The sequence below is a fragment of the Pseudomonas sp. ABFPK genome, from assembly GCF_001586765.1.
In the GTDB taxonomy this organism is placed as follows: Bacteria; Pseudomonadota; Gammaproteobacteria; order Pseudomonadales; family Pseudomonadaceae; genus Aquipseudomonas; species Aquipseudomonas asiatica.
Map to the genome: position 1 here is coordinate 1 of NZ_LQXW01000022.1, position 57,671 is coordinate 57,671.

Here is a 57,671-nt window from a genome sequence, read left to right on the forward strand (position 1 = left end):
GCCCGTGAGGGCAGAAAACCAAGGCTATGCCTTGGTTTTCCAATAATCAGCGGCTGAAAATCGGGGTTTTCGGCATCTCCAAGCCGTCCATTTGCGGCTGGTGGGTAACTTGTTCGGAGAATCCTTAGAGGATTAGGACGACCTTACTTTCCAGAATTCTGATATGGAGAGTAAGGTTGTTCATGCCAATTTCATTTCGTCACTATACACTTAGCGATTGCGTAAACACTCATACGGAACCGCTTAGCACTCACTATTGCAATAATTCGGTGAGAACTCTTGGGCATGACGAGCCATCAGTTACACCTGAAGAACATCAAAAAACGATAATTACCAGCTCTCTCTCTACTGATCCTCCATCACTCTTTAGACATGCCCATATATTCATGACTAAGGAGCACGCAGCATGTCAAAACTAAAATACAAAAAAAACATAGACCAAAACCGCTATGAGTCTAAAGCCCATCGCGTGCTTATAAAAAATTTCCGATTCCACAGTGTAAAATCAACTTCGATAGAGGGCCATACCGACCTCAATAAAAACCTCAGCGAACACTTCAGCACCGATAATTACAGCTACCTCCCTAATTTTCCCATCTTAATAACAAGCGACAAAGTCCCCTGGGAAATTTGCACCCTCTACCTTCTAGCAAAAATAGAGAGTGACGGAAAGTATGAACCCAGAACCATCCGAGGAATAGCCGATCATCTATTAGATTATCTGCGCTTCCTCGAAGAGGAAAAATTGTCATACCTCCACTTTCCAGAGAACAACCTCTTGAAGGTTACGTATCGATATAGAAGCCGTCTCATAGAACAAATGTCATATGGCGAAATCTCGCCCAGCGCTGCTAAATTTAGAATCAATGCGGTAGTTAAATTTTACAAAGAAATTGTCGATTGGAAGCTCATAGACCCAGAACAAATCAAGAATACCCCATTCGAGAACACGACCAAGCTAATCAGCATTAGCTCAAGCCACGGAGCAAGAATCCCGCTGAAAATAATGTCCCACAACCTGGTAATCAAGGTACCCAAAAAACAAAGAGACCCAGAATACATAAATGATGGCGGAGACCTTAGGCCTCTGACAACTAGAGAACAAGAGCTAATGCTAACAGCCTTAAAATTCTCTTCCCGCGAATATCAGCTAATGTTCTATTTAGCGCTTTTCACAGGCGCTAGAATTCAAACAATTGGCACCCTACGAGTCAAGCATATACAACGAGCCCTAGATCAATACGAAAATTTAAGACTCCCTATTGGTCACGGCACGGAAATAGATACTAAATATGGCAAAAACATGACACTACAGATACCTGGCTGGTTAGTCAAAGATATGTTGATATATTCAAGAAGTCCGGAGGCCCAAAAGCGACGCCAGAGATCTTTCTACGGCGACACTGATGAAAACTATTTGTTTCTAAGCAAAAATGGCATTCCCTACTATACCAGCAGGAAAGAAATCATTGACAAGGGCCGCAGAGAGGATCCCAAAGACAACAAGGGCTTCGGGAGCCTGAGAATCACGGCACTGCAGGATGGCGCAGCGCTTAGGCAACACATACACGCAATACTGATGCCTCGCATAAAGCTCGAAAACCCTGAATTTCAAAAGTTTAAATTCCATGATCTTCGGGCCTCCTTTGGCATGAATCTACTTGAGAGTCAATTACAGATACGGGGTAACGATAACATCACAGCAGCCCTAGACTACACACAACAACGAATGGGGCACTCCAGCAAGCAGACGACTCTCCAGTACTTAAATTATAAATCCAGGCTGGAATGGAGGAAGACAATTCAACACGAATTTGAATCCAATCTATTCATGTACATAAACACCTCGAACCCAGTTTCAGCCACTTATGTCTAGCGATTTTATTAATCGAACCATTACTTACATCGAACTGAAAGACCAAGACATCGAGGTAGTTAATCCGCAGTTTGCAGTATTGATCGCTAAAACGCTGTCTGGCAAAAACTATTTAGATGTCGGTGCATTCTGCTACAGAAAGAGGAGCAACATAGTACCCAACAGGACTGGATGCCCGGTAGTTGCTGACTCAATAGATCCTTCCAGAATCACATTCGTGAGGAACCTAATTGAACATTTAAAATCCTTCAATAACGGCATTACTGTAGTTAGTAAATTCGGACACATCAAGAGCTTTATATCCTGGATCGATTCGCAATATGAGTATTTCTCTTTCAATAATCCCGCCTCATTAAAAGAAGCCTATAGAAACTATACAAACTTTTTACTACACCGAATGAGAATATCAGGCTTAAGCGGTCAACAAATTAAGGCTGTTACCGCAGCCAAATACCAAGCCCAAGCGAGAATGGTAGTAATGCTTGCTTCAGATGTGAGTGAGCCTGAAATCTTGGCATCCACGACTGTTATCAAGAAGAGCCGCAAGGAAGGACTTGGGATAGACATTGAACTGCCAAGCAGTGATACACAATCACGAACATTTGCAGCACTTATAAATTATCTAGACGAAGCCCACCGAGTGCTCGTAGAAGGTGGGAAATTTCCAATGATACTAATTTCACCTGACGACGAGACCTATTACCTCTATTCATTATTAGGAGCCACAACAAAAGCTAACCAAGCCCAATTTAGTCCGGCCTCCCTTCTTGTCCGATCACCTACTTTCCCTAGCTGGCACGATACGATTAATCACTTTAACTTGTCTGGTCGCAACAATTTATCACTGCTAGAAAAAGGCATTTATGACAAGTCACACCAGCGCTTTAAAAATAACAACGAAAATTTACGATCTGAGTTGAGGCGCCGTATTGGAAACCATGCAATTGTCGCAGGAATGACGGCTTTCATGGCCGCGACCGGCTGCAATCTTAGTGTAGCTCAGAACCTGAAAGTGGATACTCTCAATATCGTCCCCAGCACTCAAGGTAAGCGTTTTTCCGGAACGAAAGGTCGAGCAAATGGTAAGGAGGTTTACCCAGAGTTTGGAGCTCAGTTTGCGCCTATCTTTAAAACATATCTCAAGCTGAGACTATGGGTACTCAACGGCGAAAAAAGTGACCTGATATTCCCTATAGCATCTTTGAAACATGAGTTTAAATCTCCAAATCGGGCAAATATCACTTGCTTCAGGTCGCACCTATTAAAAGCACTTCCCAAGACGACCTGGGTCATATCCGAACACTGGAGAAAAAATGTTAGTTTCCAATATGTAAAATTGAGCGGCGGTGATTTAACGTTGACCGCTGAGAAGCTTGGAAATAACGAGTCAACCGTCAAAGACAATTATTGCAGACCAAGCTTGGAGGACTACGCTAGAGAGATGTCAACATTTTTCGCATCCGCCCACCAAGCAGCAATAGACCGAACGCGATCTACACCACAGATTCCTGTAAACTTTATTGACCATAGAAAACCTGAAACCACCACAGGTGTAGGCTCATGCGAAAAAAGAACCAACAGTAAACCTGAACGCGCCCAGGGATTCACCTCATTTGCGCCCGAGCCATCTTGCCGAGCACCAGAAAACTGTTTGTTTTGCACATTTTATGCCGTACATGCGGATGAAATGGATATCCGCCGTCTGCTTTCGTTACGTTTTTTGATTGACTCGGCAAATGTAAACCGATCATCTGAACGCTGGACATCCAAGTTTGGCCCTATCATACACCGAATCGACGAAATTCTCTCAGCGATTAGAGAGTCTGGAAGCGCCAGCGACCATCTTGTAGACACTATTCATAACCAAGTTACACTCGGTGCACTGGACCCTTTCTGGTCTATACACTTCGATGCCATGGTGATTACAGGAGTGGTTTCTTGAGTATTATATCAAGCTTAAAACTAGATCAATGGGAAGAATTTCAACTCCCGGACTCTTGGTCTAGCAACCTACAAGCGACGGAGCCCGACGCCAACTTTGTAATTTCAAGAGCTACCGACGGATCAGTAACCTCGCGATACAAAGACAATGTTTGGATTATGAAGATGTACGACGCAAGCGGAGTTTGCGTTTACAACTTTAATAACTGGCACTCCGGACGCACCACCCAACTGGCTGAACTGATATCAACGGAAATCAAACAAATACAATTTGCGCGACTCTATTTATACCCCGATCCGCGCAAGCCCGTCTCAAAGGTGATGACACCCCTACTAAAATTAGCGAGACTAGCCTTCAAAAACAACATATCAATTAGAGAATTATTCTTAGCGCCTAATACAGAGCTCATATTGGCGCCAAGCTATACAAGTTTAAAACGAAACCCTATGCACGAAGTACTCAGCTTACTCAAGGAGCTTTACGAGCTAACACTAATGCATCCAAGTTACACGTTAAGCATTCGTGACCATAAGGTCATCGAACAAATGCAAATCCTCTTCGATAGGTTTCCTAAGCCTCAGTGCGACAGCCCACAACAGACTAAGCTTATACCATCGCGCATCTACTCCGCTCTCATCGTGGCACTTAACAAAGAGCTAGAGGCGTTCAATAATCACAGCGATGCGATTTATGAACTATTCAAACAGAAGAAAACTAACCACCTATTCGGCTTAGGAACTAAAGCATCTCAATACAAAGCAAGTATTTCTTGGGAAGTCGCAGTGCAGGAGGCAGACCTTGAGTTCTTTTTCAATGAAAAATCAATCACAGATTGGCACAGACTTTTCCATTACATCAACGAAATACAAAGTGCTGCTCAATATTGGGTACATCTATTTTCAGGAATGCGGGCAAATGAAGTACGGCACCTCCCTGCAGATACCTATACCACAATCAACGCCAACGGCTCAAACATAAGCATACTGCGTGGATACACATCGAAGTTTTCCGGACAAAATTATACGAAAACATTTTGGGTAACTGCTAGCATTGTTGAAATAGGTATCGCTGCGGCCAGAAAAATTGGTGAAATATGTGCAATACGGCATGACTACCAGTACTCAAACTTGAGCCAATATCCACTTTTTCCAGCCTTAATCCAAACCCAATCGAAAACGGGACACCAAGTGTTTGAAGGTGCCCCAGTGGTGTGCCGATCTATCAAGAGCCGAATAGATCGACTTTTAAATCGCTGGCCTGACCTATTAGTTCAGGAATGTGACATTCAAGAACTCGAAAGATTCGATGGCTTTAAAGACTGGCGCAATGATTCGGACATCAAAGCAGGCCAGATCTGGCCATTGACAACCCATCAATGTAGACGTTCCCTCGCTGTATACAGCGCACGCTCAGGCTTGGTATCACTTGGAAGCTTGGCACTACAATTTAAACAGCTAACAGAGGCAATGGCATCTTACTATCGCAGAGGTAGCATTTTTGCAGAAAACTTCTTGATTTCTGATGAATCTGCTAGATGGCTAGATGAGCTAGAGCAGGAACGGCGCATAGCTCAGTATCTAGACTATGAATCAAACGTATTAAATTCAACCAGTAGACTATGGGGCGGAGAGGGCAAAAGAATTCAAGTAGCTCGAGATAAAGGGCAACCATTAATTATCACTACCGATCGCGAGATGACCCTACGGAAATTCAAGAAAGGTGAAATGGCCTACAAAGATGGGCCAATTGGTGGATGCACAAACTTAAATAGCTGTGACAAGATATCTTTCACCAATATCTTCGCATGCATCTACTGCGAAAAATCTATACTTGACGACTCTCGGAGCTTAAAAAGAATTAGTCGAACCCTTCACAAAATCAAACAGGAGCAGAAACTCTATGACGCACAGTCTCCACTTCGCAGACAGCTAGAATTAGAGATCAAAGAAATTTACAGAGAACTTGAAAAACACAACTTGCTTGAGACGATGGAGAATTTGCAATGAGCGCCATTGAAAACTACCGCGCAGCGCTACAAAGACTAATTTCCGGCACTCCCCTTGTAATTAAAAAGCCTTATCACATCAACAATGACACAGTTGCACTTGAAGCAGGACGAAAGCGTGGATCAATTAAAAAGGGCCGCCAACAGAATGAAGCATTGATAGCAGAAATACAGGCTGCAACAGTGGCACTGGAGTCTTCTACAAAGCTTTCATCCTCGCTAGATACTACTCACAACAATCGCTCAGCTCAATCAACTCAGACACAGCTCGATGAACTGCGAGCAGACTATGAAGTTTCCCTTCAAAGAATTGTTTCTCTTTTACGCGAAAACCATTCACTCAAGCAGTCATTGAGAAAATTCAATTCTGAAACACCCACCTTCAAAGTACTTTCACTTGGACGTCGACCTTAAATCACTCCGATAGCTTGATGCAGCGCTCAGAGGTCCATATAGCTCTTTGTCCATATGGACAGCCTGCTCATAGTTCCACCTCACAGAATACACGCTCCGAGCAATGTCTATATCCGCTCTGCTGTAGACTATTGTGACCACGAAATCACCGACGACTGGAACCTATCGGCGCTATGGGAAGAAACCGCCTACGGCCACCCCTTCTCGCGGCGGATCATCGGCAATGCCCTGCTCGGCTACCTGCTGTGCCAGGCCTGGGGTAACGACCCGCAGGGTTGCAAGCCACTGGTCGGGCAATGCCAGGCGTTGAACAGCCAGACCCACGATGAGCTGATCGGTGCACTGCTGCGCTTCCAGGGCTGGCAGTTCAGCCTGCCCACCAACCCACCCTTGCTGGTGCTGGACACCCGCACTCGCCGCTGGCGCAGCGAAAGCAGCCTGGCCAAGCCGTCCGGCCTGCTCGACTGGGAGGCGCTGAGCGAGTTGCAGCAAGCACTGCTGGACCACCCATCGGCGATCATCGTGTCGCCTGCGCCGATTTTTGGCGTGAAGCTGATCGAGACAGTGCAGAAGCTGTTCAGCTGGCTGGGCTACCCGCTGCTGGTGGATGCCGAGAACTGGATGGCCCACCGCGGTGCAGCGCAGGTCATCCTCAACATCTTCCGCCACTCGCGCACGCCGGGGCACTACGTGGTGCTGTCCGGCGATGTGCATTACTCGTTCGTCTATGAAGTGCTGATCCGCCACCGCCAGCGCAGCCCGCACTTGTGGCAGGTGACCAGCAGCGGGATCAAGAACGAATTCCCGCGGCGCCTGCTGGATGTGCTCGACCGGCTCAACCGCTGGCTGTATGCGCCACGCTCGCCGCTCAACTGGTTTACCAAGCGGCGGGAAATGGAGGTGGTGCCGCGTACGCCCAGCCATAGCAAGGCTGGCGAGCGGTTGTGGAACGGTGCGGGGTTGGGGCAGGTGTTCTTCGATGAACAGGGGCGGCCGGCGCGGGTGTATCAGCTGGATGCGGGTGGGGGTGAGGCTACCGAGTTTACGCGGCGCGGGTGATCAGGCAGGTAATGCTTGTGTTGGCCTTGCCGGCCTCTTCGCGGGTAAACCCGCTCCCACAGGGGCAACACAGGTTTCGAATGCAACGCAGTACCTGTAGGAGCAGCCTTGTGCTGCGAAGAGGCAGGTATGACAAAAGATATTCTGTGGCAGTGCTGGCCTCTTCGCAGCACAAGGCTGCTCCTACAGGTGAGTGCCTGACTCAAGACTGGTGCATAACCTGTGGGAGCGGGTTTACCCGCGAAGAGGCCGGTACAGGCTGAAGATCAGGTCCGCTCCAGCGCATTGACCAGGTCATGGAAGGCTTCGCGGTTGGAGTCGTTCAGGCCCATGAGGATCTTGTGCGCCTCCAGCACCTTGGAGCGCACCACATCTTCGTTCTGGTCTTGGGATGGCAGGTCGGTCAGGCATTCCGGACACGGGATCGGCCGATCGACGATGTTGAACACCTGATCGAAGCCCATCGACTGCAACAACCGGGAAATGTCCGGGTTGGTGGTGACCACGGTCGGCAACAGGCCCACCTTCTGGCGCGACAGGATCGACAGCTTGGCCAGCAGGCCCAGGGTAGTGCTGTCGATGCTCTCGGTTTCGGTCAGGTCGATGACAATCGCCGAGAAGTTCAACGCGGTGAAAATCTTCTCGATCGTCGCATCCAGCGCCGAACACAGGGTCAGGCGCACTTCACCGACGAATTTCAGGACGAAGGTACCGCTCTGCTCGGCGAACTGGATTCTACCGGTACTCATTGAAGGTTCCTGCTCAACACCAATAGGGCGATATCATCCGGCATCTCCCCAAGCGTAGCCAATCCGAATCGTTGACGCAGCCCATCCAGGCTGCCACCTGCTGCCCTGACGATTTCCGGCAGGGCGGTTTCTTTATCTTTGAGCGTATCACCCGGCAAAAGGTCCAGAATGCCATCGGACATCAGGCTGAGGCTGAACTGCGGCGGCAGCTCCACTACCAGGTCCTGGTAGGTAGCCTCGTCGAACAGCCCCACCGGCAGGCCGCGGCCTTCCAGGTAGCGGGTGTGCTCGGGGGTGTGCAGCACCGGCAGCGGCAGATGGCCGCCAACGGCGTAGGTCAGCAGGCCGGTGTCTTCATCGATCACCCCGCCAACCATGGTCACGTGCTTGCCCAGCTTGCAGTTGATCAGCCCGCGGTTGATGTGGCTGAGCACCTGCGAGGGTTTGAACTCGCGCATTTTGCTGCCGCGCTTGAATTCGAACAACAGCCGTGTGGTCATGAACTTCAGCAGCACGGTGACGAACGCTGAGGACGCGCCATGCCCGGAGACGTCGGCGAGATAGAAAGCGATGCGCCGTTCGTCCACCCGGAAGTAATCGGCAAAATCACCCGACAGGTACAGCGACGGGATGATCTGATGCTCGAAGGCGAACTCGCCGGCCACCCAAGGGCTTTCCGGCAGCATGTTCATCTGCACCTGGCGACCGGCGGTCTGGTCCTCCTGCAGCAGGTGCAGGCTGGCCTCCAGTTCGCGGTTGGCGGCTTCGAGCTTGTCGCGGTAGCGCTGGTTTTCCAGCACCAGACGCGAGCGGTCGAGGGCGCGGCGCACCGAATGCTCGAGCACGGCCAGGTCTTCCAGCGGCTTGATCAGATAGTCGGCAGCGCCCAGGCGCAACGCTTCCACCGCATCACTCATGACGCCGGCACCGGACACCACGATCACCGGCAACTGCGGGGCGCGCTCGCTGACCTGGCGGATCAGTTCGAGGCCGCCCATCTGGGGCATGCGCAGATCGCAGATCACGAGGTCGGGCTGGTGTTCTTCGAAGACCTGAAGCCCCTGCTGGCCATTGCCGGCCTGGAGGACGCTGAAGCCACTGTCTTCAAGATAGGCGGCGAGGCTTGCACGGACCACGTCGTCGTCATCGATGATCAGCAGCGTTGCACTGGTTTTCTGCATGTGGGCGAACGGCGCCGATTTAGGTTGGTGCAGCGGTGTCGGCAAGGCAGACGGCCAGCTACGGGAATTCTTTATGGTCACACTCTACTTGAGTTGTAGGACAAGAACACCTGCCCGGCAACTGTCTGGCAACTGCGAGAGCTACCTTGTAAGGCGCAGACGGTACTCCCATCCGGCAGGCGTTTCAAGCATGCAAGGGTCGACCCCGGCGCACTTTACAGGGCAAATCACCGAGAGTTATAAGAAAGTCGACCAGCGCAACCCGACGGGAAGGATGCAGCATGCCCCACACGCCCTCCAGCCATGGCGAGAAACGCGATTTCATCCGCATGCGCATCGACACCGAGGTCAGCCTGCTGCACGAAGGCCAGGTGATCGCGGCAGTGTGCCTTGACCTGTCCAGCGGCGGCATGCAGGTGCAGGCACCGCAGCGCTTTCAGGTGGGGGACCATATCGAGGTACGGATCGAGTCCGAGCATCCGGCGCTGAAAGGGCTGCACGCCAGCACGGAAGTGGTGTGGATTGCCGACCAGCCGGGCGGGCAACAGAAGTTCGGGTTGCGAATTGTGGCGATGCATTGATGGCCCTGCTGGCCCCCCCTGTAGGAGCGGCCTTGTGTCGCGATGGGCTGCACGGCAGCCCCCGGATTCAGCTTCGCCGCATGAGTTGCCGGGGCCGCTTTGCGGCCCTATCGCGACACAAGGCCGCTCCTACACGGGGACTGCACAGGACCAAGCACGTGCAGGATCAGAAGTCGTCTTCGACCTCGCCATCCTTGACCTTGAACTCGCGGTTCTGCAGGTAGGCGTTGCGAATGAAGATGTACTTGTCACCCTGGATCAGCTTCTCTGCCGACAGCAGGTCGGCGCGGGTGTCGATGATGTCCAGGGCAAAGATCGAATTGCGCGTCGGCACATGGTCGATGTAGCGGTAGGGTTTGGTGTAGGTATCCGGGTACTTGGCCACGCCGTCACGCACGGTGCTCGGGCCCAGCAGCGGGATGACCACGTACGGGCCGCTCGGCACGCCCCAATAGCCGAGGGTCTGGCCGAAGTCCTCGTCGTTGCGCTGCAGGCCCATCTTGGTACCCACGTCGAAGAAGCCGCCCAGGCCGAAGGTGGTGTTGACGATCAGCCGCGCAGTGTCCACGCCCGCCGCATGGGGCTTGAACTGCAGCAGGTCGTTGGCCAGGTTGGTCACGTCGCCCAGGTTGCGGAAGATGTTGTGGATGCCATCTTCGAGGAACTGCGGGGTGACCGCCTGGTAGCCCTTGGCCAATGGCTTGAGGGCATAGGTGTCGAGGGTATCGTTGAAACGGAAGATCGGGCGGTTGACCGCTTCCCAGGGATCTTCCTCGGTGGCTGCCTGGGTGGCTGCCACGGGCGCCAGCAGCATGCTGGCGCAGACACAGGCCTGGGTGACTCGTTCGATCACACTGGCACCGATCCTACGCATAGGTGTTTCTCCATCGAATTTCTCGGCCGCAAGCGCAAACGGGTGCGCTGCTGTACGGCGGCAGTATAGAGGCTTGCGGGCTGATAAACAGCTTTACACATCTCTGCTCAATATTTTGTGAACAACTGTTGCGCGGTGCCGGTTGTCACAGGGCGGTAACAATCGCCGAATAGCCTGCGGACTATTTGAGGGAAGTTGCCATGGACAATGCACCCGCCTTCACCGCTGTGCTGTTCGGCTTGCGCGGCTGCCTGGTGCAAGCCGCCAACGGCCCCCCCTCGCCCGCCCCCGGCGCGCTGGCCACCCTCGCCAGCCTGCGCCAGCGCCAGGTGCCGTGCATCTGGCTGGACGACCTCGATGCCCCCCAAAGCAAGCGCCTGGCGCACGTACTGCCCGCCTGGCTGCCGGGGCATTCGGTGAACGGCGTGCGCTGGCCGGCGCCGAACGCCTGCTGGCAGGCCCTGATGACGCTGGACAGCGAACGCCTGGACGGCTGCGTGCTGGTCAGCGGCGACCCACGCCTGCTGCAATCTGGCCTGAACGCGGGGCTGTGGACGGTGGGGCTGGCTGCCTGCAGCCCGTTCTGCGACCGCAGCTCGCGGCAATGGCAAGCCTTGACCTCGCAGGAGCAGGACCTGGCCCGTGGCAAGGCGACGCTGGAACTGTTCAGCCTGGGCGTGCACTCGGTGATCGACCACCTGGAAGCGCTGGAGACCTGTCTGCAGGACATTGCCCAGCGCCGGCGCAAAGGCGAAAAACCCTGATACAGCACCGTTGACGCGGATCATGCAAAGCATCGGCAGGTGGATTACGCTGAAGACAGGCCAGAACCTTTGCCGCTTCGCTGAGGTCCATGGCTTGCCAAGCCATTGATGGAGAACTGCCAATGCCTGCCCGCGAATTGCAAGAGCGCCTGAACAGCTTGCGCGAGCAACTGGATCGCAACGTGCCGCTTTCGGACGAGGAGCTGGCCGCGCTGCACGAAGAAGCGCGCCAGATCGAGGCGCAACTGAAGCTTGAGGAAGCCACGCCAGACAACAACCTGGTGGACGGCGTGAACCTGGCGATCGAACGCTTCGAGGCCGACCACCCCGACCTCACCGCCACCCTGCGCAGCATTGCCAACTCGCTGCACAGCATGGGGATCTGAAAAAGCCGGGGCTGCTTCGCAGCCCATTCGCAGCACAAGGCTGCTCCTACTGGGGTTATGCGTCTCCCTGTAGGAGCAGCCTTGTGCTGCGAATGGGCCGCAAAGCGGCCCCGGCGTACTTGAACTTACTGCCGAACCAGGCGCTTGTTGTCCGGGCTGATCACCCCCGTGCTGCGGTAAGGGTTGATATCCAGCCCACCCCGGCGCACATAGCGCGCATACACCGTCAAATGCTCCGGCTGCAGCAGGTTCTTCAAGTCCAGGTAGATCCGTTCCACACACTGCTCGTGGAAGTCGGCATGCTGGCGGAAGCTGATCAGGTAGGTCAGCAGGCTGGCATGGTCCAGCGCCCTGCCCTTGTATTCGACCACCACGCTGCCCCAATCCGGCTGACCGGTGACCGGGCAGTTGGACTTCAGCAGGTGGCTGTGCAGGGTTTCTTCCACCTGTTGCTCCGGGTTGCAGCGCAACAGCTCTGGCTGCGGCTGTTCGTAGTTGCTGATGGCAACGTCCAGCTCATCGATGCACTGCCCCGGCAAGGCCACCACGCCTTGGGCCTCGACCTCGGCCAGGGTGCGCACTTTCACGCCCACCGGCTTGCCGGCGGCGGCGGACAGGTCTTTCTCCAGGCACGCCTGCAGCTCGCCAAGCGAGGCGAACACCGTCTGGTTCAACGAGTTCAGATACAGCTTGAACGACTTGGACTCGATGATGTTCGGCGAATCGGCGGGGATGGCGAACTCGCCGATCGCCACCACCGGCTTGCCCGACGGCAGCAGCCAGCTCAGCTCGAAGCAGTTCCAGTAATCCACACCCTGCCACGGCAAGGTCTGGGCAGTAACGCCCAGCTCGGCCCACTTGGCGGTACGCGGGATCGGGAACAGCAGCTCCGGGGAATAGGTGGCAATGTATTCGCTGGACTTGCCCAGCGGGGAATGTTCGGCAGCGGGATGCATGGAAACTGACCTGAAGGTTCGAAATTGCCCCTAGTCTACCGGTTTTGCACCCCGCCTTGGAGCGCAAGTCAGCGGGATTACATCTTCGTCAGTTTGGGGCAAGCCGGTGCATCGTCACGTATCATCTCAGCATCACCCAATCCCTGTGGGAGCGGGTTCACCCGCGAACACCGGCAAAGCCGGTGCCATGCACCGTGTTGAATTCTTCGCGGGTAAACCCGCTCCCACAGGGTTTTGTGCCGTTTGCTGGAGTCAATTCACCCAATGAAACTGCTGATCGTCGAAGACCAGGCCCGTACCGGCCAGTACCTGAGCCAGGGCCTGAACGAGGCCGGCTTCGCCACCGAACTGGCCACCGACGGCGAGACCGGCCAGTTCCTCGCCCTGACCGGTGACCACGACCTGCTGATTCTCGACGTGATGCTGCCCGGCCGTGACGGCTGGCAGATCCTCCAGGCCGTGCGCCAGGCCGGCCTGGACACCCCGGTGCTGTTTCTCACCGCCCGCGATGCCGTGGAGGACCGGGTGCACGGCCTGGAGCTGGGCGCCGATGATTACCTGGTCAAGCCGTTTGCCTTCTCCGAACTGCTGGCGCGGGTGCGCAGCCTGCTGCGCCGGGGCACCAGCCCCAGCCAGGACACCACCCTGGGGCTGGCCGACCTGCGTCTGGACCTGATCCGCCGCCGCGCCGAGCGCGCCGGCCAGCGCATCGACCTGACTGCCAAGGAGTTCGCCCTGCTTGAACTGCTGCTGCGCCGCCAGGGCGAGGTGCTGCCCAAATCGCTGATCGCCTCGCAGGTGTGGGACATGAATTTCGACAGCGACACCAATGTGATCGAAGTGGCGATCCGCCGCCTGCGCCTGAAGATCGACGACCCACACCCCAACAAGCTGATCCATACCGTACGCGGCATGGGCTATGTACTCGAAGAGCGCGCGGAGTGATGCGTCGGGTCTCCCTCGGCAGCCGCCTGGCCCTGCTGTTCGCCGCCTGCACCGCCGCTGTCTCGCTCGGTGCCGGCCTGATATTCAGCCGGGCCAGCGAGCAGCACTTCGTCGAACTGGACCAGCAGCTGCTGGACTCGCGCCTGTCGCTGTTCCGCACCCAGCTGGCCGGCATCACCACCCCGGCCGAGCTGCAGGCGCGCCTGCCCGCCTTGCGCGATGAACTGGGCCACCAGGCCGACCTGGCCCTGCGCATCAACGGCAGCGACGGCGCCACCTGGTTCGAAAGCCGCACAGGCCTGCCCCGGACACCGCTGCCCGACGGGCTGGCAACCTTGCATGCGCAAGGCATCGACTACCGCAGCCTGGCCGTGCACCTGGCGCAAGGCGCCCCGCAGTCGCCACAACTGACCGTGTATCTCGACATCACCCATCACCAGCACTTCCTGGAGGGCATGCAACGGCTGATCTGGCTGACGGTGGGCCTTTCGGCGCTGGCCACTGCGCTGCTCGGTGCCTGGGCTGCACGCCGCGGGTTACGCCCGTTGCGACAGATGGGCCAGGTGGCTGCCAGCGTGTCGGCGCGCTCGCTCACCACCCGCCTGCCGGTGGCACAGATGCCCGAAGAGCTGGCCGAACTGGCGACGGCCATGAACGCCATGCTGCAGCGCCTGGACGATGCCTTCCAGCACCTGTCGGCATTCTCTGCCGACATCGCCCACGAGCTGCGCACCCCGCTGTCCAACCTGCTGACCCACACCCAGGTCACCCTCACCCGCCCGCGCAGCCTCGAAGAGTACCGCGAAGCCCTGCACGGCAACCTCGAGGAACTGCAATGGATGGCGCAGATGATCAACGACATGCTGTTCCTGGCCAAGGCCGACCATGGCCTGCTGGTGCCGGGGCAAGCACCGCTGGTGCTGCATGAGGAGGTGGATGCGCTGCTGGAGTACTACGCGCCGCTGGCAGAGGACAGCGGCGTGCAGATGCTGCGCGAGGGTGAGGCGCTGCTGCAGGGCGACCGGCATATGCTGCGCCGGGCGCTGTCCAACTTGCTGGACAATGCCTTGCGCTTTACCCCGTCGGGTGGGCAGATAAAGGTGACATTGGGGCCAGGGCCGAGGATTGGCGTGGCCAATACCGGGGCGGCTATCGAGCCGGCGGCGCTACCGCGATTGTTCGACCGCTTCTACCGGGTGGACCCGGCGCGGCGGGAAGGCAGTAGCGAGCATGCCGGGTTGGGGTTGGCGATTACCCGGTCGATCGTGCAGGCCCATGGTGGGCGCATCAGGGCGGAGTGTGCGGATGGGTGGACGCGATTCGTGATCGATTTCACTGAAGACCAGTGACATCGGGGCTGGCACGCCACCCTGTGGGAGCGGGTTTACCCGCGAACACCGGCGAAGCCGGTGCCATGCACCGTGCTGGATTCTTCGCGGGTAAACCCGCTCCCACAGAGCCGCTCAAATAACCTGAAGTAGACATTAAACCGCCAGGCCAATCGCCGGCTGCACCTGCGATGCCCGATAAGCCGGGTAAATGGTCGCCAGGAAGCTCATCACCAACCCGGCAGTGCAGATGATCGCCACATCGCCCCACTGTAACTGCGACGGCAAGCTGCTGACGAAGTACACATCCGAAGTAAAGATGTGCTGCCCGCTCACCCGCTCCAGCCAACCGACGATCTGGCTGACGTTGAACGCCGCAACCACCCCGAGCACGCCACCGATCAGCGTCCCGACAATACCGATCAGGCTGCCCTGGACCATGAACGTGCCCATAATCTGCGCCGGCGTGGCGCCCAGGGTGCGCAGGATAGCGATGTCCGGCCCCTTGTCGTTCACCACCATCACCAGGGTGGCGATGATGTTGAACGCTGCCACCGCAATGATCATCAGCAACAGCAGGCCGATCATGGTCTTTTCCATCTTCATGGCGCTGAACAGGCTGCCCTGGGTATGCGACCAGTCATCGGCACGGTAGGCATCACCCAGCCCGGCAGCGATGGCCTTGGACACCTGCGGTGCGGCATACAGGTCGTGCAGCTTCAGGCGCACGCCCTGCACCTGGCCCGGCGCCCAGCGCTGCATGGCGCCGGCATCGTCGACGTGAATGTAAGCCTGCGAGCCGTCCAGCTCGGCGCCGACCTTGAAGATACCGACCACGGTCAGGCGCTGCATGCGCGGGGTGATACCGCCCGGCTCCTTGCTGATTTCCGGCACGATCAGGGTCAGTTTGTCGCCGGTATTCAAGCGGAAGCGCCGCGCAGTCAGCTCACCGATGACCACGCCGAACTCTCCCGGCTGCAGGTCCTGCAGGCGGCCCTGGACGATATGCTGGCCGACGATCGAGACCTTGCCCTCTTCGGCCGGGTCGATACCGCCGACCTGGATCGGCTGCATCGCGCCCTTGTACGACAGCATGCCTTCCATTTCGGTAATCGGCGCTGCCGCCATCACCGCCGGGTCGCGCATGGCCGCGTCGGCGACCTTGTGCCAGTCGTCCAGCGGCTGCACGCCGAGGATGGCGGCATGCGGCACCAGGCCGAGGATGCGCGAACTCATTTCGCGCTGGAAACCGTTCATCACCGACAGCACCACGATCATCGCCAGCACGCCCAGCGACAGGCCGATCATCGAGGTCATCGAGATGAACGAGATGAAGTGGTTGCGGCGCTTGGCTCGGGTGTAGCGCGCGCCGATGAAGATGGGCAAGGGTCTGAACATGTACGGAAACACCCAATGAAAACAGGAAAACGGGGCGGCACCGGCCACCCCGTGCAGTCGATCAGATCGCCACCAGGTGGCCGTCGTCGAGCTTCAATACACGGTCCATCTGGCGCGCCAGGTTGAGGTCGTGGGTGACCACCAGGAACGCCGTGCGCGACGCACTGGACAGCTCCTGCATCAACTCCTGGATGCCCTGGGCGGTGTGGTGGTCGAGGTTGCCGGTCGGCTCGTCGAGCATTACCAGGCCGGGGCGGTTGACCAGTGCCCGGGCAATCGCCACCCGCTGGCGCTCACCACCGGACAACTCGGCCGGCTTGTGGTTGAAGCGGTGGGCCAGGCCAACACGCTTGAGCAGCGCCTCGGCACGCTCACGGGCCTCGGGGATCGGCGTGCGGCCGATCAGCAACGGCATGCACACGTTTTCGATGGCAGTGAATTCCGGCAGCAAGTGGTGGAACTGGTAGACAAAGCCCAGCTCGCGGTTGCGCAACAGGCCACGGGCACGCTCGCCCAGTGCCGACAGCTCCTCGCCGGCCAGCCAGACGCTGCCCTGGGTCGGCCGGTCGAGGCCGCCCAACAGGTTGAGCAAGGTACTCTTGCCCGAGCCGGAGCTACCCACGATGGCTACCCGCTCACCGGCGTGCAGCTCGAGGTTGAGCCCGGACAGCACCTGCACCGACTCCGGGCCCTCGTCGTAGGACTTGCCCAGGTTGCGGCAACTCAGAACGGCTTTATCACTCATGCGCGACTCACTCATAACGTAGCGCCTCTGCAGGCTGGGTGCGGGCCGCACGCCAGGCCGGGTACAGGGTGGCGAAGAAACTCAGGACCAGCGCCGCACCACAGACCATGTATACGTCCTGGGCCTGGATCTGCGACGGCAGGTAATCGATGAAGTACACGTCGGCGTTGAGGAACTTGTGCCCGATCAGTTTCTCGATGCCGGCGATCACCGCGCTCACGTTCAGCGCGGCGACGATCCCGACCACGGCGCCGATCAGGGTACCGATCACCCCGATCACCGTGCCCTGGACCATGAAGATGAGCATGATCTGCCCAGGCGTCGCGCCCAAGGTACGCAGAATGGCGATGTCGCCACGCTTGTCGTTGACCACCATCACCAGGGTGGAAATGATGTTGAACGCCGCCACCGCCACGATCAGCAGCAACAGCAGGCCGATCATGGCCTTTTCCATGCGGATCGCCTGGTACAGGTTGCCGTGGGTGCGGGTCCAGTCACGGCTGTAGAACTCCTGGTCACCCAGGCGCTGGGCGATGTCCCAGGCCACCCGCGGCGCCTGGAACAGGTCGTCGAACTTCAGGCGCAGGCCCTGGACCTGGTCAGGCTTCCAGCGGTGCAGCCGGGACAGGTCGCTGATGTTGGTCAGGCCCAGGTAGCCGTCGATTTCGCCCGCGCCCACGTGGAAGGTACCGACCACGGTGAAGCGCTTCATGCGCGGGAACATGCCGGCCGGGGTCACGCTGACCTCGGGGGCGACGAAGGTGAGCTTGTCGCCGATGCCCACGCCCAGCTTGGCCGCGGCCTTGTCGCCGATCATGATGCCCCACTCGCCCGGCGCCAGCTGGTCCAGGCGGCCTTGCAGGACGAACTTGTCGATGATCGACACTTCGCGCTCGCGGGCCGGGTCGATGCCGTTGAGCAGCACCTTCTGCACCTTGCCTTCGTGGGTCAGCAGGCCCTGCATCTGGGTGAAGGGCGCAACCGCCACCACCTGCGGATTCTGCTTTACTTGTTGGGCAAGGGCCGGCCAGTCGGCAATGGGCTGGCCGCTCTCCAGCGTGGCATGGGGGATCATGCCCAACACGCGGGTACGCATCTCGTGGTCGAAACCGTTCATGACCGAGAGCACCACGATCATCACCACCACGCCCAGGGCGAGGCCGATCATCGAGGTCAGGGAAATGAACGAGACGAAGTGATTGCGACGTTTGGCACGGGTATAACGCGTGCCGATGAATGCGAAAAGAGGTCTGAACATGTCGGGGCTTGTTCGGATGAAAGGGAACGTCCTTGTGGCGAGGCGCCTACGGCGGCTTTACACTCGGACCACCGCCGCTACCTTGGGTTCGCCATGACGACATTAGACGAAGAAGATCGCCGCGAATACTACCGCATCGAAGATCGGATCGCACTTCAAATCAGCCCCCTCAGCGCGGCCGAAGCCCTTGACCCAGATGTGTTGCAAGATGATTCGCCTCTGTTCAACCTGCTCAGCGAGCTGCACCTGTCCGACTTCGAGTCGCAGCACCTGCTGCGCCAGCTGAGCGAGAAGGACCGCACCCTCGCCGCTTTCCTGCGCGCGCAGAACAAACGCCTCGACCTGCTTAGCGCAGTAGTTGCCCAGACCCTGCTCGGCGAAGTTGGCCAGCCCCAGCCGGTGGTCATTTCCGAGGGCGGCATCGAGTTCGCACAAGCCACAGCGGTTGCCCCCGGCACCCGGGTGAAGGTGAAGATGGTGCTGATGCCGCGCGCCCACGGCCTGCTGCTGCGCGGCAAGGTCACCCATTGCGACCCGCGCCCGGAGGGCGGCTTCGAGATCGGCACCGAATTCACCGACATGACCGACGCCCAACGGCAATTGCTGGCCCGCTACATCCTGCAACGCCAGCAGCAGCAACGGCGCCAACAGCTGGAACAGAACGACCCCGCCTCCTGAGCCCATTTTTCTCTGATTTGAAGGAACGAACGTGACCCTGATCTACGGCCACCGCGGCGCCAAGGGCGAAGCGCCCGAGAATACCCTGAAGAGCTTCCAGCAATGCCTCGCCCATGGCGTGACCCGCTGCGAGCTGGACCTGCACCTGTCGGCCGACAACGAGCTGATGGTGATCCACGACCCGACCCTCAAGCGCACCACCGGCAAACGCGGCAAGGTGGTCGAGCACCCGGCCGCAGACCTGGTCAAGATAGATGCCCGCAAAGGCGGCCCGGGCCATGTCCAGCCCTGCCCGATTCCGAGACTGGAAGAACTGTTCCAGAAGTGCCCGTTCGAGCATTGGCAGCTGGAAGTGAAAAGCGCCTCGCGTACCCGCGCCGCGACCACCGTGCTGGCGATCCGCGAACTGGCCCAGCAGTACGGCCTGCTGGACAAGGTGACCATTACCTCCAGCTCACGCGAAGTGCTGGGTGCCGCCCTGGAGCTGGTGCCGGACGTCAAACGCGGGCTGGTGGCCGAATACGCCTGGCTCGACCCGCTGAAGGTGGCACAGAACTACGGCTGCGAGCTGCTGGCATTGAACTGGACACTGTGCACCCCCGAGCGCCTGCTCAAAGCCCAGGGCCAGGGTTTGCACGTGTCGGTGTGGACGGTCAACGAACCGGCACTGATGCGCCGGCTCGCTGACTTCGGTGTGGACAGCCTGATTACAGACTTTCCCGGTTTGGCCAGGACCACCCTCGGGCAGGGTTGAAATCGGTCTCTCCGACCGGCTCAGGCCACCGGTCGGAGCCGCTCAAAAAAGCCGGTTCAGGCCATCGTAGGCAGCTACCCGATAGGCTTCGGCCATGGTCGGGTAGTTGAATGTGGTGTTGACGAAATACTTCAGGTTGTTCAGCTCGCCCGGCTGGTTCATCACGGCCTGGCCGATATGGACGATTTCCGAAGCCTGGTAGCCGAAGCAGTGTACGCCCAGCACCTCAAGTGTTTCGCGGTGGAACAGGATCTTCAGCATGCCTTGCGGCTCGCCGGCGATCTGTGCACGAGCCATGCTCTTGAAGAAGGCTTTGCCCACTTCGTACGGCACCTTGGCCTGGGTCAGTTCCTGCTCGTTCTTGCCGATCGAGCTGATCTCCGGAATGGTATAGATACCGGTCGGCACATCATTGACGAAGCGCCAGCTGCCATTATCCACGATGCTGCCAGCGGCAGAGCGGCCTTGGTCATGAGCGGCACTGGCCAGGCTTGGCCAGCCAATCACGTCGCCGGCACCGTAGATGTTCGGCACGCTGGTGCGGTAGGCCTCGTCGACCTCGATCTGGCCGCGGCTGTTGACCTTGATACCGATGTTTTCCAGGCCCAGCTTGTCGGTGTTGCCGGTACGGCCGTTGCACCACAGCAAGGCGTCGGCCTTGATCTTCTTGCCCGACTTCAGGTGCAGGATCACCCCGTTGTCCAGGCCTTCGACGCGCTCATACTCTTCGTTGTGGCGCACGGTGATGTTGTTGTTACTGAAGTGGTAGCTCAGCGCCTGGGAAATTTCCGAGTCGAGGAAGCTCAGCAACTGGCCACGGTTGTCTACCAGCTCTACCAATACACCCAGGCCGCTGAAGATCGAGGCGTATTCGCAACCGATCACGCCGGCTCCGTACACGATCAGCTTGCGTGGGGTGTGGCTGAGGCTGAGGATGGTGTCGCTGTCGTAGACGCGCGGGTGGTGGAAGTCGATATCGGCCGGGCGGTACGGGCGCGAGCCGGTGGCGATGATGATGTGCTTGGCGTTGAGCTTTTCCACCACACCGTTCGGGCAGACCACTTCGACGGTCTGCTCGTCGGCGAAGCTACCGGTGCCGAAGAACACGTCCACGCGGTTACGTGCGTAGTAGCCGGTGCGCGACGCTACCTGCTTGGCGATGACCTTCTCGGCGCTTTTCAGCACGTCGGGGAACGAGAACCAGCGCGGCTCACCGATGGCACGGAACATCGGGTTGGTGTTGAACTGCATGATCTGCCGCACCGAGTGACGCAGTGCCTTGGACGGGATGGTGCCCAGGTGGGTGCAGTTGCCCCCGACCTGGCGACGGCTATCGACCATCGCCACCTTGCGCCCTGCTTTGGCGGCGTTCATTGCCGCACCTTCCCCGGCCGGGCCGGAACCCAGCACCACTACGTCGTAGTTGTAGACAGCCATGCGTACTCCTTCAGAACTGGCCCGCAAGCCACGGTCGCTCGCGGGGCGCGATCATGCCGCCGGGGCGTCATGAGAAAATTCGGGTGCAGTCTAATCAAGCGTGAACGCCGCGCACATTAACCCTTGGTCGCGTCGTAGGCCAATTTTGCCCGCACTACATATGTGAGCCATTCCCTGGCGGCGATCATCCCTGCTTGTGCTTTCACTCGCCTTTCACTGCCCGTTCGAATGCGGGCGTAGCTCGGGAGACGAAGCCACCCTCGGCCCGAGTCACCAATACCGCGGCAAGGCCATGCGCCACGGCAAAATCCCAGCCACGTTCCGGGCCCAGGATCAACAGCAGCGTCGAATAGCCGTCGGCCTGCAGCGCCGAGGCATCGAGCACGGTGACCGCGGCCAGGTCGTGCTGCACCGGGCGCCCGAGGCGGGCATCGAAGGTGTGCGAATAGCGCCGGCCATTCTCCTCGAAATAGTGCCGATAGTCACCCGAGGTCGATACCGAAAGGCCGTTGACCGGGATGATCTGGCGGGCTATCTGGCGATCTTCGCGGGGTAGCTCCAGGGCGATGCGCCAGGGGCTGCCATCCGGTTTGCGGCCGGCGGCCTTGAGCTCGCCGGTGGCTTCGGCGACAAAGTTGGCCACGCCCATGGCCTGCAGGCGCGCGGCGATCAGGTCGACGGCATGGCCGGCGGCGATGCTGTTGAAGTCGAGCTTCACCGGGGCGTCCTTGCACAGGGCCTGGCCGTCGATGTGCAAGTGCCGGTAGCCCACGCGCTGGCGCACCTGGGCCAGGGCCGAAGGGTCGGGCACCTTTTCGTGACGGGCCTGGGGGCCGAACCCCCACAGGTCGAGCAAGGGTTCGACGGTAAGGTCGAAGGCGCCGCCGCTCTGCTCGGCCAGGTGCTGACCAAGGCTGACCAGCTCGAGCATGTCGGTCGGCAGCACCAGGCACTGGTTGGCGGGCAACTGGTTGAAACGGCTGATGGTGGAGTCGCCGCGGTAGGTCGAGTAGTGCTGATCGATGTCGTGCAGGATGGTTTCGACTGCCGCCTGCACCTGAACCGGCGCCGGGCCGCCGGGTTCGCGCACGTACTGGATGCTGAAGCTGCTGCCCATGGTCGGGCCGCCCAGGCGCTCCAGGGTGGGGCCCTGGTTGCAGGCGGTGAGCAGCATGAGGATGAACAGCAAGGCTGTGCGCAAGGTTCGGGCTCTCGGTTGCCTGTGCCGGCCTCTTCGCGGGTAAACCCGCTCCCACAGGTATACCACTGCCCTCACGGACGACGCGGCCCTGTGGGAGCGGGTTTACCCGCGAAGAGGCCGGCACAGGCAACACAAATTCTGGATAAAAAAACGGGAACCCGAAGGTTCCCGTTTTTTCATTGCCTTACAAGCGTATCAGTGCGGAAACGCTGGCGGGTTCACACCGGCCATCTCTTCCATCACACGAACCACCTGGCAGCTGTAACCGAATTCGTTGTCGTACCAGACGTACAGAACAACGCGGTTGTCATTGCAGATGGTCGCTTCGGCGTCAACCACACCGGCGTGGCGCGAACCGACGAAGTCGGTCGAAACCACTTCCTGCGAGCTGACGTAATCGATCTGCTTGTGCAGTTCCGAGTGCATGGCGGTCTGGCGCAGGTACTCGTTGATCTCGTCGCGGCTGGTGGCCTTCTCGAGGTTCAGGTTGAGGATGGCCATCGAAACGTTCGGCGTCGGTACGCGAATGGCGTTGCCGGTCAGCTTGCCCTTCAGCACTGGCAGTGCCTTGGCGGCAGCAGTGGCGGCGCCGGTTTCGGTGATGACCATGTTCAGCGGCGCGGCACGGCCACGGCGGCTGCCCTTGTGGAAGTTGTCGATCAGGTTCTGGTCGTTGGTGAACGAGTGAACGGTTTCGACGTGGCCGTTGACGATGCCGTACTGGTCGTTGATGGCCTTGAGCACCGGCACGATGGCGTTGGTGGTGCAGGAAGCGGCCGAGATGATCTTGTCATCGGCAGCGATGTCGCCGTGGTTGATGCCGTGCACGATGTTCTTCAGCGCGCCCTTGCCAGGTGCGGTGAGGATCACGCGGGCAGCGCCCGGGCAGGCCAGGTGCTGGCCCAGGCCGTCGGCATCACGCCATACGCCGGTGTTGTCGACGATCAGCGCGTTTTCGATGCCGTACTGGGTGTAGTCGACTTCGCTCGGGCTCTTGGCGTAGATAACCTGGATCAGGTTGCCGTTGGCGGTGATGGTGTTGTTGGCTTCGTCGATGGTGATGGTGCCATCGAACGGGCCGTGCACCGAGTCACGGCGCAGCAGGCTGGCACGCTTGACCAGGTCGTTCTCGGCGCCCTTGCGCACGACGATGGCGCGCAGGCGCAGGCCGTCGCCGCCACCGGTCTTCTCGATCAGGATGCGCGCCAGCAGGCGGCCGATGCGGCCGAAACCGTACAGGACAACGTCGGTGCCCTTGCGCGCCGAAGCGTTCTGCTGGCCAACTACCTCGGCCAGTTCTTCACGGACGAACTGCTCGGCAGTGCGGCCATTGCCTTCCTGCTTGAACTTGTTGGCCAGCTTGCCCAGGTCGACCGAAGCGGCGCCCAGTTTCAGCTCGCTCATGGCCTTGAGCAGGGGGAATGTCTCGTGGACGGACAGTTCGGTTTCGTCGGCTTGACGATGACGCGCAAAGCGGTGCGCCTTGAGGATCGAGATAACCGAACGGTTGATCAGGCTACGGCCATAAATCGAGCTCACCACGTTGTTGTTGCGGTAGAGCTGACCGATAAGCGGGATCATCGCTTCAGCCAGGGCTTCACGATCGATCCACTCACCAAGACACTGGTCGGGCTTCTGAGTCACGGGAACCTTCCACATGTAGGGACAGAAAAAAGGGGCTACATTATGACGCCCCAACGCGTTGCGGGCAATGAGCGCCTGTCGCGGCCACGCAAGCCAGCGTTCACGCCCTTTCGAACCTGACAGCCGGCACCGTCACCGGTACAATCGATCTCTTTGCCGCAACGCTTGGAGTGCAATCTCCCGTGTCAGTTCTGCGCCTACCGCAAATGTCGGCCACGGCCGGCAAACAAACCTGGGGCAATCTACCCGGTGCCGCCCTCAGCCTGGCCATCGCCGAGGCCGCCAGCAGCGCGGGCCGCTTCACTTTGCTGCTGACTGCCGACAGCCAGGCTGCCGATCGTCTGGAACAGGAACTTCGCTTCTTTGCCCCGGACCTGCCGGTGCTGCCGTTCCCTGATTGGGAAACCCTGCCCTACGACCTGTTCTCGCCGCACCAGGACATCATTTCCCAGCGCATCGCCAGCCTCTACCGCCTGCCCGAGCTGAGCCACGGCATCCTCGTGGTGCCGGTCACCACCGCCCTGCACCGCCTGGCGCCGACCCGCTTCCTGCTGGGCAGCAGCCTGGTGCTGGACGTGGGCCAGACCATCGATGTGGAGCAGATGCGCCTGCGCCTGGAGGCCAGTGGCTATCGCTGCGTCGACACCGTCTACGAGCATGGCGAGTTCGCCGTGCGCGGCGCGTTGATCGACCTGTTCCCGATGGGTAGCAAGCTGCCCTACCGTATCGACCTGTTCGATGACGAGATCGAGACGCTGCGCACCTTCGACCCCGAGACCCAGCGCTCGATCGACAAGGTGGATTCGGTGCGCCTGCTGCCGGCGCGCGAGTTCCCGATGCAGAAAGAGGAAGTGACCCGCTTCAAGGCGCGCTTCCGCGAACGCTTCGATGTCGATTTCCGCCGCAGCGCGATCTTCCAGGACCTGGCCAGCGGTATCATCCCCGCCGGCATCGAGTACTACCTGCCGCTGTTCTTCGAAGAAACCTCGACCCTGTTCGACTACCTGCCGGCCGACACCCAGGTGTTCTCGCTGCCCGGCGTGGAACAGGCCGCCGAACACTTCTGGAACGACGTGCGCGGGCGTTATGAAGACCGCCGTGGCGACCTGAGCCGGCCGCTGCTGCCGCCGGCCGAGCTGTTCCTGCCGGTGGAAGACTGCTTTGCCCGGCTCAAGCAATGGCCACGGGTAGTGGTCAGCACCGAAGACCTCGACCCGGGCGTGGGTCGCGAGCGCTTCCCGGCACGCGCCCTGCCCAACCTGGCAATCGAAGCCAAGGCCAACCAGCCCCTGGCCGAACTGGCCAACTTCCTCGACCAGTTCCCCGGCCGGGTGTTGTTCACCGCCGAATCGGCGGGCCGCCGCGAAGTGCTGCTGGAGCTGCTCGAGCGGCTGAAACTGCGCCCGCATACCGTCGACGGCTGGGCCGACTTCATCACCGGCAGCGAACGCCTGGCAATCACCATCGCCCCACTGGACGAAGGCCTGCTGCTGGACGACCCAGGCCTGGCCCTGATCGCCGAAAGCCCGCTGTTCGGCCAGCGGGTCATGCAGCGCCGGCGCCGCGACAAGCGCGGCGAAACCGCCAACGACGCGGTGATCAAGAACCTGACCGAGCTGCGCGAAGGCGCGCCGGTGGTGCACATCGACCATGGCGTGGGCCGCTACCTGGGCCTGGCCACCCTGGAAATCGACGGCCAGGCCGCCGAATTCCTCACCCTGGAATACGCCGAGGGCGCCAAGCTGTACGTGCCGGTGGCCAACCTGCACCTGATCGCTCGCTACACCGGCAGCGACGATGCCCTGGCACCGCTGCACCGGCTGGGCTCGGAGGCCTGGCAGAAGGCCAAGCGCAAGGCCGCCGAACAAGTGCGCGACGTCGCCGCCGAACTGCTCGATATCTATGCCCGCCGCGCCGCGCGCAAAGGCTATGCATTTGCCGACCCGTCCGCCGACTACGCCACCTTCAGCGCCGGCTTCCCGTTCGAGGAAACCCCGGATCAACAGGCTGCCATCGAAGCCGTGCGTGCCGACATGCTGGCGCCCAAGCCGATGGACCGCCTGGTGTGCGGCGACGTCGGCTTCGGCAAGACCGAAGTCGCCATGCGCGCAGCGTTCATCGCCGTACACAGCGGCCGCCAGGTGGCTGTGCTGGTACCCACCACCCTGCTCGCCCAGCAGCACTACAACAGCTTCCGCGACCGCTTCGCCGACTGGCCGGTGACCGTGGAGGTGATGAGCCGCTTCAAGTCGGCCAAGGAAGTGGCCAACGCCGCCGCCGATCTGGCCGAAGGCAAGATCGACATCCTCATCGGCACCCACAAGCTGCTGCAGGACGATGTACGCTTCAAGGACCTGGGCCTGGCCATCATCGACGAAGAGCACCGCTTTGGCGTGCGCCAGAAGGAACAGCTCAAGGCCCTGCGCAGCGAAGTGGACATCCTCACCCTCACCGCCACGCCGATCCCGCGTACCCTGAACATGGCGGTGGCGGGCATGCGCGACCTGTCGATCATCGCCACGCCGCCGGCGCGCCGCCTGTCGGTACGCACCTTCGTCATGGAGCAGAACAAGAGCACGGTCAAGGAGGCGCTGCTGCGCGAGCTGCTGCGCGGTGGCCAGGTGTACTACCTGCACAACGATGTGAAAACCATCGAGAAATGCGCCGCCGACCTTGCCGAACTGGTGCCAGAGGCGCGCATCGGCATCGGCCACGGGCAGATGCGCGAGCGCGAGCTGGAACAGGTGATGAGCGATTTCTACCACAAGCGCTTCAACGTGCTGGTGGCCTCGACCATCATCGAAACCGGCATCGACGTGCCCAGCGCCAACACGATCGTCATCGAGCGCGCCGACAAGTTCGGCCTGGCCCAGCTGCACCAGCTGCGCGGCCGTGTTGGCCGAAGCCACCACCAGGCCTACGCCTACCTGCTGACGCCAACCCGGCAGAAGGTCAGCGCCGACGCCGAAAAACGCCTGGAGGCGATCGCCAACACCCAGGACCTCGGTGCCGGCTTCGTGCTGGCCACCAACGACCTGGAGATTCGCGGCGCCGGCGAGCTGCTGGGCGAAGGCCAGAGCGGGCAGATCCAGGCGGTGGGCTTTACTTTGTACATGGAAATGCTCGAACGCGCGGTCAAGGCGATCCGCAAGGGTACGCAGCCCAACCTTGAGCAGCCGCTGGGCGGCGGACCGGAAATCAACCTGCGCCTGCCGGCACTGATCCCCGAGGACTACCTGCCCGACGTGCATGCACGGCTGATCCTTTACAAGCGCATTGCCTCGGCTGCCGATGAAGAAGGCCTCAAGGACCTGCAGGTGGAAATGATCGACCGCTTCGGCCTGCTGCCCGAGCCGACCAAGAACCTGATGCGCCTGACCTCGCTCAAGCTGCACGCGGAAAAGCTCGGCATCAAGAAAGTCGACGCCGGCCCCAACGGCGGCAAGATCGAGTTCGAGGCCGAGACCCCGGTCGACCCGCTGACCCTGATCAAGCTGATCCAGGGCCAGCCCAAACGCTACAAGTTCGAAGGCGCCACCCAGTTCCGTTTCCTGGTGCCCATGGAACGCCCCGACGAACGTTTCAATACCCTGGAGGCGCTGTTCGAGCGCCTGACCCCACAGCCTGCCTAAGGAAGACCCATGCGTGCCATCCGTTGCCTGACCCTGCTGCTGGCGCTGTTCGCCCCGGCCGCCTTCGCCGAAGGCCTGTATCAGGTAGAAATGATCCTGGTGCGGCAGAACAGCGTGCCCGCCTTCACCAGCCCGTTTGCCCCCGAAGACTGGAGCGCTGGCGCTCCGCGCCTGGAGAAGGACGCCGAGCGTCGCCTGGCGCTGGAAGACGAAGCCACCCGCCTGGAAGCCACCGCCGACTACACCGTGCTGCTGCACAAGGCCTGGCAGCAGCAAGTGGGCAGCGAGCCCAGCCGCATCGCCTTGGGTGAAGGCGCCGAGCAGTTCGGCCACTTCCCCATCGAAGGCAACCTGAGCATCGCCGAGGGCCGTTTCATCGCGGTCGAGGCCAATTTCTGGGTCAACCAGCTGGACGGTAACGGCAGCGTGCTGCAAAGCGAGCAGTTCAAGCAGAGCAACAGCAACGTCAAGGGCGGCCAGCTGACCTTCCTCGATGGCGGGCACCTGGCGGTGCTGCTGAAGGTGACACCACCAGGTACGCCTAAAATGCCGGTAATGGACCCGGAGATGATGGAGCAGTGATGCAATGAGCCGTGACGCTCTCCAGTTGCTGCGCGAGTACCCGAACTGGACCCAGTCGTTCACCGGCCCGGTCCTGCAACGCGGCGAGCGTTACGCCCGGGAAGACCGGGTAGAGATCGAAAGCTGCATCGGCGCGCTCGTCGAAGCCAGCTGTCGTGGCAGCGAGGGCAGCCCTTATCGGCAGAGGATCACCCTCACCGCCCTGGCTGGCCGCTGTCATGTACGCGGCCAGTGCAGCTGCCCCGTGGGGCATAACTGCAAGCATTGCGCCGCCGCGCTGTTCGTCCTTGGCGAACAACAGGCAACGATAAAAAGTCATGGTGACGCATTACCGGCCGATCTGCAGCGCTGGCTGAAAGGTCTCGAACAGCCTGCGCAGGAGCCTGCCGAAACCCAAGACAAACGTGGGCGCATGGTTTGCTACCAACTCAGGCTGACCGACGAGCCCGGCTGCGCGCTGCGGGTACGCAAAGGCACTCGCGAAGACCAGGGCGTTCGCTATAGCCGTGTGCAGTCACTCTACGATTTCCTTTACGAACCCCCGCGCTTCGTCAAGGAAGACGATATCCGCATCTTGCGCCTGCTTTCGGCGCTCAATCAGGCCGGCAGCCAGGACCGCGGCTACCAGCTCAAAGGCCGGGAAGGCGGCGAACTGTTCCAGCGCGCGCTGGATACCGGCCGCATGCTCTTTGACGAAAACAAGCCCCTGCTGCGCGAGGGCCCTACGCTTGCGGCCGAGTTTCGCTGGGTGCGGCTGGACAATGGTCACTATCGGGGCATCTGGTACCACGGTGAAACGCCGCTGAACTGCGTGATTGCGCTGCTGCCACTTTACTATTTCGATTTCACCGGCAGCGTGGTGGGCAAGCTCGAGCACAGCCTCGATCCGCATATTGCCCTGCAACTGACCATCGCTCCTGACGTTCCGGAACACCTTGTCGTGCCCCTCAGCCACAAGCTCAACGCCTTGAACCACCAACTCCCTACGCCGACCACGCTGGACGAACAACTCATTGACGACCTGCAACCCAGGCCGTACCTGACCCTGGGCAGCCTCGAATTCAGCGCCTACATGCCCAAGACCGGCCGCATGCAACGGCAGATGCAACACCGTGCCGCGCTGGCATTCGACTACGACGGCCTGCGCGCCAGCGGCAGCGACGACAAGCCGCTGACCCGCCTGGTCGGCGATACCTGCCAGCGCATCCGCCGCCAGCCCCAGGCCGAACAGGCGCTGCGCAAGGTGCTGCGCGACCTCGGTTTCAAGGCCGCCACCCGGCAGGGCAAAGCCCTGCCTGATAGCGCCGGCGAGATGCTCCAGTTGCCCGATGACGAAGCCTGGCTGCGCTTTGCCCGAGAAGGCCTGCCGCGCCTGCGCGAAGCAGGTTGGGACATCGACATCCACCGTGACTTCGCTTTCAACCTGCAGGAGGTGGATGACTGGTACGCCACCATCGACGAAGCGCCCGGCCATGAATGGTTCGACCTGGAGCTGGGCATCGTGGTCGATGGCCAGCGCCACAGCCTGCTGCCGATCGTGCTGCAGCTGCTGCGCAGCAACCCGGAACTGCTGCGCCCCAGCGAACTGGCCCGGCGCAGTGACGACGAGCACCTGCTGATCGACCTCAACCGTGGTCGCCTCGACGCCCCAGCCCTGCGCGTTGCCTTGCCCTATGGCCGTATCAAGGCAGTGATGGGCACCCTGGGCGAACTGTACCTGCACGAAGACGCCGCTGGCCCCTCCCTGCGCCTGGACCGTGCCGATGCCGCACGCCTGAATGAAATCGACAGCCTTCCTTTGCACTGGGAAGGTGGCGAGCATGTACGCGACCTGGGCCGACGCCTGCGCGATGCCCGTGACTTGCAGGTAGAACCGCCCACCGGGTTGCAGGCAAGCCTGCGCCCTTACCAGCAACAGGGCCTGAACTGGCTACAAGCGCTGCGCGAGATGGGCACCGGCGGCATCCTCGGCGACGACATGGGGCTGGGCAAGACACTGCAGGCCCTGGCACACCTGCTGCTGGAAAAACAGTCCGGCCGCCTGAGTGCTCCAGCCCTGGCGGTGATGCCGACCAGCCTGGTGCCCAACTGGCTGGACGAAGCCCAGCGCTTCGCCCCCGGGCTGCGCGTGCTGGCCCTGCAAGGCCCGGGGCGCAGCAAGCATTTCGCCAAATTGCACGAATACGACCTGGTCCTGACCACCTATGCCCTGGTGCCGCGCGACCTCGAGCACCTGCGCGCCCAGGCCTGGCATGTGCTGGTGCTGGACGAGGCGCAGAACATCAAGAGCAGCACCAGCAAGGCCGCCCTCGCGGTTTGCGAGCTGCGGGCCAATCAGCGCGTCTGCCTGACCGGCACGCCAATGGAAAACAACCTGGGCGAGCTGTGGTCGATTTTCCACTTCCTCATGCCTGGCTGGCTGGGTGACCTGAAGCGCTTCAACCAGGACTACCGCACACCGATCGAGCGCCACGGCGACAGCGAGCGCATGGCCCACCTGGCCAGCCGCATCCGCCCGTTCCTGCTGCGCCGCACCAAGGAGCAAGTGGCCACCGAGCTGCCGGCCAAGACCGAGATGGTGCACTGGGTCGAGCTTAGCGATGCCCAGCGTGACACCTACGAGGCCGTACGGGTGGCCATGGACAAGAAAGTCCGCGATGAAATCGCCCGCAATGGCGCCGCGCGCAGTCAGATCGTCATCCTCGACGCCCTGCTCAAGTTGCGTCAGGTGTGCTGCGACCTGCGCCTGGTCAAAGGGGTGGAAAGCAAAGGCAACCAGGCCGACAAGGGCAAACTGGGCGCGCTGCTGGAAATGCTCGAAGAGTTGCTGAGCGAAGGGCGCCGGGTGCTGTTGTTCTCGCAGTTCACCTCGATGCTGGCGTTGATCGAGCAGGAACTGGAGAAGCGCAAGATCCGCTACAGCCTGCTGACCGGCGACACCCGCGACCGGCGCACGCCGGTGCAGCAGTTCCAGCAGGGTGACAGCGAAGTGTTCCTGATCAGCCTCAAGGCGGGTGGCGTGGGCTTGAACCTGACGGCTGCGGACACGGTGATCCACTTCGACCCCTGGTGGAACCCGGCCAGCGAAAACCAGGCTACCGACCGCGCCTACCGCATCGGCCAGGACAAGCCGGTATTCGTGTTCAAGCTGATCACCCGGGGAACGGTGGAAGAAAAGATCCAGCTGTTGCAGCAGGAGAAGGCCGCGCTGGCGGCGAGCCTGCTGGATGGCGGGCAGGCCGGGCAATGGCGGCTGGGGGATGAAGAGATCGAAGCGCTGTTTGCGCCGCTGCCCGGGAAGCGCGGGCGGTAGCCCAGAATCCTTCGCTGCCTGTACCGGCCCCTTCGCGGGTAAACCCCCACAGGGAGATCAGTGCCCTCAAGGGCGGTGCCGTACCTGTGGGAGCGGGCGTGCCCGCGAAGGGGCCGGCGCGGTCAATCGACCAACTGCGCCTCTCGCAACGCCCCCAACGCCTCCAGCCACCGCGGCTGCTGGCGATAGTCAGTGCGCGCAAAACTGAAGCCTCGCATCCGAGCAAGGCGCGGCGATGGCTTGACTTTCAAGCGCTGCGCAGCCAGCAGAGCGAGCTCTGCCGAAGCCCGGTCATTACATACCAGGCCCACGTCACATCCCGCACCGAAAGCAGCCTCGACGCGACCAGCAACATCTCCGACCACCTGGGCACCGGCCATGGACAGATCATCACTGAAAATCACGCCATCGAAGCCAAGCTCCCCCCTGAGAATGTCCTGAAGCCAGCGCCTCGAAAAACCGGCGGGCTTACTATCGACCTGGGGATAGATCACATGTGCAGGCATCACTGCCGACAGCTGGCGTGCCAATCGGGTAAATGGCACCAGGTCCGTCTTGCGCAGTTCATCCAGGCTGCGATCATCTACGGGAATGGCCACATGCGAATCGGCCTCAGCCCAGCCATGCCCAGGAAAATGCTTGCCGCATGCTGCCATGCCCGCTGCAGTCATGCCACGGATGAACGCCCCACCCAGCTGAGTGACACGCTCAGGATCACCATCGAAGGCACGTGCACCAATGACCGCACTGCGCCCATGATCCAGATCGAGCACTGGAGCAAAACTCAAATCCAGCCCGATCGCCAGCACCTCGGTTGCCATCAACCAGCCACAATGCCCGGCCAATCGCTCGGCATCATCGCTCTGGGCGATCTGCCGCATGGATGGCAACCTGACGAACCCTTCACGCAAGCGTTGCACCCGCCCACCTTCCTGATCGACCGCAATGATCAGGTCAGGGCGCAAAGCACGTACCGAAGCGCACAGCTCCCGCACCTGACGCGGGTGGGCAATATTACGAGCAAAGATGATCAAACCAGCTACTTCAGGCTGGACCAATAACCGACGATCCTCAGGCGTCAGCCCTGTGCCTTCGATATCGACCATCAAGGCCCCCTGCATACAAACTATCATTACAAAATCCTCTAATCGAATATCAGAAACCCATTACGGGCGAAGCGGAGAAATCTCCGCTTTGCCCGAGTCTCTGGAATGCGTGCTGCCTGGTACACCGGGGCACATTTCCCGGTGTACTCACGCAATACGCACATCGAAAACGCAGGATCCTGTCTCGGACCAAGCAGGGTGGAGCCTCGTCAGTCGACCAGTTGAGCGTCCTTCAACGCGGACAATGCCTGCTGCCAACGAGGCTGCTGACGATAGTCAGTCCGCGCAAACCCTTGCCCGCGCATGCCTGCGATGCGTGGCGAAGGTTTTACCTTCATGCGTTGTGCCGCACTCAGTGCCAGCTCCGCCGCCGCCCGATCATTGCAAACCAGCCCCATATCACAACCGGCGCTCAGTGCTGCTTCGATGCGGCTCGCCGCATCCCCGACAACATGTGCGCCGGCCATCGACAAATCGTCACTGAAGATCACCCCGTCAAAACCCAGCTCGCCACGCAGGATGTCCTGCAACCAGCGCCGCGAGAAGCCAGCCGGCTGGTTGTCGACCTGCGGGTAGATGACATGCGCCGGCATCACTGCCGCCAATTGCCCGCTCAGGCGGGTGAACGGCACCAGGTCGGCCTGGCGCAGCTGTTCGAGGCTGCGTTCATCGGTCGGGATGGCCACATGCGAGTCCGCTTCGGCCCAGCCATGCCCCGGGAAGTGCTTGCCACAAGCCGCCATGCCCGCCGCATTCATGCCACGGATGAACGCCCCGGCCAGTTGCGTGGCACGCAGCGGGTCACCCTCGAAGGCGCGGCTGCCCACCACGGCGCTGCGCTGGTGGTCCAGGTCGAGTACCGGGGCAAAGCTGAGGTCCAGGCCAACCGCCAGCACCTCGGTCGCCATCAACCAACCGCACTGCTCGGCCAGGTACTCGGCGTTGTCATTGTCGGCCAGCGCTCGCATGGCCGGCAGGCGCACAAAGCCCTGGCGCAGGCGCTGCACCCGGCCGCCCTCCTGGTCCACCGCCAGGATCAGGTCGGGCCGGATGGCACGGATCGACGCGCACAGTTCACGCACCTGGCGCGGGCTGTCGATGTTGCGGGCAAAAATGATCAGGCCAGCCACTTCAGGTTGGCGCAGCAGGTGACGGTCTTCGGCGGTCAGCCATTTACCGGCGATATCCACCATCAGGGAGCCTTGCAGGCTGACAGTCATGGGTAATCCTTCATTGAAGACTGAGAGAAGCCCACTGGGGGCAGGCGGCCTGCTCGATGCGCACCGGGCAATGAGCCGGCACCTGCTCGAACAGGCTTAGCAAATCGGTATTGCGCAGGCGTATGCATCCATGGGACAGCGCTACGCCCAAGGGTTCCGTATCCGGGGTGCCGTGCAGGTAGATATAACGGCGGAAGGTGTCGACCGCACCCAGGCGGTTGACACCCGGCTCGCAGCCACTAAGCCAGAGGATGCGGGTGAGGATCCAGTCCCGGCCGGGGTATTGCGCATGCAAGGCCGGCGACCACACCTCGCCGGTCCAGCGCCGCCCGGCCAATACCGCATTCAGCGGCAAGCCCGCGCCGATCTTCGCTCGCACCTGGTGCAAGCCACACGGCGTGCAACCCGAGCCGTTGCGCTCGCCGGCGCCGTTGCGCGCCGTTGAAACCGGCAGGCGTACGCGCAGCTGGCCATCGGCAAAACCATAAAGGCGCTGATCGGCGAGGGAAATGTGCAGGAAGTCGAGGTCAGGCATGGGCGCTAGCTTAGCCGAAGCGCCCTGCCCCGCCCAGCCTTCAGGCCTTGGCGGTGGTGGCGCCTGCGCTGGTCTTGGTGCGCGGGCGCAGCTGCGCGGCGGCCATGGCGTCGTCGGTTACACCGCTATCGGCACGCATGCCCGCAGCCAGGAACGGCACCATCAGGCGCATTACCTGCTCGATCGAGGTATTGATGCCGAAATCGGTTTCGGCAATCGCCCGCAGGGCCTTGATACCAGACATGCTGAAGGCGGCAGCACCAAGCATGAAGTGCACGCGCCAGAACAGCTCCAGCGGCGGAATGCGCGGCGCGGCCTCGTTGACCAGCAGCATGTAGCGGCGGAACACCTTGCCGTACATGTCTTCCAGGTAACGCCGCAGGTGGCCCTGGCTCTGGCTGAAGGCCAGGCCCAGCAGGCGCATGAAGATCGACAGGTCGTTGTTGCTGCGCGGCTGCACGGCCAAAGCCTGCTCGACCAGCATTTCCAGCAGCTCCTCGAGGCTCGGCTTGTGCTCAGGCTTGGCCTGGCGCCGCTCCAGCTCACGTTCGAGGCTGGCGCAGAACGGCCCGAGGAAACGCGAGAACACTGCCTGGATCAGGGCCTTCTTGGAACCGAAATGATAGTTGACTGCCGCCAGGTTGACCCCGGCCTTGCTGGTAATCAGCCGCAACGAGGTTTCTGCGAACCCCCTTTCCGCGAACAGCTGCTCGGCAGCATCGAGAATGCGTTCAACGGTTTCCGATTGGGCCATGACTACTCCGACTACTCCGCCAGACAAACAGGTGTTTGAAACATACGTTTCAGCCCTGCTTCTGTCAAGGCTCGGTGACCGGCCGGTCGCCATTTAAAAGCGCCAGGAGGGCGGCTGCAAGCGCCATTGCTGCTGTTTATTGCAGGTTTTGGCTTGCAGCGCATCCAGTACTGTATATAATCCCAGTCACTGTACAAAAAGACAGAGCGCTCACCATGTTGAAACTGACGCCACGCCAAGCCGAAATTCTCGCGTTCATCAAGCGTTGCCTGGAAGACAACGGCTTCCCGCCGACGCGCGCCGAGATTGCTCAGGAGCTGGGCTTCAAGTCGCCCAACGCCGCCGAGGAACACCTCAAGGCCCTCGCCCGCAAGGGCGCGATCGAGATGACCCCGGGCGCCTCCCGTGGTATTCGCATCCCCGGCCTGGAAGCCAAGGCCGAAGAAAGCGGCCTGCCAATCATCGGCCGGGTTGCCGCCGGCGCGCCGATCCTTGCCGAACAGCACATCGAGCAATCCTGCAACATCAACCCCGACTTCTTCCACCCCCAGGCCGACTATCTGCTGCGCGTACACGGCATGAGCATGAAGGACGTCGGCATCTTCGATGGCGACCTGCTGGCGGTACACACCTGCCGCGAAGCCCGCAATGGCCAGATCGTCGTGGCCCGCATCGGCGACGAAGTCACCGTCAAGCGCTTCAAGCGCGAAGGCAGCAAGGTGTGGCTGCTTGCCGAAAACCCCGAATTCGCCCCCATCGAAGTCGACCTGAAAGAACAGGAGCTGGTGATCGAGGGCTTGAGCGTCGGCGTCATTCGCCGCTGATCCAGGAGGCGTCATGCAGCAGTTCATTCACGTACCCGAGCAAGCTCAGTTGCCATTGTTCGAAGCATTCCTCGCCCAGCCCGTACTGCCTGGCCTGAAAACCAGCGAAGTGGCGCGCAAGAGCAGCCAGCCCGAGCTGTTCAGCGAACTGTCGCTGCGCGGAGCCCCCGGGCATTGCCAAAGCCTGCTGGCACCCGTGCTGCGCGAACTGAGCGAAGAGGACGAGACCCGCTGGCTGACCCTGATCGCCCCGCCGTCAAGCCTGACCCAGGCCTGGCTGCGCGATGCCGGGCTCAACCGTGAACGCATCCTGCTGCTGCAACCTCGTGGCAATCAAAGCCCGCTTCAACTGGCCTGCGAAGCCTTGCGTCTGGGCCGCAGCCACACCGTCGTCAGCTGGCTGGGCAATGTCAACGCCACTGCGCGCCAGCAATTGCTGCGCGCTGCCAGTGCCGGAAACGCACAAAGCCTGAACATCCGCCTCGGCTGATGTTCAGGCTTTGCCTGTCACTGCATGAAACCTGATGCCCTGCTGCACGTCAGTGCAGCACTCGCGGCCCTTCATCACGCTCAAGCTCGCCATCCATCAGGCGACCGGCCATCTGTACGCCCACGCTGAGCATGGCCTTGGCCACTTCCACATGCTGACCCTGCAGGAACGCCTTGGCGTCTTCCGAGAAATCCAGGGTTACCAGAGAGCCCTCATCCTCGGCGCGACGCAGTTCGATGCGGCCATCAGGCAACTCGACAATTTCCAGAAACGACGTAGACATAAATGGCAGTTCTCCGCGAAAGGCCAGCATTGTACCAGCCGTAGCAGCTATCAGCACTCACTCAACGCGTCACGGAAACGTCTCACCAGGCCTTTGAGGTCGCTGCGCCAGCTTTCCAGTTCGGCATGCGACAGCGCCGGATGCTCGGGCTCATCGAGATTGACCGCCTGGATCAATGGCTGGGTAACGTCGGTTTTCGGCGTTTTTTTCGCGACCGGTGGTCGGAACAAATCGGCATAAGCACCAAGCATTTGTGCCAGCCAGGTTTCGCGCTGGCGGGCCAGCTCCAACAGCTCGGCCACTTCCGGGATGGCGATACCGTTCAGGGCGTCGTCAGCCAGTGCCTGCTCGACAGTTGCAACAACTGGCAGGCGGTAGAAGCCACCAATTTCATGACACAGGCCCAACAATGCGCCGTAGAGATGGAACAGCGCCGACTCGCGTTCGGCCTGGACCAGGCCCTGGGCATTCATGGCCTGGCTTTGTTCGGCCTTGGCCATGGACTCCAGGGCGAGGCCGGCAAAGAACAGTTTCTGATTGGTGCGGGTGTAGAGTTCCTGGGCCATTTCAGTGACCTCCCTAAGGCTGCAAAGCGGATAGCTGCATCATAAATGATTGGGGCCGCTTTGCGCCCCTTCGCAGGCTTGCCCCGCCTGACCGGTTAACGCGGTCAGCTGTAGGAGCGGCCTTGTGTCGCGAAAGGGCTGCAAAGCAGCCCCAGCAATTTGTGCATCTGCGCTGAAATCCTGGGGCTGCTTTGCAGCCCTTTCGCGACACAAGGCCGCTCCTACAAGGGCGCGCGCAGGTCAGAGACTGATGAAGAATCAGCGCTTGTCTTCAACCTTCCACGCATTGCCGTCGTAGAACGCCTTCCAGCCGGTCGGCTTGCCATCAACCTCGGACTGCACATACTGCTCCTTGGTCTTGCGGCTGTAGCGGATAACTGCAGGGCGGCCTTCCGGGTCTTTCTGCGGCGCATCGCACAGGAAGTGGTACTTCGGATCAATCTCGTGTTTGTGTGGAACGATTTCCAGCACCAGCGGTGCGCGGGTTTCGCGGTTCTTGGGGAACTGGCTGGCTGCCAGGAACAGCCCCGAAGCGCCATCACGCAGCACGTAGGTATCGTCGACCTTCTCGCACTTGAGCTCCGGCATGTCAACCTTGTCCATCTTCGGTGGTGCCGCCTCGCCGCTCTTGAGCAGTTTGCGGGTGTTCTTGCACGCCGGGTTGGTGCAACCGAAGAACTTGCCGAAGCGGCCAGTCTTCAACTGCATCTCGCTGCCACACTTGTCGCACTCCAGGCTCGGCCCTTCATAACCCTTGATGCGGTAGTTGCCTTCCTCGATCTCGTAGCCGGCGCAATCCGGGTTGTTACCGCAGATGTGCAGCTTGTGCTTCTCGTCCAGCAGGTAGGCATCCATCGCCGTGGCGCAGATCGGGCAGCGGTGCTTGCCCAGCAACACGCGGGATTCCGATTCGCCCTCGTCGTCGGCGGCAATCTCGTCGCCCGGCACCAGGTTGACGGTGGCCTTGCAGCGCTCTTTCGGCGGCAGGCTGTAGCCCGAGCAACCGAGGAACACGCCGGTGGAGGCGGTGCGAATCATCATCGGCCGGCCACATTCCTTGCACGGAATGTTGGTCATGGTCGGTTGGTTGGCGCGCATGCCGTCTTCGTTGGACTCGGCAGTCTGCAGTTTCTTGCTGAAGTCGCCGTAGAACTCGTCGAGCACGTTCTTCCAGTCACGCTCGCCCTGGGCCACGTCGTCGAGGTTCTCTTCCATGTCGGCGGTAAAGCCGTAGTCCATCAGGTTGGAGAAGCTTTCGGACAGGCGCTCGGTGACGATGTCGCCCATCTTCTCGGAATAGAAGCGGCGGTTGTGCAGAGTCACATAGCCACGGTCCTGAATGGTCGAAATGATCGCCGCATAGGTCGACGGGCGACCGATGCCGCGCTTTTCCATTTCCTTGACCAGGCTAGCTTCGGTGAAGCGCGCCGGTGGCTTGGTGAAGTGCTGGCTCGGGTCAATCTGGATCAGCTTCAGCGCTTCGCCCTGGACCATTTCCGGCAACACGTCGTCTTCGCCAGGCTTGCTCTGTTGCGGCAGCACACGGGTGTAACCGTCGAACTTGAGGATACGGCCCTTGGCACGCAACTCGAAGTCGCCTGCAGCCACGGTGACGCTGGTGGACAGGTATTGCGCCGGCGGCATCTGGCAGGCCAGGAACTGGCGCCAGATCAGCTCATACAGGCGCTCGGCGTCACGCTCCATGCCACTGAGCTTGCTCGGGTGGGTGTTCACGTCGGAAGGACGAATCGCTTCGTGCGCCTCCTGGGCGCCTTCCTTGCTGCCGTACACCAGCGGTGCCTCGGGCAGGTACTGCTTGCCGAACTCGCGCTCGATGTAGCTGCGCGCCATGTCCAGGGCGTCGGCCGACAGGTTGGTGGAGTCGGTACGCATGTAGGTGATGTAGCCGGCTTCGTACAAGCGCTGGGCCATCATCATGGTTTTCTTCACACCGAAGCCCAGGCGGTTGCTGGCGGCCTGCTGCAAGGTGGAGGTAATGAACGGTGCCGACGGCTTGCTGCTGGTCGGGCGGTCTTCGCGCTTGACCACGCTGTAGCTGGAAGCCTTGAGCTTCTCCAGCGCGGCCATGGCCTGGGCTTCGTTCAGCGGTTTGAAGGCCTCACCCTTCTCGCGGGCCACTTCGAAACGCACCTTGGCGTTCTTGGCGGTGCCGAGGTCGGCGTGGATTTCCCAGTACTCTTCCGGGATGAACGCGCGGATTTCACGCTCGCGCTCCACCACCAGCTTCACCGCCACCGACTGTACACGGCCGGCGGACAGGCCACGGGCGATCTTGGCCCACAGCAGCGGCGAAACCATGTAGCCGACCACGCGGTCGAGGAAACGCCGCGCCTGCTGCGCGTTGACCCGGTCGATATCCAGCTCGCCCGGCTGCGAGAAGGCTTCCTGGATGGCCTTCTTGGTGATTTCGTTGAACACCACGCGCTTGTAGCGGGTGTCGTCGCCGCCGATGGCCTCGCGCAGGTGCCAGGCAATGGCTTCCCCTTCGCGGTCCAAGTCGGTTGCGAGATAGATGGTGTCGGCGTCCTTCGCCAGGCGGCGCAGCTCTTCGATCACCTTTTCCTTGCCAGGCAGGATCTCGTACTTGGCCTTCCAGCCGTGGTCGGGGTCGACGCCCATGCGTGCCACCAGCTGGCGGCGGGCCTTTTCCTTCGGCGACAGGGCCGGAGCCTCACCCGCGGCCTTGCCACGCTTGGCGGCTGGCTCTTTGCTGGCGCTGGCCGAACCGCTGGTGGGGAGGTCTCGGATATGGCCGATACTCGACTTCACCACGTACTGGTTGCCCAGGTACTTGTTGATGGTCTTGGCCTTGGCCGGGGATTCCACAATGACCAGCGATTTGCCCATGGATCGGAGTATTCCTGAATCTGAAGATGAAAAACGCGTCAGGTGCCAGACGCGGCACCGCTATATATAGTGGCAAAAGTGTGAGGTCAAGTTCGGACTATCACTCGTGCGACTTGCCCAGCAACCCGGGCAGCCCCTCTTCGGCCTTGACCAAAGCAAAGCGTGGCACCTGCTCGCCGTCAACCTCGACGGACTCCTGGAACATCGAAAGTGGCCGTACCCAGAAGCTGTAATCACCATACAGGCATTGGTAGAACACCATCCACTCTTCGCTCTCGGAGTGCCGCGCAACACTGAAGACACGGTACTCAGGCCCTTTGTAATGCCGGTATACGCCTGGTTGTATCTGCATGTTGCCCACCCTCTTGAATAAAACCTGTAAAAAACAAAACCGGGGCACAAGGCCCCGGTCGCTGTCCCGCTACGCGATCAGACGCGTTCGAAGACAGTGGTGATACCTTGGCCGAGGCCGACACACATGGTCGCCACCCCCAGGGTACCGCCATTCTGCTTCATGACGTTGAGCAGGGTGCCGGAAATCCGTGCCCCGGAGCAACCGAACGGGTGGCCCAAGGCAATGGCGCCGCCGTGCAGGTTAACCTTCTCATCCATCTTGTCGAGTACTTTCAAGTCTTTGAGCACTGGCAGGGCCTGTGCAGCGAAGGCTTCGTTGAGCTCGATGAAGTCGATGTCGGCCATGGTCAGGCCAGCACGCTTGAGGGCTTTCTGGGTCGACGGCACCGGGCCGTAGCCCATGATTGCCGGGTCGACACCAGCTACCGCCATGGAACGGATGACCGCCAATGGCTGGATACCCAGGTCCATGGCGCGCTGGCCGGACATGACGATCATGCACGATGCACCGTCGGTGATCTGCGACGAGGTACCGGCAGTGACGGTACCGCCTTTCGGGTTGAACGCCGGCTTCAGCGATGCCAGGCCTTCGAGGGTGGTTTCCGGGCGAATGGTTTCGTCGAAATCGAACACCTTCAGGAAGCCGTTCTCGTCGTAGCCCTGCATCGGGATGATTTCATCCTTGAACTTGCCTTCTACCGTGGCCTTGTGGGCCAGCTGGTGCGAACGCAGGCCGAACAGGTCCTGCTGCTCACGGGTGATGCCGTGCATCTTGCCGAGCATTTCCGCGGTCAGGCCCATCATCCCGGAAGCCTTGGCAGCATGCAAGGACAGGTGCGGGTTGGGGTCGACGCCATGCATCATGCTGACGTGGCCCATGTGCTCCACGCCACCGACCACGAATACATCACCGTTGCCGGTCATGATCGCCTGGGCTGCGGTGTGCAGCGCGCTCATCGACGAGCCGCACAGGCGGCTGACGGTCTGCGCCGCGGAGGTGTGCGGGATCTGGGTCATCAGCGAGGCCATGCGGGCGATGTTCCAGCCCTGCTCGAGGGTCTGGTTGACGCAGCCCCAGATCACGTCCTCGACTTCTTTCGGGTCGACCTTGTCGTTGCGTTCCAGCAGCTTGCTGATCAGGTGCGCCGACATGTCTTCGGCGCGGGTATTGCGGTGCATGCCACCCTTGGAGCGGCCCATCGGCGTGCGACCGAAGTCGACAATCACCACGTCTCTTGGATTCAGGCTCATATCAAATCTCTCGCTCTAGCTCGTTGACCGCTCAGTTGAAGAAGCGCTGGCCGTTCTTGGCCATTTCACGCAGCTTGGCGGTCGGGTGGTACAGCGGCCCCAGGTCGGCATACTGATCGGCCAGGGCAACGAATTCGGCCACACCGATCGAGTCGATGTAGCGCAGCGCACCACCGCGGAAGGGAGGGAAGCCAATGCCGTAGACCAGGCCCATGTCGGCTTCGGCGGCGGTTTCGACGATGCCGTCTTCCAGGCAGCGCACGGTCTCCAGGCACAGCGGGACCATCATCCAGTTGATGATGTCTTCGTCGGTGACTTCACGCTGCTCGTAGACGATCGGCTTGAGCACGTCGAGCACGGTGGCGTCGGCGACCTTCTTCGGCTTGCCGCGCTTGTCGGTTTCGTAGGCGTAGAAGCCCTTGCCGTTCTTCTGGCCCAGGCGGTTGGCCTCGTACAGTGCGTCAACGGCCGAGCGGCGCTCGTCCTTCATGCGGTCCGGGAACCCTTCGGCCATCACGTCGCGGCCGTGGTGGCCGGTGTCGATGCCGACCACGTCCATCAGGTACGCCGGCCCCATCGGCCAGCCGAACTTCTCCATGACCTTGTCGATACGCACGAAGTCGACACCGGCACTCACCAGCTTGGCGAAGCCGCCGAAGTACGGGAACAGCACGCGGTTGACCAGGAAGCCCGGGCAGTCGTTGACCACGATCGGGTTCTTGCCCATTTTCTTGGCGTAGGCCACGGTGGTGGCAACCGCCACTTCACTGGACTTCTCGCCACGGATGACTTCCACCAGCGGCATCATGTGCACCGGGTTGAAGAAGTGCATGCCGACGAAGTTTTCCGGGCGCTTGAGCGCCTTGGCCAGCAGGTTGATGGAAATGGTCGAGGTGTTGGAAGCGAGGATCGCATCGTCCTTCACCTGGGCTTCCACTTCAGCCAGCACGGCCTGCTTGACTTTCGGGTTCTCGACCACGGCCTCGACGACGATGTCGACATTGGCGAAGTCGCCATAGGACAGGGTCGGGCGAATGGCGTTGAGTGCCTCGGCCATCTTGGCCGGGGTCAGGCGGCCCTTCTCGACGCGGTTGCCGAGCAGCTTGGAGGCCTCGTTCAGGCCCAGCTGGATGGCCTCCTCGCGGATGTCCTTCATCAGGATCGGGGTGCCCTTGACCGCCGACTGGTAGGCGATGCCGCCACCCATGATGCCGGCGCCGAGCACGGCGGCCTGCTTCACGTCGTGGGCGATTTCGTCATGCGCCTTGGCCTTGCGCTTGAGTTCCTGGTCGTTGAGGAACAGGCCGATCAGGCTTTCGGCAACCGAGGTCTTGGCCAGCTTGGCGAAGCCTGCGGCTTCGACTTCCAGGGCCTTGTCACGACCGAAGTTGGCAGCCTTCTGGATGGTCTTGATGGCTTCGACCGGGGCTGGGTAGTTAGGGCCGGCCTGGCCGGCGACGAAGCCCTTGGCAGTCTCGAAGGCCATCATCTGCTCGATGGCGTTGAGCTTGAGCTTTTCCAGCTTGGGCTGGCGCTTGGCCTTGTAGTCCAGCTCGCCACTGATGGCGCGTTTGACCAGGTCAAGGGCACCGGCCATCAGCAGTTCAGGCGCGACCACGGCGTCGACGGCACCCACTTTCAGGGCGTCCTCGGCACGGTTTTCCTTGCCGGCGGCGATCCATTCGATGGCGTTGTCCGAACCGATCAGGCGCGGCAGGCGCACGGTGCCGCCGAAGCCCGGGTAGATACCCAGCTTGACTTCCGGCAGGCCGATCTTGGCGCTGGTGGACATGACCCGGTAGTCGGCGGCCAGGCACATTTCCAGGCCGCCGCCCAGGGCGATGCCGTTGATGGCGGCGACGGTCGGCACTTCGAGGTCTTCGAAGGCGTTGAAAATGCGGTTGGCTTCCAGGTTGCCGGCGACCAGTTCGGCCTCGGGCAGCTTGAAGTTGTCGACGAACTCGGTGATGTCGGCGCCGACGATGAACACGTCCTTGCCACTGCTGACGATCACGCCCTTGACCGAGGCGTCGGCCTTGATGGCATCGACGGCCTGGCGCAGTTCGTTCAGGGTCAGGCGGTTGAACTTGTTGACGGACTCACCCTTGAGGTCGAACTTGAGCTCGACGATGCCACTTTCAAGAGCCTTAACCGTGATGGCTTTACCTTCGTAAATCATCAACTGATCTCCACGATATGGAAGCTGAACTGTACACGCCGATCGCTGCGGCAAAAGCAGGCCTAGCTGCCCTGCCCCAGGCACACCCGTCAGCGCGCTAGTCGGAAGTATGGCTTGGCGTCATGACATACAAACGCTCAATTCATACGCCCGTTTGATTTGGGTGTGCACACATTCTCCGAAAAGATCGGCGTTGTCAAATGCTCGCGAGCAAGGTGAAAACACGACTTTCCGGTCATTCTGTAGCGTCCCGGTACAAAACATGATGACAGTGATTGCTGACCATTCATGTCGGCGATTGACCATGAACCGCAGAAGAATGCTGCAGCTTTTGCCTTGCGCGGCGGTCTCCAACGGCTACACTGGCACTTGCTTGAATGCATACCCGGCCTGCCTGGCCTTTTCTGCGCAGCAGAACGCAAAGCGGCGACTTGGCACCCCACCCCTTCAGGGGTCGGCCAAGCCGCCGCTTTGTCGTTTAACGCCGTCAGGAGATGCGCCGTGCCTGTAGGAGCAGCCTTGCGCTGCGAAAGGGTCGACACATCCAGCCATCTGTATCAGGCATACAGGCCTCTTCGCAGCACAAGGCTGCTCCTACAGGCGTCACCAGTGAAGCAGAGGCTGGAGTTCAGGCCAGGGTTTCGAGGACGTGGGCAATATCCTGCAACACAGCGGTATCACCCCGTTCGGTCCAGTACAGCGCGATCATCCGGGCATCGGCCTCGACCTTGTAGACACTCGCCGGCAAGCGTGCCAAGGCCTCCATGAAGCGTGGGTCCTCGCAGGGTTCACGCCACTGGTTCCACCACACCCCCGGGGTGATCTGCCAGAAGCAGAAGCTGTCCTCATGCCCGCGGCGACGGGCCCGGTGGTATTGCGGGCACGGGCTTGGCGGCTCCTTTTCCAGCCAGTGCGGCCACTGCTGCGGCGCCAGCTGCATGGCCAAACCCATGCGCCGAGCCTCCAGGCGCAGCTTCATCTGCTCGCTCTGCTTGCGCGAGGTGCGCAGCCAGGAAAGCGGGCTGAGAATCAGCGCGAGGATTGACACCACCAGCAATACCGTCATATCAGTAGTTCCCATAAAACGTTGCAAATGAGCTGGTTAGCCATTTTTCACGGAAGACCCGCCCGAAAGCGACCATACTTCTTCTATCGCGATTGTCAGGAGTTCCGCTCATGTCCTACGAACATCTTCTGGTCGCCGTCGACCTGACCGAAGAATGCGACCCGGTGATCAAGCGCGCCATGGCGCTGGCCGCGCCGTCGAATGCCAAGGTTTCGCTGGTACACATCGTCGAGCCGATGGCCATGGCGTTCGGCGGCGACGTGCCGATGGACCTGTCGCAGCTGCAACAGCAGCAGTTCGACCAGGCCAAGGAACGCATGGACCGCCTGTTCAACAAATACCCGGACATCCACCGCGGCGACTCGCACCTGACCTATGGCCAGCCCCGCCAGGAGATTCACCAACTGGCCAAGGACCAGAAGTGCGACCTGATCGTGGTCGGCAGCCATGGCCGTCATGGCCTGGCGTTGCTGCTGGGGTCCACGGCCAATGACGTGCTGCATGGGGCGCCCTGCGATGTACTGGCGGTGCGCTTGCAGAAGAAGGAATGATTCAACCGGTGCCGGCCCTTTCGCGGGTGAACCCGCTCCCACAGGTACTGCACCGTGCTCAACAGCGGTGCGGTCCTTGTGGGAGCGGGTTCACCCGCGAAGAGGCCGGGCCAGGCTAACGCCGATCAGCCTTCCAGCTCGGCCCAGCGCTCCACCAGCACATCCAGCTCACCCTGCAGCTTCTCGATCTTCGCCAGCACTGCCGACGTTTCCGCAATCGGCCGCTGATAGAAGCCCGCCGCATTCACTTCTTCCTGGGCCTCGGCCATGCGCTGCTCCAGCTCGTCGATCTGCCCCGGCAGCATTTCCAGCTCACGTTGCAGCTTGTAGCTGAGCTTCTTCTTCGAACCATCAGCCACCACTGCAACCTGCGCAGGCGCCGGCTTGGCCTCTACCTTCTCCACCACCGCGCTGTTGAGCTCGGACTTGCCGCCCTTGCTCTCGGTCACGCCCAGCAGCTTCGGTGAGCCCCCTTGGCGAATCCAGTCCTCGTAACCACCGACGTATTCACGCACCTTGCCCTCGCCTTCGAACACCAGGGTGCTGGTGACGACGTTGTCGAGGAAGGCCCGGTCGTGGCTGACCATCAGCACGGTGCCCTTGTAGTTGGACAGCACCTCCTCGAGCAGCTCGAGGGTTTCCACGTCCAGGTCGTTTGTCGGCTCGTCAAGCACCAGCAGGTTGGCCGGCTTGCTGAACAGCTTGGCCAGCAACAGCCGTGCCCGCTCGCCACCCGAGAGCGCCTTGACCGGCGTACGGGCACGCTGAGGGCTGAACAGGAAATCGCCCAGGTAGCTCAGCACATGGCGGTTCTGGCCGTCGATCTCGATGAAGTCCCGGCCTTCGGCCAGGTTGTCGATAACGGTCTTTTCCAGGTCGAGCTGGTGGCGCATCTGGTCGAAATAGGCCACTTCCAGCTTGGTGCCGCGCTCGACCTTGCCTGCGGTCGGCTCCAGGTCACCGAGCATCAGCTTTAGCAACGTGGTCTTGCCGGTACCATTCGCGCCCAGCAGGCCGATGCGGTCCTCACGCTGCAGGACCATGGAGAAGTCCTTGACCAGCACAGGCCCTTCCGGGTGATGGAAGCTGACGTTCTCCAGCACCATTACCTGCTTGCCGGACTTTTCCGCCGCCTCGATCTGGATGTTGGCCTTGCCCTGGCGCTCGCGGCGCTCGCTGCGCTCCACGCGCAGGGCCTTCAGTGCGCGTACGCGGCCTTCGTTGCGGGTACGGCGGGCCTTGATGCCCTGGCGAATCCATACCTCTTCCTGGGCCAGACGCTTGTCGAACAACGCGTTGGCGGTTTCCTCGGCGGCCAGCGCGGCCTCCTTGTGCACCAGGAAGCTGGCATAGTCGCCGTTCCAGTCGATCAGGCCGCCGCGGTCCAGTTCCAGGATGCGGGTGGCCAGGTTCTGCAGGAACGAACGGTCGTGGGTGATGAACAATACCGCGCCATTGAAGCCGCGCAGGGCCTCTTCGAGCCAGGCGATGGCACCGATGTCCAGGTGGTTGGTCGGCTCGTCGAGCAGCAGCAGGTCGGGCTCCGACACCAGCGCCTGGGCCAGCAGCACGCGGCGGCGCCAGCCACCGGACAGTTCGGCCAGGGTCTTGTCGGCCGGCAGCTGCAGGCGGCTGAGGGTGCTTTCCACCACCTGCTGCAGGCGCCAGCCGTCACGGGCTTCCAGCTCGTGCTGGACGTGCATGAGTTTTTCCAGGTCTTCATCACCCTGGATGTTCAGGCTCAGGTGATGGAACTGCGCCAGCAGATCGCCCACACCATCCAGGCCTGCGGCCACCACGTCGAACACCGTGCGCTCGTCGGCCACCGGCAGCTCCTGCGGCAGCTCGCCGATCTTCAGGCCCGGGGCACGCCAGATTTCGCCGTCGTCGCCCTTCTGCTCGCCCTTGACCAGGCGCAGCATGCTCGACTTGCCGGTGCCGTTGCGGCCGATGATGCACACCCGCTCGCCACGAGCGATCTGCCAGGACACTTTGTCCAGCAGCGGCATGGCGCCGAATGCGAGGGACACATCGCTGAATTTGAGCAGGGTCATGTTGGTCTCCATAAATCGGGCGCGCATTCTACCTGACTTGGCCCTCGACGGCATCCGCCTGGCCATCCGGCAAGGGCTTTGCGACATCTGGTCGAACTTAATATCCCGATACAAGCACAGTGCTTTCACCCGCCGCCGGCAAACAGCTAAGCTAAGGCAATAGCTTCCAACAGTGCTGGCTCCGCCGTCACTTCCCCATGGTTCAACTGCCCGGACGTATCATGCGCAGCCGCCTGTTACATATTGCATCCTGCCTGCTGCTCACCGCCGCCACCTGCGCGGCGCAGGCCGCCGATCTTACCCTGCAACGCCAGTACTATGACGAGGCCAAGCGCGCGCTGGCCAAAGGCGACAAAGGCCCCTATCTGCGCTATGCCCAGGCCCTCAGCGACTACCCGCTGACGCCCTACCTGGCCTACGACGAACTCACCGCCCGCCTGAAAACCGCGAGCAATCAGGAAATCGAAGGCTTCCTTGCCAAGCATGGCGACCTGCCCCAGGCCAACTGGATGAAACTGCGCTGGTTGCGCTGGCTGGCCGAACGCGGCGAATGGAACACTTTCGTCAAGTACTACGACCCCAAGCTCAACTTCACCGAACTGGACTGCCTCAACGGCCAGTACCAGCTCAGCCACGGCCTGCGCGCCGAGGGTTTTGCCACGGCCGACAAACTGTGGAACGTCGGCAAGTCGCAGCCGGCTACCTGCGACACACTGTTCGGCATGTGGGCGGCCGAGGGCCAACTGACCGAGGCCAAGCGCTGGCAACGCACCAAGCTGGCGGCCCAGGCGCGCAACTACGGCCTGGCCAACAACCTGGTCAAGACCCTGACCACCCTCGCGCCGCAGGGGCGCCTGCTGGTAGAGGTGGCGCAGAAACCCGAGCTGCTCAACCAGCCGTCGCGCTTCACCCCGGCCAACGAAGCCATGTCCGACGTGGTCAGCCTCGGCCTGCGCCGCCTTGCCCGACAGGACCCGGAGCGGGCCATGGCGCTGCTCGACGACTACGCCCAGCGCATGCACTTTTCACGCGACGAGAAGGTGGCCATCGCCCGCGAAATCGGCCTGACCCTGGCGCGCCGCTACGACCCGCGCGCGCTCGACCTGATGACCCGTTACGACCCCGAGCTGCGTGACAACACCGTCAGCGAATGGCGCCTGCGCCTGCTGCTGCGCCTGGGCCGCTGGGAAGACGCCTACGAGCTGACCCGCCGCCTGCCCCAGGACCTGGCCAACAGCAGCCGCTGGAAGTACTGGCAGGCGCGCAGCCTGGAGCTGGCACAGCCGAACAACCCACAGATCCCGCTGCTGTACAAGACCGTGGCGCGCGAGCGTGACTTCTACGGTTTCCTCGCTGCCGACCGGGCACAAACCCCTTACCAGCTGAACAACAAGCCGCTGGTGCTCAGCCCACAGCTGGTCAACAAAGTCCGCAACACCCCGGGCATCCGCCGTGCCCTGGAGTTCCACGCCCGTGGCCAGATCGTCGAAGGTCGCCGCGAGTGGTACCACGTCAGCCGCCACTTCAGCCGCGACGAAATGGTCGCCCAGGCGCGCCTGGGCTACGACCTGCGCTGGTACTTCCCGGCCATTCGCACCATCAGCCAGGCGCAGTACTGGGACGACCTGGACATCCGCTTCCCGATGGCCCACCGCGACACCCTGGTGCGCGAGGCCAAGGTCCGCGGCCTGCATTCAAGCTGGGTATTCGCCATTACCCGCCAGGAAAGTGCGTTCATGGAGGATGCCCGTTCCCCGGTCGGTGCCAGCGGCCTGATGCAGTTGATGCCGGCCACGGCCAAGGAAACCGCGCGCAAGTTCAGTATCCCGCTGGCATCACCGGCGCAGGTGCTCAACCCGGACAAGAACATCCAGCTGGGTGCGGCCTACCTGAGCCAGGTGCACAGCCAGTTCAACGGCAACCGGGTACTCGCTTCGGCAGCCTACAACGCCGGGCCCGGGCGCGTGCGGCAGTGGCTCAAAGGCGCCAAGCACCTGAGCTTCGATGTGTGGGTGGAGTCGATCCCGTTCGACGAAACGCGCCAGTATGTGCAGAACGTACTGTCGTATTCGGTGATCTATGGGCAGAAGCTGAACTCGCCGCAGCCGCTGGTGGATTGGCATGAGCGGTATTTCGATGACATGTGATTACTGGTGAGCCTGCGCCGGCCTCTTCGCGGGTAAACCCGCTCCCACAGATATTTCACCGGTCCTGAATGCGGTGCAGTATCTGTGGGAGCGGGTTTACCCGCGAAGAGGCCGGCACAGGCAACACAGCTACTCCAGGATTTCGACCTGCATCCCTACCTCCAACCACCCACTGCCATCCACCGCCAGGTTCTGCCCGAACAGCACATCCCCCTCCTTCTCACGGAAGGTCCTGAGCGTGGCCATCGGCTCGCGGTCCTCGCTGCGCTCGCCGGTAACCGGGTCGATGGTGGTAAAGATGCAGCGCACACTGGGCTTGAGCACGCGAAACTCCAGGCTGCCGATACGAATCCGCTTCCAGCCATCTTCGGCAAACGGTTCAGCCCCCTGCACCACCAGGTTGGGCCGAAAGCGCAGCATCTCTATGGGCCGTCCGATACGCCGGTCGAGTTCGTCCAGCGAACCCTGACCGATCAGCAATAAAGGGAAACCGTCCGGGAACGCCGCCCGGTCACTGTTGAAGCCATAGCCATTGGGCAAGTAACGCGCGCGCTGCTCCGGGCAATGCACCAGGCGCACGGCCTTGCCCAGCAGCTGGCTCAGCCAGGCCGCCGCCGCATCGCCCGCATCCGGCACACGCAAGGTATCGCGCCAGATGGTCACGCAGCGCAGGGCGTCATCGGCAGGTGGCACAGGTACCCGCAAGGGAGTTTGCCCAGGTGATTCCAGCAGCAACTGGCCGCTGTCATCATCACTTGCCTTGATCTGGCCTAGATGAGGCCAGGCGCGCTGGGTAAGGAAGCGTCCATTTTCTTCCTCCACCACCATCCAGCGCCGGTCGCCCTGCAACCCCAGCAACCCTACCGCTGAAGCCTGCAGGCGTTGCGCCTGCCCGGACTTCACCGGGTACCGATACAGCTCACTAAGAAACATCCCTGCCGCCTCGCGTCATGCCAAAACGCCAAGCTTATACCCCGCAGGGGGCGGGATCACGCGGTAGCGGCATCCAGCAACAGGCGTTGCTTGACCACGTCGACCAGGCGATCGGGCTGGAACTTGGACAGGAAGTTGTCGCAGCCCACCTTCTTCACCATGGATTCGTTGAAACTACCCGACAGCGAGGTGTGCAACACCACGTACAGCTGGCGCAAACGGGCATCGCCACGGATCTCGGTGGTCAACCGGTAGCCATCCATTTCCGGCATCTCGGCGTCGGTGAACACCATCAGCAGCTTCTCGCACACATCCTCACCAGCGTCGGCCCAGCCCTTGAGCATGCGCAGCGCCTTCAGGCCATCACTGGCCACGTGCAGCTTCACGCCCAGCTGGGACAGGGTGTCGCGCAATTGCGCCAGGGCCACGCTGGAATCGTCCACCAGCAGCACTTCGCGGCCGCGGGCCCGGGCCAGCACCGGGTCGGCGAGTTTGTCGCCGGAAACCCGGGCGTTGTAGGGCACGATCTCGGCCAGCACCTTCTCCACGTCGATCACTTCCACCAGCTTGTCATCGACCTTGGTGATGGCCGTCAGGTAATGCTGGCGCCCGGCGCTGGACGGCGGCGGCATGATCGCCTCCCAGTTCATGTTGACGATACGGTCGACACCGCCCACCAGGAAAGCCTGCACCGAGCGGTTGTATTCGGTGACGATGATGGTGCTGTCCGGCCCCGGCTGCAGCGGGCGCATGCCGATCGCCTGGGACAGGTCGATCACCGGCAGGGTCTGGCCGCGCAGGTTGACCACACCGCAGACGAAAGCGTGGCGCTGGGGCATCAGGGTCAACTTGGGCAGCTGCAGCACTTCCTGCACCTTGAACACGTTGATCGCGAACAACTGGCGGCCGGCCAGGCGAAACATCAGGATTTCCAGGCGGTTCTCACCCACCAGTTGCGTGCGTTGGTCTACTGTGTCGAGAATGCCAGCCATTGGAAAGCCCCCAGGCTTGAGTCGGAAAAAGTGAAATCATCCACCCTGTATCGGCGGCTTCACGCACACCTTGACCCTTGCGGGAAAATGCCGTGAAGGCAATTGATATCACTTTACCATCATGCTTTACTGCGGGAGGCGCGGGTGATTCAGCGGGACAGCAAAAGTTCCCCATCTGAGGCCCTTATCAGGGAAACCCTTAGCTACAATCGGGTGCGACCTGATGTTCGCGATATCCTTTAGCCATTAATGTGACGCCATTCTCATTGCATGAATGGAGTCAGGCTTTTGCTAGCTATCGTTTTGGCGTGCCCGTCCCCTGTGCCAGTCCCACGCGCGGGGGCATCATGATGGACAGCGCCTTGTCGTTCGATAACGCCCTGCAGGGGTTCCTGCTGGATGCGCAGGTACTGCTGACCCAGGCTCAGGAATGCCTGCAGCATCTGGAACTGATCGACAACGACCCGGATGCTTGCCACTGCCTGGAAAATGCCCTCGACAACCTCGCTCGACAGGCCGCACATCTGGGCCTGCGCGAAGTCGCCCATTACACCACCGCCCTGCAGCAATTGCTGGCACCGGCCTGCCAGGTCGGTTGCCTGCAGCGCGAAGCCCTGCCCGCGGTAGGGGCCTGCCTGACCTTGCTGGCCTGGCAGCTGGAACTGGTAGACCCTTGCACCGGACGGCTCAATCTGGACATCGGCGAGCAGTTGGTGCTGCTGGGTGAACTGGCCAAGGCCGTGCAGCAAACGTTTGCACAACCTTGCACACCCTGCGACGAGCAAGGCAGCGTGTGCATTCACCCGCATTCCGAGACGGCAGGCAGCACGCACTCCGGCCGCTCATCTGCCACCTATTGAACTGGCGCAAAATGCAGTCGGGCACGCTCATTCAAGCCCATCCTGGCCGAACCTGGAAAATTCTCGAGGTTTTTCAGGTTGCGGGGGGCCAAGTTGAATCAACGGCGCACAAGTTCGATGGCAAGTGCATGTTGCGCGATCAAGCAAAGCGGCACTTTGCCACCCTCCCGCGCCCGCCCCGTCGGCGTTTCATGGCGTTAGCCGACCGCGACCGATGCACTGCGAAGTGGTAATATGCGCCCCCACAAATGCTTGCGGCCTGCAGCAAGGTCGCAAGATCACGTGTTTGAAAGAAAACGGCAAGTACTGCTCCAAAGCCTCTGACATGGATTGTGCAAGGCCTCCATCAGCAATACTTCAGTGGCTTCCCTACCTATGCTTCCACGCTTGAAGACTTCTTTGCTGTGCTGCTCCCATACTACCGTGCTGCGCTGGGCGACTGTCGGGCTGTGCATTGCCTCGCTGGTCGCCAACCTGTTGCTGTACCTGGCCGATCATGTGATTCCGGCCAGCCTGCTGGTGCTGCAACTGGCCGCCACACTGGGCGCTACCGTGCACCTGGCCCTGGGTGCCAGGTCGATCAGTCTGCGCCCGGCGGAACTGGCCGAGCGCATGCTCAAAGTCCAGGAAGGCGAGCGCCAGCACCTGAGCCGGGAACTGCACGACGACATCGGCCAGTTGCTCACCGCCGCCAAGCTTCAGTTGCAGTGGCTGCAGAAGCGCATGCCCGACGAGCTGCAAGGCCACTGCGACGCCCTGCGCAGCACGCTGGATGACACCTTGGGCAACGTGCGCGATGTCTCCGCCCTGCTCAACCCGCGGCAGTTGGCCAGCCTGGGCCTGGAAGCCAGCCTGCGCGCACACCTGGTGCGCACCCTGGGCAACAGCGACGTTCACTGGAGCCTGGCATGCAACCAGCGCCTGGGGGGCATCGACGAGGCCGTGGCCATGGCCGTGTTCCGCATTACCCAGGAAGCCGTGACCAACATGCTGCGCCACGCCCAGGCACGCAATCTGGTCATCCGCCTGCAGCGCACCCCCGAGGGGTTGGCGTTGTCGATCCAAGACGATGGCCGCGGCTTCGTGCCCGCCAGGCAACCGGCCGAAGCAGGCCAGCGGGGCTTGGCCGGTATGCAGGAGCGGGTAACCGCGTTGCAGGGCAGCCTGGACATCACCAGCCAGCTCGGCCTGGGCACGCACATCGAGGCGATGTTCCCATGGCCACCGCGCACCCAGCAACGCGCCAGGAGCACCGCAACCCATGACCTGTAGACTGCTGCTGGTAGACGACCACTCGCTGATTCGCGCCGGTGTGCGCGCACTGGTGTGCGACATTCCCGGCTATGAGGTGATCGGTGAAGCCGACGACGGCAGCCAGTTGCTCGAACAGGTGCGCACGCTGGCGCCGGACATCGTCTTGCTGGACATCTCCATGCGCTCGACCAGCGGCCTGGACGCCCTCACCCAACTGCGCGCCAGCGGCAGCACCTGCAAGGTGTTGATCCTGTCGATGCACACCGACCCGGACCTGATCATGCGGGCACTGGAGAGTGGCGCCCACGGCTACCTGCTCAAGGACACCAGCGCCACCGAGCTGGAACAGGCCCTGGCCGCGGTGCGCAACGGCGAGCGCTACCTCAGCCCAGCCGTCGCCCATACGGTCATCAACCAGGCGCTGCAGCACACCAGGCAGGGCAAGCAACCAGCTGGCGAGCGGCATAATCTCACGGCGCGACAGCTGGAGATCCTGCGCCTGATCGTGCGTGGCAAGTCCACCCGGGAAATCGCCACCGGCCTGGGCCTGTCGATCAAGACCGTGGAAACCCACCGCTCGCAGGTCATGAAACGCCTGCAAATCCATGACGTGGCCGGCCTGGTGCTGTTCGCCGTGCGCGAGAAAATCATCAGCCTGGACGACTGAGCAACGGAGACCCCTCCGGCAGGTGTAGCCGCAGTGCAGCGGGCTTGGCCTGGAAGCGTAACTTTTCGGCCTGCACTGGCTCGCCATCGAGGTTGATGTCCAGCCCCTGCGAGCACTTGATCTCCACCCAGGGCAACCTGGCCCTGACTAACAACCCGTTGCCAGCCAACAGCTCACGCAGCGCCCCAACCATCTCCTGTGGTGCCGGCAGGATGGCGATATCGAGCAAGCCGTCGTCCACCAGGGCCTCGGGGCACAGCACTTGCCCACCCCCGGCCTGGCGGCCGTTGCCGATCCCCAGCGCCAGCAGGTCACCCTGCCAGTCGAAGCCTGGCCCTTGCAGCTCTACCGAGGCTGCCTGCAGTTCGCTGAAGCGCGACAACCCGGTGAACAGGTAGGCGGCCGCACCCAGTACTTTCTTCAGGTCTTCAGAGGTATTGGCCGTGACCTGGCTGCCAAAACCGCCCGTGGCCATGTTGAGGAACAGCTGGTCACCAGCCTGGCCCAGGTCTATCGGCCGTGCGGGTATGTTCAGCAAGGCCAGGGCCGTGGCAGGCTCCAGGGGTATGCCGGCGGCCTTGGCAAAATCGTTGGCCGTGCCCAGCGGCAACAACGCCAGGCTGGCCTGGGTACCTGCCAGCCCCATGGCCTCGGCGACATCACGCAGCGTGCCATCCCCACCTCCGGCGACGATGTGATCGTAGCCGGCGGCCAGCGCCTCGGTGACCAGCCGCTGGGCGTCACCGGCCTCCCAGGTGACCCGCACATCCAGCACCCAGCCGCTGTCGCGCAGATCATGCACGGCGCTGCGCAAGTCTTCATTCATCGCCTGCTTGCCATGCAGGATCAGCATTGCCTTGCCCGCTCGCATGTTTGTGCGCCTCCGTGAAGTGATCAACCCAGATCTCGACCCTCCGCAATCGCGGATCGTTGCATGCGCCCCCAAAAATAGCAGGCCAGCGCGATCAATTTTTGTGGGAGCGGCCTTGTGTCGCGATAGGGCCGCAGAGCGGCCCCGGCAATCTCCGCAGCGAAGCTGAAAATGTGGGGCCGCTTCGCACCCCTATCGCGACACAAGGCCGCTCCCACAAAATTGACCGTGTGGGCCGGACGTCAACCGACAAGCGTTGGCCGGTCTTTTCCCACACGCCTGGCAATGCACGGCTATGCTCAGCAGATACACTTTCTTGCCATGGACGCGCCCCGGCAGTGGTTCTACCACTGCTGCCCAAGGGCGCGTCTTGCTATCCGCAGCCTTTAGCGAGGATTTCGGGTCATGCGCATTCTCTGGACACTGCCGTACCTGCCTTGGCCGACCACCAGCGGCAGCAAGACCCGGCAATACCACCTGATACGCGCACTGGCACAGCGGGGCCACCGGATTACCCTGCTGGTGCAATCGAAGATCCCCCTCGACGATGCCGCCCGCGAGGCCCTGGAACCGCTGCTCGAGCGCCTGATCGTGCTGCCCCGCCGCCCCCTGCACAGCCCGCTCAACCTGCTGGCCTCGCCGATCATCGCTTACCCCATGCGCGCAATTATCAATGGTCTGGCCCCTTGCCTGCGGCACCGCTTCGAGCAATTGCTGGACGAGCCCTGGGACGTGATCCAGATCGAGCACAGCTACAGTTTCCAGCCCTTCGAAAAAGCCCTGCAGGCACGCGGGCTGCCGTACATGCTCAGCGAGCACACCCTGGAATCAGTGATGGGGGGCGCCAACCACGATCGCCTGCCGCTGTGGCTGCGCCCGCTCAACGCCTTCGACCGCTGGCGTTATCGACGCTGGGAACAGCGGGTATTGCACCAACCCACCGAACTGGTGGCAGTCAGCGCCCACGATGCCGAGCTGATAACGCAAATCAGCGGGCGCCCGGTGAACGTGGTGGTCAATGGCGTGGACTGTGATTTCTACCAGCACGTGCAACCGGCGCTGCACAGCCAGCGCCTGCTGTTCGTTGGCAACTTCGAGTATGGCGCCAACCTGGAGGCCATCGAATGGGCGCTGGAAGACATCATGCCGCAGGTATGGATGAGCAACCCGGCGGTACGCCTGGCGATTGCCGGGCATGCCATGCCGGCGAGCTGGAAACTGCACTGGAACGACCCACGCATCGAATGGTTCGGCTACCGCCCCGACCTGCGTGAACTGCAGCGGCGCTCGGCACTGTTCTTCGCACCACTGCGCTATGCCGGTGGCTCCAAGGTGAAAATCCTCGAAGCGATGGCCGCCGGCTTGCCGGTAATCACCACCGGCAAGGGCGTTTCAGGCCTGGCCGCGAACAACGGTGAGCACTACTTGGGCAGTGAGGATGGCGACCAGTTGGCGCTGCTGATCACCCAGTTGCTCAACCAGCCCTGGCGCATGAGCCAGTTGAGCGACGCCGGGCGCCAGTTTGCCCGCCAGCGCCACGACTGGAGCGTGGCCGCCCAGCAACTGGAGAACGTGCACATGCGCCTGGCCCTGGCGGCACCGGTCGAGGCCGCGCCGCTGGCCAGTGCCTGGCTGGGCCGTTCAGCCAAGTAGTTCGCTGAAGGGAATGAAGGGCACGCTGTCACCCTGCTTCGGTGTACTGCCTTCACGCACTTCTACCAGCCCCTCGGCCCAGGCCGCACTGCGCAGTACGCCCGAACTCTGGTTCTTGTAGATACGCACTTGGCCTTGCTCGATGCGGGCGCGCAGGTACTCGCGGCGCGTGCCGGCCTTGGGCCAGTCAAAGCCGGCCGGCATGTCAAAGCGCAACGGCGTGACATCGGTCACGCCCTGACGCCGCAACAAGTACGGCCGGGTGAGCAGGCCGAAGGTGACCAGGGTCGAGGCCGGGTTACCCGGCAGGCCGATTACCGGCACGCCCTGGAAGTGGCCGAAGGTCAGCGGCTTGCCCGGTTTGATCGCCAGCTTCCACAAAGCCAGCTCGCCGGCTTCGCGCAGGGCGGCACCGAGGTAGTCGGCCTCACCCACCGAGACACCGCCGGTGGACAGGATCAGGTCGACATCGCCCAGTTCGGCCAGGCTGG

Annotated in this window: 48 protein-coding genes and 1 pseudogene (1 of these 49 running past the window's edge); 23 read left to right on the forward strand and 26 right to left on the reverse strand. The window is 61.3% G+C overall.

The window, feature by feature from the left end:
* Window positions 1-406: 406 nt before the first annotated feature.
* From WM94_RS15045 to WM94_RS15055, 5 genes and pseudogenes are all read left to right on the forward strand, one after another.
* On the forward strand, window positions 407-1,876 hold the full coding sequence (locus tag WM94_RS15045; RefSeq protein ID WP_061551562.1) for a site-specific integrase: 1,470 nt from the start codon (window positions 407-409) through the stop codon (window positions 1,874-1,876).
* A complete protein-coding gene (locus WM94_RS30150) occupies window positions 1,869-3,818 on the forward strand; it encodes a hypothetical protein (RefSeq protein WP_156485976.1) in 1,950 nt (649 codons plus the stop codon). Before WM94_RS15045 ends, WM94_RS30150 begins: the two co-directional genes overlap by 8 nt.
* Window positions 3,815-5,824 carry a hypothetical protein gene (locus tag WM94_RS30155; RefSeq protein WP_156485977.1) on the forward strand — a complete coding sequence of 670 codons (2,010 nt, stop codon included), beginning with the start codon at window positions 3,815-3,817 and terminating at the stop codon, window positions 5,822-5,824. Before WM94_RS30150 ends, WM94_RS30155 begins: the two co-directional genes overlap by 4 nt.
* Window positions 5,821-6,237, forward strand: a complete 417-nt coding sequence (locus WM94_RS30160) for a hypothetical protein (protein ID WP_156485978.1) — start codon at window positions 5,821-5,823, stop codon at window positions 6,235-6,237. Before WM94_RS30155 ends, WM94_RS30160 begins: the two co-directional genes overlap by 4 nt.
* A gap of 135 nt (window positions 6,238-6,372) precedes the next feature.
* A pseudogene (locus WM94_RS15055) lies at window positions 6,373-7,296 on the forward strand (alkaline phosphatase family protein); the annotation flags it as partial.
* 266 nt (window positions 7,297-7,562) lie between these two features.
* Here the strand turns inward: WM94_RS15055 and rssC are convergent.
* Together rssC and rssB are read right to left on the reverse strand one after the other, a co-directional pair.
* Complete coding sequence (gene rssC, locus WM94_RS15060) at window positions 7,563-8,045, reverse strand: anti-sigma factor antagonist RssC (protein WP_013971741.1); 483 nt, start codon at window positions 8,043-8,045, stop codon at window positions 7,563-7,565.
* Window positions 8,042-9,226 carry a two-component system response regulator RssB gene (rssB, locus tag WM94_RS15065; RefSeq protein WP_015269551.1) on the reverse strand — a complete coding sequence of 395 codons (1,185 nt, stop codon included), beginning with the start codon at window positions 9,224-9,226 and terminating at the stop codon, window positions 8,042-8,044. The genes rssC and rssB overlap by 4 nt, the downstream gene beginning before the upstream one ends.
* Window positions 9,227-9,507: 281 nt before the next feature.
* Here rssB and WM94_RS15070 point away from each other — a divergent pair, with 281 nt between their 5' ends.
* The gene (locus WM94_RS15070; RefSeq protein ID WP_013971739.1) at window positions 9,508-9,807 is read left to right on the forward strand and encodes a PilZ domain-containing protein; all 300 of its coding nucleotides are present in this window, start codon (window positions 9,508-9,510) and stop codon (window positions 9,805-9,807) included.
* Between the two features lie 166 nt (window positions 9,808-9,973).
* Here the strand turns inward: WM94_RS15070 and WM94_RS15075 are convergent, their stop codons facing one another.
* A complete protein-coding gene (locus WM94_RS15075; RefSeq protein ID WP_015269550.1) occupies window positions 9,974-10,681 on the reverse strand; it encodes a VacJ family lipoprotein in 708 nt (235 codons plus the stop codon).
* A 200-nt stretch (window positions 10,682-10,881) separates the two neighbouring features.
* Here WM94_RS15075 and WM94_RS15080 point away from each other — a divergent pair, with 200 nt between their 5' ends.
* Window positions 10,882-11,445, forward strand: coding sequence for a phosphonoacetaldehyde phosphonohydrolase-related protein (locus WM94_RS15080; protein ID WP_061551564.1), 564 nt, complete (start codon window positions 10,882-10,884; stop codon window positions 11,443-11,445).
* A 122-nt stretch (window positions 11,446-11,567) separates the two neighbouring features.
* On the forward strand, window positions 11,568-11,831 hold the full coding sequence (locus WM94_RS15085; RefSeq protein WP_004376395.1) for a DUF4404 family protein: 264 nt from the start codon (window positions 11,568-11,570) through the stop codon (window positions 11,829-11,831).
* 125 nt (window positions 11,832-11,956) lie between these two features.
* Here WM94_RS15085 and queF read toward each other — a convergent pair whose 3' ends face one another.
* A complete protein-coding gene (gene queF, locus WM94_RS15090; RefSeq protein WP_039614140.1) occupies window positions 11,957-12,787 on the reverse strand; it encodes an NADPH-dependent 7-cyano-7-deazaguanine reductase QueF in 831 nt (276 codons plus the stop codon).
* Between the two features lie 264 nt (window positions 12,788-13,051).
* On the opposite strand from queF, the gene cinR reads away from it, so the two are divergent.
* Window positions 13,052-13,732 (forward strand): two-component system response regulator CinR, encoded by a 681-nt coding sequence (gene cinR, locus WM94_RS15095; protein WP_015269546.1) that lies wholly within the window; start codon window positions 13,052-13,054, stop codon window positions 13,730-13,732.
* Window positions 13,729-15,081 carry a heavy metal sensor histidine kinase gene (locus WM94_RS15100; RefSeq protein ID WP_061551565.1) on the forward strand — a complete coding sequence of 451 codons (1,353 nt, stop codon included), beginning with the start codon at window positions 13,729-13,731 and terminating at the stop codon, window positions 15,079-15,081. Before cinR ends, WM94_RS15100 begins: the two co-directional genes overlap by 4 nt.
* Window positions 15,082-15,216: 135 nt before the next feature.
* Here WM94_RS15100 and WM94_RS15105 read toward each other — a convergent pair whose 3' ends face one another.
* From WM94_RS15105 to WM94_RS15115, 3 genes are all read right to left on the reverse strand, one after another.
* Entirely contained in the window at window positions 15,217-16,458 is a 1,242-nt protein-coding gene (locus tag WM94_RS15105) for a lipoprotein-releasing ABC transporter permease subunit (protein WP_015269544.1), read from the reverse strand.
* A gap of 61 nt (window positions 16,459-16,519) precedes the next feature.
* Window positions 16,520-17,203 (reverse strand): lipoprotein-releasing ABC transporter ATP-binding protein LolD, encoded by a 684-nt coding sequence (gene lolD / locus WM94_RS15110; RefSeq protein WP_169774647.1) that lies wholly within the window; start codon window positions 17,201-17,203, stop codon window positions 16,520-16,522.
* A gap of 7 nt (window positions 17,204-17,210) precedes the next feature.
* Window positions 17,211-18,461, reverse strand: a complete 1,251-nt coding sequence (locus tag WM94_RS15115) for a lipoprotein-releasing ABC transporter permease subunit (protein ID WP_015269543.1) — start codon at window positions 18,459-18,461, stop codon at window positions 17,211-17,213.
* A gap of 93 nt (window positions 18,462-18,554) precedes the next feature.
* Here WM94_RS15115 and WM94_RS15120 point away from each other — a divergent pair, with 93 nt between their 5' ends.
* Window positions 18,555-19,139 (forward strand): PilZ domain-containing protein, encoded by a 585-nt coding sequence (locus tag WM94_RS15120; protein WP_004376405.1) that lies wholly within the window; start codon window positions 18,555-18,557, stop codon window positions 19,137-19,139.
* 31 nt (window positions 19,140-19,170) lie between these two features.
* On the forward strand, window positions 19,171-19,893 hold the full coding sequence (locus WM94_RS15125) for a glycerophosphodiester phosphodiesterase (protein ID WP_061551566.1): 723 nt from the start codon (window positions 19,171-19,173) through the stop codon (window positions 19,891-19,893).
* Between the two features lie 42 nt (window positions 19,894-19,935).
* Here WM94_RS15125 and sthA read toward each other — a convergent pair whose 3' ends face one another.
* The 3 genes from sthA to WM94_RS15140 all read right to left on the reverse strand — a co-directional run bounded on the left by sthA (window position 19,936) and on the right by WM94_RS15140 (window position 24,190).
* The gene (sthA, locus tag WM94_RS15130; protein WP_013971726.1) at window positions 19,936-21,330 is read right to left on the reverse strand and encodes a Si-specific NAD(P)(+) transhydrogenase; all 1,395 of its coding nucleotides are present in this window, start codon (window positions 21,328-21,330) and stop codon (window positions 19,936-19,938) included.
* A 202-nt stretch (window positions 21,331-21,532) separates the two neighbouring features.
* Window positions 21,533-22,531 carry an FAD:protein FMN transferase gene (locus WM94_RS15135; protein ID WP_061551567.1) on the reverse strand — a complete coding sequence of 333 codons (999 nt, stop codon included), beginning with the start codon at window positions 22,529-22,531 and terminating at the stop codon, window positions 21,533-21,535.
* 195 nt (window positions 22,532-22,726) lie between these two features.
* Window positions 22,727-24,190, reverse strand: coding sequence for a glyceraldehyde-3-phosphate dehydrogenase (locus WM94_RS15140; protein WP_031324543.1), 1,464 nt, complete (start codon window positions 24,188-24,190; stop codon window positions 22,727-22,729).
* A gap of 167 nt (window positions 24,191-24,357) precedes the next feature.
* Between WM94_RS15140 and mfd the strand changes: the two genes are divergently transcribed.
* Genes mfd through WM94_RS15155 form a run of 3 tightly spaced genes read left to right on the forward strand, consistent with a single transcriptional unit; the run spans window position 24,358 to window position 31,702 of the window.
* Window positions 24,358-27,807, forward strand: coding sequence for a transcription-repair coupling factor (mfd, locus tag WM94_RS15145; RefSeq protein ID WP_015269538.1), 3,450 nt, complete (start codon window positions 24,358-24,360; stop codon window positions 27,805-27,807).
* Between the two features lie 9 nt (window positions 27,808-27,816).
* Window positions 27,817-28,389 (forward strand): CsiV family protein, encoded by a 573-nt coding sequence (locus tag WM94_RS15150; protein ID WP_039614135.1) that lies wholly within the window; start codon window positions 27,817-27,819, stop codon window positions 28,387-28,389.
* Window positions 28,390-28,393: 4 nt separating this feature from the next.
* Window positions 28,394-31,702: a DEAD/DEAH box helicase gene (locus WM94_RS15155; protein ID WP_082810583.1), complete on the forward strand. Its 3,309-nt coding sequence runs from the start codon at window positions 28,394-28,396 to the stop codon at window positions 31,700-31,702.
* Window positions 31,703-31,824: 122 nt separating this feature from the next.
* Here the strand turns inward: WM94_RS15155 and nagZ (WM94_RS15160) are convergent, their stop codons facing one another.
* The 4 genes from nagZ (WM94_RS15160) to WM94_RS15175 all read right to left on the reverse strand — a co-directional run bounded on the left by nagZ (WM94_RS15160) (window position 31,825) and on the right by WM94_RS15175 (window position 35,317).
* Window positions 31,825-32,823, reverse strand: a complete 999-nt coding sequence (gene nagZ, locus WM94_RS15160) for a beta-N-acetylhexosaminidase (RefSeq protein WP_177342395.1) — start codon at window positions 32,821-32,823, stop codon at window positions 31,825-31,827.
* A 194-nt stretch (window positions 32,824-33,017) separates the two neighbouring features.
* A complete protein-coding gene (gene nagZ / locus WM94_RS15165) occupies window positions 33,018-34,016 on the reverse strand; it encodes a beta-N-acetylhexosaminidase (RefSeq protein ID WP_177328668.1) in 999 nt (332 codons plus the stop codon).
* A 22-nt stretch (window positions 34,017-34,038) separates the two neighbouring features.
* The gene (locus tag WM94_RS15170; RefSeq protein WP_039614132.1) at window positions 34,039-34,563 is read right to left on the reverse strand and encodes a L,D-transpeptidase; all 525 of its coding nucleotides are present in this window, start codon (window positions 34,561-34,563) and stop codon (window positions 34,039-34,041) included.
* Window positions 34,564-34,603: 40 nt separating this feature from the next.
* Entirely contained in the window at window positions 34,604-35,317 is a 714-nt protein-coding gene (locus tag WM94_RS15175; protein ID WP_013971718.1) for a TetR/AcrR family transcriptional regulator, read from the reverse strand.
* A 215-nt stretch (window positions 35,318-35,532) separates the two neighbouring features.
* On the opposite strand from WM94_RS15175, the gene lexA reads away from it, so the two are divergent.
* Both lexA and sulA read left to right on the forward strand, forming a co-directional pair.
* The gene (lexA, locus tag WM94_RS15180) at window positions 35,533-36,141 is read left to right on the forward strand and encodes a transcriptional repressor LexA (RefSeq protein ID WP_004376420.1); all 609 of its coding nucleotides are present in this window, start codon (window positions 35,533-35,535) and stop codon (window positions 36,139-36,141) included.
* 13 nt (window positions 36,142-36,154) lie between these two features.
* Complete coding sequence (gene sulA, locus WM94_RS15185; RefSeq protein ID WP_061551569.1) at window positions 36,155-36,631, forward strand: SOS-induced cell division inhibitor SulA; 477 nt, start codon at window positions 36,155-36,157, stop codon at window positions 36,629-36,631.
* A gap of 49 nt (window positions 36,632-36,680) precedes the next feature.
* Here the strand turns inward: sulA and WM94_RS15190 are convergent, their stop codons facing one another.
* From WM94_RS15190 to WM94_RS15220, 7 genes are all read right to left on the reverse strand, one after another.
* Entirely contained in the window at window positions 36,681-36,914 is a 234-nt protein-coding gene (locus tag WM94_RS15190; protein WP_004376430.1) for a hypothetical protein, read from the reverse strand.
* Window positions 36,915-36,964: 50 nt separating this feature from the next.
* A complete protein-coding gene (locus WM94_RS15195) occupies window positions 36,965-37,480 on the reverse strand; it encodes a DUF6586 family protein (RefSeq protein WP_004376432.1) in 516 nt (171 codons plus the stop codon).
* A 258-nt stretch (window positions 37,481-37,738) separates the two neighbouring features.
* Window positions 37,739-40,348, reverse strand: a complete 2,610-nt coding sequence (gene topA / locus WM94_RS15200; protein WP_013971714.1) for a type I DNA topoisomerase — start codon at window positions 40,346-40,348, stop codon at window positions 37,739-37,741.
* Between the two features lie 100 nt (window positions 40,349-40,448).
* On the reverse strand, window positions 40,449-40,700 hold the full coding sequence (locus WM94_RS15205; RefSeq protein WP_023661154.1) for a DUF1653 domain-containing protein: 252 nt from the start codon (window positions 40,698-40,700) through the stop codon (window positions 40,449-40,451).
* Between the two features lie 77 nt (window positions 40,701-40,777).
* Window positions 40,778-41,953, reverse strand: a complete 1,176-nt coding sequence (fadA, locus tag WM94_RS15210) for an acetyl-CoA C-acyltransferase FadA (RefSeq protein ID WP_013971712.1) — start codon at window positions 41,951-41,953, stop codon at window positions 40,778-40,780.
* A gap of 31 nt (window positions 41,954-41,984) precedes the next feature.
* The gene (gene fadB / locus WM94_RS15215) at window positions 41,985-44,132 is read right to left on the reverse strand and encodes a fatty acid oxidation complex subunit alpha FadB (protein ID WP_061551570.1); all 2,148 of its coding nucleotides are present in this window, start codon (window positions 44,130-44,132) and stop codon (window positions 41,985-41,987) included.
* Between the two features lie 628 nt (window positions 44,133-44,760).
* Complete coding sequence (locus WM94_RS15220; RefSeq protein WP_061551571.1) at window positions 44,761-45,198, reverse strand: hypothetical protein; 438 nt, start codon at window positions 45,196-45,198, stop codon at window positions 44,761-44,763.
* A gap of 110 nt (window positions 45,199-45,308) precedes the next feature.
* Here WM94_RS15220 and WM94_RS15225 point away from each other — a divergent pair, with 110 nt between their 5' ends.
* Window positions 45,309-45,749, forward strand: a complete 441-nt coding sequence (locus WM94_RS15225) for a universal stress protein (protein ID WP_013971709.1) — start codon at window positions 45,309-45,311, stop codon at window positions 45,747-45,749.
* Between the two features lie 125 nt (window positions 45,750-45,874).
* Here the strand turns inward: WM94_RS15225 and WM94_RS15230 are convergent, their stop codons facing one another.
* On the reverse strand, window positions 45,875-47,803 hold the full coding sequence (locus WM94_RS15230) for an ATP-binding cassette domain-containing protein (RefSeq protein ID WP_024086579.1): 1,929 nt from the start codon (window positions 47,801-47,803) through the stop codon (window positions 45,875-45,877).
* A 221-nt stretch (window positions 47,804-48,024) separates the two neighbouring features.
* On the opposite strand from WM94_RS15230, the gene WM94_RS15235 reads away from it, so the two are divergent.
* Complete coding sequence (locus tag WM94_RS15235; protein ID WP_061302839.1) at window positions 48,025-49,950, forward strand: transglycosylase SLT domain-containing protein; 1,926 nt, start codon at window positions 48,025-48,027, stop codon at window positions 49,948-49,950.
* 129 nt (window positions 49,951-50,079) lie between these two features.
* Here WM94_RS15235 and WM94_RS15240 read toward each other — a convergent pair whose 3' ends face one another.
* Entirely contained in the window at window positions 50,080-50,883 is an 804-nt protein-coding gene (locus WM94_RS15240; protein WP_061551572.1) for an MOSC domain-containing protein, read from the reverse strand.
* Window positions 50,884-50,939: 56 nt separating this feature from the next.
* On the reverse strand, window positions 50,940-51,875 hold the full coding sequence (locus WM94_RS15245) for a chemotaxis protein CheV (protein ID WP_015269524.1): 936 nt from the start codon (window positions 51,873-51,875) through the stop codon (window positions 50,940-50,942).
* Between the two features lie 350 nt (window positions 51,876-52,225).
* On the opposite strand from WM94_RS15245, the gene WM94_RS15250 reads away from it, so the two are divergent.
* From WM94_RS15250 to WM94_RS15265, 3 genes are all read left to right on the forward strand, one after another.
* Window positions 52,226-52,735 (forward strand): hypothetical protein, encoded by a 510-nt coding sequence (locus WM94_RS15250; protein ID WP_039614126.1) that lies wholly within the window; start codon window positions 52,226-52,228, stop codon window positions 52,733-52,735.
* A gap of 375 nt (window positions 52,736-53,110) precedes the next feature.
* On the forward strand, window positions 53,111-54,007 hold the full coding sequence (locus WM94_RS15260; protein ID WP_061551574.1) for a sensor histidine kinase: 897 nt from the start codon (window positions 53,111-53,113) through the stop codon (window positions 54,005-54,007).
* Window positions 53,997-54,656, forward strand: a complete 660-nt coding sequence (locus WM94_RS15265; protein WP_061551575.1) for a response regulator transcription factor — start codon at window positions 53,997-53,999, stop codon at window positions 54,654-54,656. Before WM94_RS15260 ends, WM94_RS15265 begins: the two co-directional genes overlap by 11 nt.
* On the opposite strand, the gene yegS is transcribed toward WM94_RS15265, so the two are convergent.
* Window positions 54,640-55,527: a lipid kinase YegS gene (yegS, locus tag WM94_RS15270; RefSeq protein ID WP_061551576.1), complete on the reverse strand. Its 888-nt coding sequence runs from the start codon at window positions 55,525-55,527 to the stop codon at window positions 54,640-54,642. The genes WM94_RS15265 and yegS overlap by 17 nt on opposite strands.
* Before the next feature lie 405 nt (window positions 55,528-55,932).
* On the opposite strand from yegS, the gene WM94_RS15275 reads away from it, so the two are divergent.
* Window positions 55,933-57,180, forward strand: coding sequence for a glycosyltransferase family 4 protein (locus WM94_RS15275; protein WP_039614121.1), 1,248 nt, complete (start codon window positions 55,933-55,935; stop codon window positions 57,178-57,180).
* Here WM94_RS15275 and glp read toward each other — a convergent pair.
* On the reverse strand, window positions 57,169-57,671 hold the end of the coding sequence (gene glp, locus WM94_RS15280) for a gephyrin-like molybdotransferase Glp (protein ID WP_061551580.1). The gene runs 685 nt beyond the window's last position; the window shows 503 of its 1,188 coding nt (coding positions 686-1,188); its start codon lies beyond the right edge, outside the window — the gene reads right to left on this strand; it ends in the stop codon at window positions 57,169-57,171. The genes WM94_RS15275 and glp overlap by 12 nt on opposite strands.

Coding starts and splice junctions, on each gene's coding strand:
- WM94_RS15230 (WP_024086579.1), bottom strand. CDS start 47,803: ATGACCCTGCTCAAATTCAGCGATGTGTCCCTCGCATTCGGCGCCATG.
- WM94_RS15240 (WP_061551572.1), bottom strand. CDS start 50,883: ATGTTTCTTAGTGAGCTGTATCGGTACCCGGTGAAGTCCGGGCAGGCG.
- WM94_RS15115 (WP_015269543.1), bottom strand. CDS start 18,461: ATGTTCAGACCTCTTTTCGCATTCATCGGCACGCGTTATACCCGTGCC.
- queF (WP_039614140.1), bottom strand. CDS start 12,787: ATGCATCCCGCTGCCGAACATTCCCCGCTGGGCAAGTCCAGCGAATAC.
- topA (WP_013971714.1), bottom strand. CDS start 40,348: ATGGGCAAATCGCTGGTCATTGTGGAATCCCCGGCCAAGGCCAAGACC.
- yegS (WP_061551576.1), bottom strand. CDS start 55,527: ATGCGAGCGGGCAAGGCAATGCTGATCCTGCATGGCAAGCAGGCGATG.
- WM94_RS15225 (WP_013971709.1), top strand. CDS start 45,309: ATGTCCTACGAACATCTTCTGGTCGCCGTCGACCTGACCGAAGAATGC.
- WM94_RS15080 (WP_061551564.1), top strand. CDS start 10,882: ATGGACAATGCACCCGCCTTCACCGCTGTGCTGTTCGGCTTGCGCGGC.
- WM94_RS15150 (WP_039614135.1), top strand. CDS start 27,817: ATGCGTGCCATCCGTTGCCTGACCCTGCTGCTGGCGCTGTTCGCCCCG.
- WM94_RS15205 (WP_023661154.1), bottom strand. CDS start 40,700: ATGCAGATACAACCAGGCGTATACCGGCATTACAAAGGGCCTGAGTAC.
- WM94_RS15170 (WP_039614132.1), bottom strand. CDS start 34,563: ATGCCTGACCTCGACTTCCTGCACATTTCCCTCGCCGATCAGCGCCTT.
- WM94_RS15070 (WP_013971739.1), top strand. CDS start 9,508: ATGCCCCACACGCCCTCCAGCCATGGCGAGAAACGCGATTTCATCCGC.
- lexA (WP_004376420.1), top strand. CDS start 35,533: ATGTTGAAACTGACGCCACGCCAAGCCGAAATTCTCGCGTTCATCAAG.
- WM94_RS15220 (WP_061551571.1), bottom strand. CDS start 45,198: ATGACGGTATTGCTGGTGGTGTCAATCCTCGCGCTGATTCTCAGCCCG.
- WM94_RS15245 (WP_015269524.1), bottom strand. CDS start 51,875: ATGGCTGGCATTCTCGACACAGTAGACCAACGCACGCAACTGGTGGGT.
- rssB (WP_015269551.1), bottom strand. CDS start 9,226: ATGCAGAAAACCAGTGCAACGCTGCTGATCATCGATGACGACGACGTG.
- WM94_RS15195 (WP_004376432.1), bottom strand. CDS start 37,480: ATGGCCCAGGAACTCTACACCCGCACCAATCAGAAACTGTTCTTTGCC.
- WM94_RS15275 (WP_039614121.1), top strand. CDS start 55,933: ATGCGCATTCTCTGGACACTGCCGTACCTGCCTTGGCCGACCACCAGC.
- cinR (WP_015269546.1), top strand. CDS start 13,052: ATGAAACTGCTGATCGTCGAAGACCAGGCCCGTACCGGCCAGTACCTG.
- WM94_RS15120 (WP_004376405.1), top strand. CDS start 18,555: ATGACGACATTAGACGAAGAAGATCGCCGCGAATACTACCGCATCGAA.
- WM94_RS15075 (WP_015269550.1), bottom strand. CDS start 10,681: ATGCGTAGGATCGGTGCCAGTGTGATCGAACGAGTCACCCAGGCCTGT.
- WM94_RS15155 (WP_082810583.1), top strand. CDS start 28,394: ATGAGCCGTGACGCTCTCCAGTTGCTGCGCGAGTACCCGAACTGGACC.
- WM94_RS15140 (WP_031324543.1), bottom strand. CDS start 24,190: ATGTGGAAGGTTCCCGTGACTCAGAAGCCCGACCAGTGTCTTGGTGAG.
- WM94_RS15175 (WP_013971718.1), bottom strand. CDS start 35,317: ATGGCCCAATCGGAAACCGTTGAACGCATTCTCGATGCTGCCGAGCAG.
- fadA (WP_013971712.1), bottom strand. CDS start 41,953: ATGAGCCTGAATCCAAGAGACGTGGTGATTGTCGACTTCGGTCGCACG.
- rssC (WP_013971741.1), bottom strand. CDS start 8,045: ATGAGTACCGGTAGAATCCAGTTCGCCGAGCAGAGCGGTACCTTCGTC.
- WM94_RS15190 (WP_004376430.1), bottom strand. CDS start 36,914: ATGTCTACGTCGTTTCTGGAAATTGTCGAGTTGCCTGATGGCCGCATC.
- WM94_RS15045 (WP_061551562.1), top strand. CDS start 407: ATGTCAAAACTAAAATACAAAAAAAACATAGACCAAAACCGCTATGAG.
- sulA (WP_061551569.1), top strand. CDS start 36,155: ATGCAGCAGTTCATTCACGTACCCGAGCAAGCTCAGTTGCCATTGTTC.
- sthA (WP_013971726.1), bottom strand. CDS start 21,330: ATGGCTGTCTACAACTACGACGTAGTGGTGCTGGGTTCCGGCCCGGCC.
- WM94_RS30150 (WP_156485976.1), top strand. CDS start 1,869: ATGTCTAGCGATTTTATTAATCGAACCATTACTTACATCGAACTGAAA.
- fadB (WP_061551570.1), bottom strand. CDS start 44,132: ATGATTTACGAAGGTAAAGCCATCACGGTTAAGGCTCTTGAAAGTGGC.
- nagZ (WP_177342395.1), bottom strand. CDS start 32,823: ATGCAGGGGGCCTTGATGGTCGATATCGAAGGCACAGGGCTGACGCCT.
- WM94_RS15250 (WP_039614126.1), top strand. CDS start 52,226: ATGGACAGCGCCTTGTCGTTCGATAACGCCCTGCAGGGGTTCCTGCTG.
- WM94_RS15105 (WP_015269544.1), bottom strand. CDS start 16,458: ATGTTCAGACCCTTGCCCATCTTCATCGGCGCGCGCTACACCCGAGCC.
- WM94_RS15260 (WP_061551574.1), top strand. CDS start 53,111: ATGCTTCCACGCTTGAAGACTTCTTTGCTGTGCTGCTCCCATACTACC.
- lolD (WP_169774647.1), bottom strand. CDS start 17,203: ATGAGTGATAAAGCCGTTCTGAGTTGCCGCAACCTGGGCAAGTCCTAC.
- WM94_RS15085 (WP_004376395.1), top strand. CDS start 11,568: ATGCCTGCCCGCGAATTGCAAGAGCGCCTGAACAGCTTGCGCGAGCAA.
- WM94_RS15235 (WP_061302839.1), top strand. CDS start 48,025: ATGCGCAGCCGCCTGTTACATATTGCATCCTGCCTGCTGCTCACCGCC.
- WM94_RS15265 (WP_061551575.1), top strand. CDS start 53,997: ATGACCTGTAGACTGCTGCTGGTAGACGACCACTCGCTGATTCGCGCC.
- WM94_RS30160 (WP_156485978.1), top strand. CDS start 5,821: ATGAGCGCCATTGAAAACTACCGCGCAGCGCTACAAAGACTAATTTCC.